The 56,059-nt window shown below is 66.6% G+C and carries 53 protein-coding genes and 1 tRNA gene (2 of these 54 running past the window's edge); 28 read left to right on the forward strand and 26 right to left on the reverse strand.

Features of this window, described 5'->3' with window-relative positions:
* The 3 genes from AC3WS4_RS05500 to AC3WS4_RS05510 all read left to right on the forward strand — a co-directional run.
* A protein-coding gene (locus AC3WS4_RS05500) for a class I adenylate-forming enzyme family protein (RefSeq protein WP_492735895.1) crosses the window boundary here: on the forward strand, nt 1–206 show its final stretch. It extends 1,477 nt beyond the left edge of the window; 206 of the gene's 1,683 nt are visible here — the last part of the coding sequence; its start codon lies beyond the left edge, outside the window; it ends in the stop codon at nt 204–206.
* Nucleotides 207–288: 82 nt separating this feature from the next.
* Nucleotides 289–1,542 carry an FAS1-like dehydratase domain-containing protein gene (locus AC3WS4_RS05505; protein ID WP_492735893.1) on the forward strand — a complete coding sequence of 418 codons (1,254 nt, stop codon included), beginning with the start codon at nt 289–291 and terminating at the stop codon, nt 1,540–1,542.
* 43 nt (nt 1,543–1,585) lie between these two features.
* Nucleotides 1,586–2,368, forward strand: a complete 783-nt coding sequence (locus AC3WS4_RS05510; RefSeq protein ID WP_492742655.1) for an enoyl-CoA hydratase/isomerase family protein — start codon at nt 1,586–1,588, stop codon at nt 2,366–2,368.
* Nucleotides 2,369–2,380: 12 nt separating this feature from the next.
* Here AC3WS4_RS05510 and AC3WS4_RS05515 read toward each other — a convergent pair whose 3' ends face one another.
* From AC3WS4_RS05515 to AC3WS4_RS05535, 5 genes are all read right to left on the reverse strand, one after another.
* Nucleotides 2,381–4,597, reverse strand: coding sequence for a sulfatase-like hydrolase/transferase (locus tag AC3WS4_RS05515; RefSeq protein WP_492742656.1), 2,217 nt, complete (start codon nt 4,595–4,597; stop codon nt 2,381–2,383).
* Between the two features lie 198 nt (nt 4,598–4,795).
* The gene (locus AC3WS4_RS05520) at nt 4,796–7,333 is read right to left on the reverse strand and encodes a TonB-dependent receptor (protein WP_492735888.1); all 2,538 of its coding nucleotides are present in this window, start codon (nt 7,331–7,333) and stop codon (nt 4,796–4,798) included.
* A 240-nt stretch (nt 7,334–7,573) separates the two neighbouring features.
* The gene (locus AC3WS4_RS05525) at nt 7,574–8,794 is read right to left on the reverse strand and encodes an MFS transporter (RefSeq protein ID WP_492735886.1); all 1,221 of its coding nucleotides are present in this window, start codon (nt 8,792–8,794) and stop codon (nt 7,574–7,576) included.
* Nucleotides 8,794–9,774, reverse strand: coding sequence for an SDR family NAD(P)-dependent oxidoreductase (locus AC3WS4_RS05530; RefSeq protein ID WP_492735884.1), 981 nt, complete (start codon nt 9,772–9,774; stop codon nt 8,794–8,796). Before AC3WS4_RS05530 ends, AC3WS4_RS05525 begins: the two co-directional genes overlap by 1 nt.
* A gap of 90 nt (nt 9,775–9,864) precedes the next feature.
* Nucleotides 9,865–12,267, reverse strand: coding sequence for a TonB-dependent receptor (locus AC3WS4_RS05535; RefSeq protein WP_492735882.1), 2,403 nt, complete (start codon nt 12,265–12,267; stop codon nt 9,865–9,867).
* A 365-nt stretch (nt 12,268–12,632) separates the two neighbouring features.
* Between AC3WS4_RS05535 and AC3WS4_RS05540 the strand changes: the two genes are divergently transcribed.
* The 3 genes from AC3WS4_RS05540 to AC3WS4_RS05550 all read left to right on the forward strand — a co-directional run bounded on the left by AC3WS4_RS05540 (nt 12,633) and on the right by AC3WS4_RS05550 (nt 14,705).
* A complete protein-coding gene (locus AC3WS4_RS05540) occupies nt 12,633–13,205 on the forward strand; it encodes a carboxymuconolactone decarboxylase family protein (protein ID WP_492735880.1) in 573 nt (190 codons plus the stop codon).
* Complete coding sequence (locus tag AC3WS4_RS05545) at nt 13,202–14,029, forward strand: enoyl-CoA hydratase/isomerase family protein (protein WP_492735879.1); 828 nt, start codon at nt 13,202–13,204, stop codon at nt 14,027–14,029. Before AC3WS4_RS05540 ends, AC3WS4_RS05545 begins: the two co-directional genes overlap by 4 nt.
* 121 nt (nt 14,030–14,150) lie before the next feature.
* Nucleotides 14,151–14,705: a TetR/AcrR family transcriptional regulator gene (locus AC3WS4_RS05550; protein WP_492735877.1), complete on the forward strand. Its 555-nt coding sequence runs from the start codon at nt 14,151–14,153 to the stop codon at nt 14,703–14,705.
* 15 nt (nt 14,706–14,720) lie between these two features.
* Here the strand turns inward: AC3WS4_RS05550 and AC3WS4_RS05555 are convergent, their stop codons facing one another.
* The 7 genes from AC3WS4_RS05555 to AC3WS4_RS05585 form a co-directional block, all read right to left on the reverse strand.
* A complete protein-coding gene (locus AC3WS4_RS05555) occupies nt 14,721–15,503 on the reverse strand; it encodes a tyrosine-protein phosphatase (RefSeq protein ID WP_492735875.1) in 783 nt (260 codons plus the stop codon).
* A gap of 5 nt (nt 15,504–15,508) precedes the next feature.
* Nucleotides 15,509–16,579, reverse strand: coding sequence for a phosphotransferase (locus tag AC3WS4_RS05560; protein WP_492735873.1), 1,071 nt, complete (start codon nt 16,577–16,579; stop codon nt 15,509–15,511).
* 84 nt (nt 16,580–16,663) lie between these two features.
* Entirely contained in the window at nt 16,664–17,473 is an 810-nt protein-coding gene (locus AC3WS4_RS05565) for an acyl-CoA thioesterase (RefSeq protein ID WP_492735871.1), read from the reverse strand.
* A 4-nt stretch (nt 17,474–17,477) separates the two neighbouring features.
* Nucleotides 17,478–18,716, reverse strand: coding sequence for a hypothetical protein (locus AC3WS4_RS05570; protein WP_492735870.1), 1,239 nt, complete (start codon nt 18,714–18,716; stop codon nt 17,478–17,480).
* Nucleotides 18,713–19,909 (reverse strand): sulfotransferase family protein, encoded by a 1,197-nt coding sequence (locus AC3WS4_RS05575; RefSeq protein WP_492735868.1) that lies wholly within the window; start codon nt 19,907–19,909, stop codon nt 18,713–18,715. Before AC3WS4_RS05575 ends, AC3WS4_RS05570 begins: the two co-directional genes overlap by 4 nt.
* The gene (locus AC3WS4_RS05580) at nt 19,906–20,727 is read right to left on the reverse strand and encodes an SDR family NAD(P)-dependent oxidoreductase (protein ID WP_187139097.1); all 822 of its coding nucleotides are present in this window, start codon (nt 20,725–20,727) and stop codon (nt 19,906–19,908) included. Before AC3WS4_RS05580 ends, AC3WS4_RS05575 begins: the two co-directional genes overlap by 4 nt.
* A gap of 43 nt (nt 20,728–20,770) precedes the next feature.
* Nucleotides 20,771–22,378, reverse strand: coding sequence for a class I adenylate-forming enzyme family protein (locus AC3WS4_RS05585; protein WP_492735865.1), 1,608 nt, complete (start codon nt 22,376–22,378; stop codon nt 20,771–20,773).
* 142 nt (nt 22,379–22,520) lie between these two features.
* Between AC3WS4_RS05585 and AC3WS4_RS05590 the strand changes: the two genes are divergently transcribed.
* Together AC3WS4_RS05590 and AC3WS4_RS05595 are read left to right on the forward strand one after the other, a co-directional pair.
* A complete protein-coding gene (locus AC3WS4_RS05590) occupies nt 22,521–23,237 on the forward strand; it encodes a 2-oxo acid dehydrogenase subunit E2 (protein ID WP_492735863.1) in 717 nt (238 codons plus the stop codon).
* A complete protein-coding gene (locus AC3WS4_RS05595) occupies nt 23,234–24,004 on the forward strand; it encodes an enoyl-CoA hydratase/isomerase family protein (RefSeq protein ID WP_492735861.1) in 771 nt (256 codons plus the stop codon). Before AC3WS4_RS05590 ends, AC3WS4_RS05595 begins: the two co-directional genes overlap by 4 nt.
* A 656-nt stretch (nt 24,005–24,660) precedes the next feature.
* Here the strand turns inward: AC3WS4_RS05595 and AC3WS4_RS05600 are convergent.
* Both AC3WS4_RS05600 and AC3WS4_RS05605 read right to left on the reverse strand, forming a co-directional pair.
* On the reverse strand, nt 24,661–25,428 hold the full coding sequence (locus AC3WS4_RS05600; RefSeq protein WP_056344221.1) for a sulfite exporter TauE/SafE family protein: 768 nt from the start codon (nt 25,426–25,428) through the stop codon (nt 24,661–24,663).
* A 128-nt stretch (nt 25,429–25,556) separates the two neighbouring features.
* Complete coding sequence (locus AC3WS4_RS05605; protein ID WP_235535570.1) at nt 25,557–26,453, reverse strand: LysR family transcriptional regulator; 897 nt, start codon at nt 26,451–26,453, stop codon at nt 25,557–25,559.
* Nucleotides 26,454–26,566: 113 nt separating this feature from the next.
* Here AC3WS4_RS05605 and AC3WS4_RS05610 point away from each other — a divergent pair, with 113 nt between their 5' ends.
* The 4 genes from AC3WS4_RS05610 (at nt 26,567) to AC3WS4_RS05625 (ending at nt 29,525) form a co-directional block, all read left to right on the forward strand.
* Complete coding sequence (locus tag AC3WS4_RS05610; protein ID WP_187139101.1) at nt 26,567–26,905, forward strand: hypothetical protein; 339 nt, start codon at nt 26,567–26,569, stop codon at nt 26,903–26,905.
* 168 nt (nt 26,906–27,073) lie between these two features.
* Nucleotides 27,074–27,565 (forward strand): FKBP-type peptidyl-prolyl cis-trans isomerase, encoded by a 492-nt coding sequence (locus AC3WS4_RS05615; RefSeq protein WP_492735858.1) that lies wholly within the window; start codon nt 27,074–27,076, stop codon nt 27,563–27,565.
* A 2-nt stretch (nt 27,566–27,567) separates the two neighbouring features.
* On the forward strand, nt 27,568–28,659 hold the full coding sequence (pip, locus tag AC3WS4_RS05620; RefSeq protein WP_492735856.1) for a prolyl aminopeptidase: 1,092 nt from the start codon (nt 27,568–27,570) through the stop codon (nt 28,657–28,659).
* The gene (locus AC3WS4_RS05625; RefSeq protein WP_492735854.1) at nt 28,659–29,525 is read left to right on the forward strand and encodes a DUF2520 domain-containing protein; all 867 of its coding nucleotides are present in this window, start codon (nt 28,659–28,661) and stop codon (nt 29,523–29,525) included. Before pip ends, AC3WS4_RS05625 begins: the two co-directional genes overlap by 1 nt.
* A 6-nt stretch (nt 29,526–29,531) precedes the next feature.
* On the opposite strand, the gene trmB is transcribed toward AC3WS4_RS05625, so the two are convergent.
* The 8 genes from trmB to AC3WS4_RS05665 form a co-directional block, all read right to left on the reverse strand.
* A complete protein-coding gene (gene trmB, locus AC3WS4_RS05630) occupies nt 29,532–30,245 on the reverse strand; it encodes a tRNA (guanine(46)-N(7))-methyltransferase TrmB (RefSeq protein ID WP_492735853.1) in 714 nt (237 codons plus the stop codon).
* Between the two features lie 37 nt (nt 30,246–30,282).
* The gene (locus AC3WS4_RS05635; RefSeq protein WP_492735851.1) at nt 30,283–31,368 is read right to left on the reverse strand and encodes a hypothetical protein; all 1,086 of its coding nucleotides are present in this window, start codon (nt 31,366–31,368) and stop codon (nt 30,283–30,285) included.
* 73 nt (nt 31,369–31,441) lie between these two features.
* Complete coding sequence (locus AC3WS4_RS05640; protein WP_056344243.1) at nt 31,442–32,305, reverse strand: ETX/MTX2 family pore-forming toxin; 864 nt, start codon at nt 32,303–32,305, stop codon at nt 31,442–31,444.
* Between the two features lie 147 nt (nt 32,306–32,452).
* A complete protein-coding gene (locus AC3WS4_RS05645; protein ID WP_492735849.1) occupies nt 32,453–33,427 on the reverse strand; it encodes a hypothetical protein in 975 nt (324 codons plus the stop codon).
* Nucleotides 33,428–33,498: 71 nt separating this feature from the next.
* The gene (gene metK, locus AC3WS4_RS05650) at nt 33,499–34,719 is read right to left on the reverse strand and encodes a methionine adenosyltransferase (RefSeq protein ID WP_492735847.1); all 1,221 of its coding nucleotides are present in this window, start codon (nt 34,717–34,719) and stop codon (nt 33,499–33,501) included.
* Nucleotides 34,720–34,768: 49 nt separating this feature from the next.
* Nucleotides 34,769–36,430, reverse strand: coding sequence for an apolipoprotein N-acyltransferase (gene lnt, locus AC3WS4_RS05655; RefSeq protein WP_492735845.1), 1,662 nt, complete (start codon nt 36,428–36,430; stop codon nt 34,769–34,771).
* Nucleotides 36,431–36,463: 33 nt separating this feature from the next.
* Nucleotides 36,464–36,856: a DUF2141 domain-containing protein gene (locus AC3WS4_RS05660; protein WP_492735844.1), complete on the reverse strand. Its 393-nt coding sequence runs from the start codon at nt 36,854–36,856 to the stop codon at nt 36,464–36,466.
* Complete coding sequence (locus AC3WS4_RS05665) at nt 36,825–37,577, reverse strand: sterol desaturase family protein (RefSeq protein ID WP_492742658.1); 753 nt, start codon at nt 37,575–37,577, stop codon at nt 36,825–36,827. The genes AC3WS4_RS05660 and AC3WS4_RS05665 overlap by 32 nt, the downstream gene beginning before the upstream one ends.
* A gap of 74 nt (nt 37,578–37,651) precedes the next feature.
* On the opposite strand from AC3WS4_RS05665, the gene crtY reads away from it, so the two are divergent.
* The 6 genes from crtY to AC3WS4_RS05695 all read left to right on the forward strand — a co-directional run bounded on the left by crtY (nt 37,652) and on the right by AC3WS4_RS05695 (nt 43,125).
* Complete coding sequence (gene crtY, locus AC3WS4_RS05670) at nt 37,652–38,806, forward strand: lycopene beta-cyclase CrtY (protein WP_492735840.1); 1,155 nt, start codon at nt 37,652–37,654, stop codon at nt 38,804–38,806.
* Nucleotides 38,803–40,281, forward strand: a complete 1,479-nt coding sequence (locus tag AC3WS4_RS05675; protein ID WP_492735838.1) for a phytoene desaturase — start codon at nt 38,803–38,805, stop codon at nt 40,279–40,281. The genes crtY and AC3WS4_RS05675 overlap by 4 nt, the downstream gene beginning before the upstream one ends.
* A gap of 98 nt (nt 40,282–40,379) precedes the next feature.
* Complete coding sequence (locus AC3WS4_RS05680; RefSeq protein WP_056344256.1) at nt 40,380–40,961, forward strand: LOG family protein; 582 nt, start codon at nt 40,380–40,382, stop codon at nt 40,959–40,961.
* An 84-nt stretch (nt 40,962–41,045) separates the two neighbouring features.
* Nucleotides 41,046–42,047: a phytoene/squalene synthase family protein gene (locus tag AC3WS4_RS05685; protein WP_492735837.1), complete on the forward strand. Its 1,002-nt coding sequence runs from the start codon at nt 41,046–41,048 to the stop codon at nt 42,045–42,047.
* Entirely contained in the window at nt 42,044–42,610 is a 567-nt protein-coding gene (gene pnuC, locus AC3WS4_RS05690) for a nicotinamide riboside transporter PnuC (RefSeq protein ID WP_492735835.1), read from the forward strand. Before AC3WS4_RS05685 ends, pnuC begins: the two co-directional genes overlap by 4 nt.
* The gene (locus AC3WS4_RS05695) at nt 42,607–43,125 is read left to right on the forward strand and encodes an AAA family ATPase (protein ID WP_492735833.1); all 519 of its coding nucleotides are present in this window, start codon (nt 42,607–42,609) and stop codon (nt 43,123–43,125) included. The genes pnuC and AC3WS4_RS05695 overlap by 4 nt, the downstream gene beginning before the upstream one ends.
* A 159-nt stretch (nt 43,126–43,284) precedes the next feature.
* On the opposite strand, the gene AC3WS4_RS05700 is transcribed toward AC3WS4_RS05695, so the two are convergent.
* Entirely contained in the window at nt 43,285–44,376 is a 1,092-nt protein-coding gene (locus tag AC3WS4_RS05700; RefSeq protein WP_492735831.1) for a helix-turn-helix transcriptional regulator, read from the reverse strand.
* Nucleotides 44,377–44,460: 84 nt separating this feature from the next.
* On the opposite strand from AC3WS4_RS05700, the gene AC3WS4_RS05705 reads away from it, so the two are divergent.
* The 5 genes from AC3WS4_RS05705 to AC3WS4_RS05725 are packed head-to-tail and all read left to right on the forward strand — an operon-like array spanning nt 44,461 to nt 48,811.
* Nucleotides 44,461–45,477 (forward strand): alcohol dehydrogenase catalytic domain-containing protein, encoded by a 1,017-nt coding sequence (locus AC3WS4_RS05705; protein WP_492735830.1) that lies wholly within the window; start codon nt 44,461–44,463, stop codon nt 45,475–45,477.
* The gene (locus AC3WS4_RS05710) at nt 45,474–46,631 is read left to right on the forward strand and encodes a sulfotransferase family protein (RefSeq protein ID WP_492735828.1); all 1,158 of its coding nucleotides are present in this window, start codon (nt 45,474–45,476) and stop codon (nt 46,629–46,631) included. The genes AC3WS4_RS05705 and AC3WS4_RS05710 overlap by 4 nt, the downstream gene beginning before the upstream one ends.
* 2 nt (nt 46,632–46,633) lie before the next feature.
* On the forward strand, nt 46,634–47,113 hold the full coding sequence (locus AC3WS4_RS05715; protein WP_492735826.1) for a VOC family protein: 480 nt from the start codon (nt 46,634–46,636) through the stop codon (nt 47,111–47,113).
* A 17-nt stretch (nt 47,114–47,130) separates the two neighbouring features.
* Nucleotides 47,131–48,315: a DUF1214 domain-containing protein gene (locus AC3WS4_RS05720; RefSeq protein ID WP_492735824.1), complete on the forward strand. Its 1,185-nt coding sequence runs from the start codon at nt 47,131–47,133 to the stop codon at nt 48,313–48,315.
* A gap of 13 nt (nt 48,316–48,328) precedes the next feature.
* A complete protein-coding gene (locus tag AC3WS4_RS05725; protein ID WP_492742660.1) occupies nt 48,329–48,811 on the forward strand; it encodes a VOC family protein in 483 nt (160 codons plus the stop codon).
* Between the two features lies 1 nt (nt 48,812).
* Here the strand turns inward: AC3WS4_RS05725 and AC3WS4_RS05730 are convergent, their stop codons facing one another.
* The gene (locus AC3WS4_RS05730) at nt 48,813–49,493 is read right to left on the reverse strand and encodes a Crp/Fnr family transcriptional regulator (protein WP_492735820.1); all 681 of its coding nucleotides are present in this window, start codon (nt 49,491–49,493) and stop codon (nt 48,813–48,815) included.
* 99 nt (nt 49,494–49,592) lie between these two features.
* On the opposite strand from AC3WS4_RS05730, the gene AC3WS4_RS05735 reads away from it, so the two are divergent.
* Both AC3WS4_RS05735 and AC3WS4_RS05740 read left to right on the forward strand, forming a co-directional pair.
* A complete protein-coding gene (locus tag AC3WS4_RS05735) occupies nt 49,593–51,320 on the forward strand; it encodes an N-acyl-D-amino-acid deacylase family protein (protein ID WP_492735818.1) in 1,728 nt (575 codons plus the stop codon).
* A 69-nt stretch (nt 51,321–51,389) separates the two neighbouring features.
* The gene (locus AC3WS4_RS05740) at nt 51,390–52,361 is read left to right on the forward strand and encodes a quinone oxidoreductase family protein (protein WP_492735816.1); all 972 of its coding nucleotides are present in this window, start codon (nt 51,390–51,392) and stop codon (nt 52,359–52,361) included.
* Nucleotides 52,362–52,482: 121 nt separating this feature from the next.
* On the opposite strand, the gene AC3WS4_RS05745 is transcribed toward AC3WS4_RS05740, so the two are convergent.
* Nucleotides 52,483–52,558: transfer RNA gene (locus tag AC3WS4_RS05745), tRNA-Val, on the reverse strand.
* 160 nt (nt 52,559–52,718) lie between these two features.
* On the opposite strand from AC3WS4_RS05745, the gene AC3WS4_RS05750 reads away from it, so the two are divergent.
* The gene (locus AC3WS4_RS05750; protein WP_492735814.1) at nt 52,719–53,969 is read left to right on the forward strand and encodes a hypothetical protein; all 1,251 of its coding nucleotides are present in this window, start codon (nt 52,719–52,721) and stop codon (nt 53,967–53,969) included.
* Here AC3WS4_RS05750 and AC3WS4_RS05755 read toward each other — a convergent pair.
* Nucleotides 53,945–54,979: a MarR family transcriptional regulator gene (locus AC3WS4_RS05755; RefSeq protein WP_492735812.1), complete on the reverse strand. Its 1,035-nt coding sequence runs from the start codon at nt 54,977–54,979 to the stop codon at nt 53,945–53,947. The genes AC3WS4_RS05750 and AC3WS4_RS05755 overlap by 25 nt on opposite strands.
* Nucleotides 54,980–55,218: 239 nt before the next feature.
* On the opposite strand from AC3WS4_RS05755, the gene AC3WS4_RS05760 reads away from it, so the two are divergent.
* Entirely contained in the window at nt 55,219–55,806 is a 588-nt protein-coding gene (locus AC3WS4_RS05760; protein WP_492735810.1) for a thermonuclease family protein, read from the forward strand.
* A gap of 46 nt (nt 55,807–55,852) precedes the next feature.
* Nucleotides 55,853–56,059, forward strand: partial view of a fluoride efflux transporter CrcB gene (gene crcB / locus AC3WS4_RS05765; RefSeq protein WP_492735808.1) — the 5' portion only. Its footprint extends 171 nt past the window's final position; the window shows 207 of its 378 coding nt (coding positions 1–207); it begins with the start codon at nt 55,853–55,855; its stop codon lies off the right edge, out of view.

The following is a 56,059-nucleotide window of genomic DNA, read 5'->3' on the forward strand; positions in this document are numbered from 1 at the left end:
TCGCGGCGGTGCTGATGGCGCCGGACCGCGTCCTCGACGAAGCCGCGGTCATCGCCGACCTCAGGGGCAAGCTCTCCTCGTTCAAGGTCCCGAAGCATATCGTCGCGCTCGACGAAGCGACGCTGCCGGCGACCGGATCGGGCAAGATCAAGAAAGCCGAACTCGCCGCGCTGATGACCAGACTGGTCGGCGACGGATCATTATAATCATATAACGAATTTACTTGATTCGACTTGCCGACATCTGCATGGATTTGGGGACAGACAATAGAGGCGGAGCGAGAGGCAAATGGCTGAAACCCAGAAAAAGGACGTGCCGGATAACTATGGCATCCTGACCGACGAAGGCATCGACAAGCTGCGTCAGCGGGTCGGCATCCAGGTCAACAAGCCGACCCCGCCGCACAATTATGAAGTGACATGGGACGGCACCCGTCACTTCGCGGTGGGTTATGGCGACGACAATCCGCTGTGGTGCGACAAGAATTATGGCGACAAGACCCGCTGGGGCGGCCTGATCGCGCCGCCGAACTTCCTCTACACGATGGGCGTCTCGGACGCGCCGCCGATCACCCCCGAGGTGAAGGCGATGATGAAGGGCGATCCGCTCGCCGGCCTCGGCTCGTATCAGGCGCAGATGGAATTCGAATGGTGGCGTCCGCTGCGGCTGGGCGACCAGCTCAAGCAGCGTTTCGCGCTGATCGGCGTCCAGGTGAACGACAAGAGCGGCTTTGCCGGCCGCACCGTGTCCGAAGTGAACGGCTATATCTATCGCAACCAGGACGATGAATTGCACGCGATCCAGCGCGGCACCTGGATCCGCGCCGAGCGCCACGCATCGAAGGAAAAGAAGAAGGAATATGACCTTCCGACCCCCTACACCGACGCGCAGCTCGCCGAGATCGACGCCTGCTACGCCGCCGAAAAACTGCGCGGCGCCGAGACGCGCTATTGGGAAGATGTGATCGAGGGCGAGGACATGCAGACGATCGTCCGCGGTCCGCTGCGCACCAGCGACCTTGTCGTCTGGCACGTCGGCTGGGGCATGCAGTTGACCCCGCCGGGCGCGTTTCGCCAGAGCTGGAAAATCCGCGCCAAGGTGCCGGGGCTTTACACCCCGAACGAACTCAATGTCCCCGACACGGTCCAGCGCCTGCACTGGGAAAAGGCATGGGCCAATGAACTCGGCATCCCCATTCCCTATGATTATGGCGGGCTGCGCGAGACCTTCCTGACCAACACCGTCACCAACTGGATGGGCGACGACGGCTGGCTGTGGAAGCTGTCGTGCCAGCACCGAAAGTTCGTCTACACCGGCGACACCTATTGGATCAAAGGCAAGGTCCGCAAGAAGGTGCAGGACGCAGGCCGCAACGAGGTGCATCTCGACATCTGGGTCGAGAACCAGCACGGCACCGTCGTCTCGCCGGGCAGCGCCGTCGTCCTCCTGCCGACCCGCGACGCGCCGGTCGAGCTGCCGAAACCGGCGAAGGAGAATATCGACGAGATGTACGCTTATGAAGTCGAGCGGCTGAAGCAATAATCCCGGCGTTGACCGCGGCGCCGGCGCGCGCCGCGGTCCAGACATGGACCGCAGGATGACATACGACCATATCCGGTACGAAAAGCGTGGGGCCGTCGCGGTCATCACCTATGACAAGCAGGAGCGGCGCAACGCGTGGAGCCCGCCGCTCTATCGCGAAACCGAGCGCGCGATAGAGACCGCCAACGCCGACGATGCGATCGGTGCGATCGTCCTGACCCACGAAGGGCCGATCTTCTGCGCGGGGACCGATTTCAAGGCGGGGCCCGAGGTCGATCCCGACACCGGCAAGAAGCTCAACATCGCGCAGATCTGCATGATGCAGGACACCGGCTGGATCCACCTGCTCGCGCGCTCGAAGCCGATGATCGGCGCGGTGCATGGCGCGGCGATCGGGCTGGGCGTCACCCAGTTGCTGCCGATGGACATCCGCATCGGCGGCGAAAGTTCGACCTGGAGCTTTCCTTTCCTCTCGCTCGGCTACATGCCCGAACTCGGCTGTACGGCGCTGTTGCCGCGGCTGGTCGGTTATGGCCGCGCGCTCGACATCTGCCTGACCTCGCAAAAACTGACCGCGCAGGAGGCGAAGGATATCGGCCTGATCACGCGCGTCGTTCCCGACGAACAGCTTCTGGACGAAGCCATCAAGGTCGGCGAAACGCTCGCCGCCGCGCCGCGCCTTCAGATGCGGCTGACGCGCGAATTGTTCCAGAAAAACGCGCTCGAACCCGACACCAACGCCTATCTCCGGCGCGAGACCGACGCCTTCATCGAGATGCTGCGCGCGATCAAGAAAGCGCGCGACGCGGACACCGCCAAAGGCTGAACCGTTCCGCCGTCAGCGGAGCAGGACGGTCACATCCCGAAGCCCCGCGTCGAAACGGAACGGGACGCGGTAATCCTCGGTAACCGGCGTGCCGGTATCGACCCCGACATCGAAGGTTTCCGACAAGGGCAGCAGGAGGCGCATCGTCGACGCGATGCGGACCGACCGCGACGGGGCACCATCGACCGACAGGCGCGCGACGCCGCCCTTGCCGATGCCGCCGCCATCATAGTCGAAATCGAGCCGGATCTGGTGCCGACCGGCGGCAAGCGGACGGTCCCAGTCCAGCGCCGTTCGCTCGATCCCCAGCTTGTTATAGACAAAGCGCGGCACGCCATCGCGGACGAACAGGGCGTAACCCCCGAACCGCCCGCCCTGCGTTACCAGCATGCCATCGCCCCCACCCGCCGCGACATCGACCGTCGCGACCAACGAAAAGGACCGGTTGCGAATGTCGGGCGCGATCGCGTTCGGAATACGTTTCACGCCGGCCGGGTAGGAAAAGCTGGTCCGGCCCTTGTTGAGGTCGGGTGCGGGCAGGCCGCGCGGCGACCGCGCAATGGGCAGCGCATTGTTCCGCTTCGCCTCGCGGAAGAACAGCCTTTGCATCGCCGCCAGCTTTGCGGGGTTTTGCCCGGCGAGGTTCTTCGACTGGCTGAAATCGGAAGCGAGGTCGTATAATTCCCACGTTCGCTCGCCAAAGGGCGCCGTCTTGATGCCCGTGAACTGCCACGGCATCGCAACCGGCGTGGTGTTGGCAAGCCAGCCGTCGGCATAAATGGCGGCGTCGCTGGACAGTTCGAAAAACTGGATCTTGCGCGCCGACGGCGCCCCCGCATCGCGCGCGGCGTAAAGCATGCTGACGCCATCGAACGCCAGCTGGTTCACGCCGTCGACCCTTGCCGGCGCCTTGATTTGGGCGGCCTCGAGAATTGTCGGGACGATATCGACGAGATGGTGGAATTGCGTCCGCACCTCGCCATGCGCGTCGGGTGCGCCGCGCGGCCAGGACAGAACCATCGCGTTGCGCGTCGCTCCGAGATGCGAGGCGACGCGTTTGAAATAGGGAAAGGGCGTCGACATCGCATGCGCCCAACCGACCGGGAAATGGCCATAGGTCATCGGACCGCCGAGCCGGTCGATATTCGCCAGCGCGACCGGAAAGTCCTCCGCACCCTGCTCGTTCAGCCCGGCCAGTTCGTTGAACAGGCCGTTCTCGCCGCCCTCGGCGCTCGATCCATTGTCACCCTGAACGAAGATGACCAGCGTGTTGTCGAGTTCCCCGCTGCGTTCGATCTCGTCGAGGATGCGGCCGATCTGGTTGTCGGCATAGCCAAGCGCCCCGGCATAGGCCTCCATCATTCGCGCATAGAGGCGCCGCTTTTCCGGGGTCAGCGTATCCCACGCCGCGATCTCCCTGGGGCGCGGGGTCAGGCGGGTACCCGCCGGGACGGTGCCCATGGCGATTTGCCGCTCCAGAATCTGCGCGCGCAACGCGTCCCAGCCCATGTCGAACTGGCCGCGAAAGCGGTCGATCCAGTCGCTCGGCGCCTGATGCGGCGAATGGGCGGTGCCCGGGGCATAATAAAGGAAGAAGGGCTTGCCGGGCTGCACCGCATTCTGTTCGCGCAGCCAGTGCACGCCCCGGTCGGCCAGATCCTTGTCGAGAACATAGCCGGGGTCGTCGGCGGGCGGCTCGATCGCTTCGGTGCCGCGGTAAAGTTGCGGCGCGAACTGGTCGGTGTCGCCGTCGAGGAAACCATAGAAATATTCGAACCCAAGGCCCGTCGGCCAGCGGTCGAACGGCCCGTTGGGACCCGTTTCCCATTTCGGCGTGATATGGGCCTTGCCGATCATCGCGGTGCTATAGCCATTGTCGCGGAGCAGACGCGCGATCGTCGCGGCGCTGTGCGGCAGGATGCTGGTATAGGCGGGGTGCGAGCTGGCGCTGTTGGTGACGCCGCTCATGCCGACCCGCGATGGGTTGCGACCGGTCAGCAAGGCGGCGCGGCTCGCCGAACAGATCGCCGAGGTGTGAAAGCGATTGAAGCGCAAACCGCGCGCCGCGAGGCGGTCGAGGGTCGGGGTCGGGATCGGCCCGCCAAAGGTCGACGACGCCGCGAACCCCACATCGTCGGTCAGGATCACCAGGATATTGGGCGCCTGTTTGGCGGCAACGGGCGATTGCGGCCACGCCAGCAGATCGGCGGCCGCCTGCGCGCCGGCCATCGCGGGAACACAGAGGAGCGCGCAAGCTGTCAGGAAAAGCATCGAGGGAGAAGGCCGGATCATCACAGCGCCTTTTTTTCGGGACCAGAAGGATTGGACGCATCGGCCGTCGAAACCACGGCGGCCAGACGGCAAAGCCGCCTGGCCGCAATCCTGTCCCATGGCCTCGGGCGCCGCATGACGGCGGCGCCGCGCCGGTCAATCGGCGTCGGCGCCGAACCGGTATTTCATCGACAGGCCCCACATCCGCGGCGCGGCATAGATGTTGCCGAGGATGCCGAGCGACGAATTCTGCATCAGATTGTTCGTGCCGATGCGATAAACTTCCTTGGTCACATTGGTGACGAACAGCCCGAGGTCGATCGGCTGGCCACCGACATTCTTCCAGTTCAGGTTGAGGTCGAGGGTCGTGAACGGTTTTTCGATCGATTGCGGGTTCAACACGCTCGTGTCCGAATAGGACACGCTCGACTGATGATAGAGGACAGCGCCGAAGCTGACCTGCCCGAGCTTGTCATCGAGCGGCAGCGTATAATCGAGCGTCAGCGAATATTGCGTCTTCGGCACCGAGTTGAAGCGGTTGTCCGAACAGAAGCCGACCGTCGTCGTTTGCGTCGGATCGCAGGGATTGCCGACGACGATCGGTGCCAGCTTGTCGAATTTCGCGTCGGTATAGGCAAAGGTGCCGCCGAGGGTCAGCCCCTGGACGGGGATCAGCGTGACTTCCGCTTCGATGCCCTTGATCCGCGCGTCATTGACATTCTGGACCGACGACACGGGTACCGGACCGGGAAGCACGACGTTCTTCTGAATGTCCTTGTACCGGTCGGTATAGGCCGCAAGATTGGTCCGCAGGAACACGTCGTTGAAGCGGAAATCCGCTTTGACGCCGACTTCGAACGAGATGTCCGTCTCGGGCTGATAGGCGGGATCGACGCCCGGAGGGGCGGTCCCGTTCACGCCGCCGGGACGATAGCCCTTGCTGACCTTGCCATAGAACATCTGGCCGCCATCGGTCTTGTAGGTCGCGCCCGCCGACCAGGTCGTCGCGTTGAACTTGCCGTCGCGCACGATGCAGTTGCCCGGACCGCTGGCGTAGAGCACAGAGCCGGCGCCATAGCTGACGCACTGGCCGTGCGGGATCGGCGCGAAGGTCGCGGCGACCACCTGGTTCGCGATGGCGGGGGGGAGGTTGCCGCCAAAGGGGCCGGTCAGGAAATTGAACAGCGCCGCCTGCCCGCCGTCCATCGGGCTGAGATAGGTGTTCTGTTCCGAGTGGATCGTGTCGCGCGTGTAGCGGAGGCCGCCGTTGACGCTGAAATTGTCGGTGATGTCATATTCCAGCGACCCATAGACCGCGCGCGACTTGGTCGTGATGTTGTTGACGCCCACGCGGTTCAGGATCGCGACGTTGATCGTCGCATTTTCCGCCGGGCCGGCCGGTCGCTGCTCGTCGAAATAGGCGCCGAGCGAGAAGTTCAGGCGATTGTCGAAGGCCTGTCCCGAAATCCTCAGTTCCTCGCTATACTGTTCCTGGTTGGTGAACAGCAGGCCGCCGGGACAGGCCGAATGACAGGTCAGCACCGCCGCGCCGTTGCTCGCCGCGAAGTTCGATGCCTCGTCCTCGCGTTCGCGGACATAGCCAAAGACATTCTTGATCTGGATATTGTCGGACAGATCGGCGGTCGTGGTGTTGACGATGTAGAGGTTCTTGCGCTCGCTATAGGTCGGGTCGACCTGCGAAATCTGCCGGATGCCGCGCGCGTTCTGCGCCGCGAGCTGCGATTGCAGCGAGGCGATATAGGCCGGCGCGCTCAGCGGCGTGAGGCCGGCGCGGAACGGCACGACGCTGCCGTTGGGGTCGATCCCATAGGCGCCCGAGAACAGGAAGGAGAATTGCCCGATCGCGGGGGCGAGACCCGACGCCGCCGGATTGAACCCCGCGAAAACCACCGCCGTGCCATTGTCGTGGGTGCGCTGGTACGACACGATCGTGGTGTTTTCCAATCCCTCGACCGGACGCAGGGTCAGGCCGCCGCGGAAGGATTCATATTTGACATCGTCGAGCTTCTGGCCGTTCGCGACATTGGTCGTGAACCCGGACCGGCGCGCGGTTTCGAACGCGACACGCGCCAGCACCTTGTCCTCGACGATCGGCACGTTGATCGCGCCGTTGAAGGTGCGCAGACCATAGCTGCCGAGCTTTCCGGTCAGATATCCGCCAAAATCCTCCTTCGGCGTCTGCGGCGTGACCATGACGTTGCCGCCATCGGTGACGCGCCCGAAGTTGACGCCCTGCGGTCCGCGCAGCACCTGGACGTTCTGAAGGTCGAAAAACTGCCCCTGGGTCAGGCGGGCGATGGGGACTTCGTTGAAATAGGTGATGACCGCCGGGAACACGGTGCCGAACGAGAAGCCCTGGCCGCGGATCGTGTAGGTCAGGTTGTTGCGGTCGGATACCGATGCGGTGACGTTCAGGCCCGGCGTAACCTGGACAAGATCGACGGGATTGAACGTCCCCTTGGCCTCCAGCGTTTCGGGCGTCAGCACGGTCACGGCGACCGGGACATCCTGAAGACGCTCTTCCTGCCGGCGTGCGGTGACGACGATGTCGTTCAGCCCGATATTGTCGGTCGCTTCCGCCGCCGCGGGAGCCTCACCCTGATAGGCGAAGGCCGGCTGGACAAGCATCACGCTGGCGGTGCCGGCGAACAGAATCGATTTCCAGTTTTGCATGGGGTTGACCCCTCCCGTTGCGGGCTCTGCGGCCCATCCTCATTGAGTCTCCTGTTTCGGAGCTTCCGGGAAGCCTAGCGCCCGCCGATGCCATGTCAATATCGTATATATAATTCGGTGAATTGATATGAATATTCCACCGAAACGGCGGATTATCGTCCCCGATGACGGGCGAAACCCCCGCAAATATCGCAGCTTCGCCACCGGCCCTCGGATTCTCCGGCCGCCGCATCGCCGCGTCTACGATGTTTCGCGTTCGAGTTCCGGCGGGCGGCCCAGCGATACCACCAGCGCCACGGCAAGCGCCACGCCCGCGATGAGCGCGATCAGCACGCCGTCATAACTTCCCGCCGCATCGAACACCTTGCCGGCGCCCCAGGACGATGTGCCGACCGCGAAGCCATAGGTGCTGATCAGGATCGCAAAGACGAGGCCATAGCGGCGCAGGCCGAAATAGCGGCTCGACATATAGGCAACGACATCGACCTCGCTGCCCATCGCGACGCCGATCAACAGCGCGAGCGCGACCGCGCTGCCATAGTCGAGCGGAATGGCGAGCAGCCACAGACAGGCAAAGGCCGGCAGGCTGAACGCGCAGGCCGCCACCAGCCGCGTCGGCAGGATATCGAACAACAGGCCGGTGCCGAGGCGCCCGGCGATCATCGCCGGACCGATGAACAGCGCCACTGTCGCCGCCTCGTCGCGGCTGAGTCCGGCGTCGGCCAGCATCGGCTGAAGATGGACAATGAACGTGCCGACACAGGAGGCGACGAAGAGGAAGGCGAAGAGCAGGCGCCAGAGGATCGTCGAGCCGACGACTTCGCGCCAGTCGGCCTTTGGCCTCGACGGTGCGGCCGACATCGGCGGCATCTCCGCCGATCGGCTGCGCGGCAGGAACAGCCAGCAGGGGATGAACATCAGGACGAAGGCACAGGCTGCAATCGCCGGATAGACGCCGGCAATTCCGAAATGGCGTTCGAGCGCAAGAACGATCGTCGGGATGATGCTGACGAGGATGCCGGCCCCCGCCAGCGAGGTTGCCAGCGCCAGCCCGCGCCTTTTGGTGAAATTCTCGACGATCAGCTTGGTGAAGACGATCGAACTCGCGGCAAAACCGAGCAGGCTGAACAGGACATAGCCCGCGTACCAGGTCCAGATCGGCCCGCCCACGAACCCGAGCAGCGCCGTGCCGACCGCCCAGCCGGCGATGCCCGGCAAGGCGATGCTGCGCGAGCTGTAGCGGTCGACGAGCATGCCGAGAAAGATGTTGGTGAACGGGTGAACGACGCTGGAAATCGTCAGCGCAAAGGCGATGTCGCCGCGGCTCCAGCCATAGGCGTCGCCAAGCGGCTTGACCATCGCGCCGACCACATGAAAATGTACGCCGACAATCGCGATCGCCATCGTCGCGGCGAACAATATGCCCAGGCTGCGGAACGACCCCGAGTGGCGCGACGCCATCAAATTTTCTCCATTTCACCATAAAGCCGGTCGAGGGCGGCGCGGACGATATCGCCTTCGTCGAGGCCGTTTTGCGGCTCGTGCCAGGTCGCCGTGTCGGCGATCGCGGCGGCATGGGCGGCGATATCGTCGGCGCTGGCGCAATCGGCGCGGGCGCCGGCCCACCCCTCCCCGCGCCCGCTGAACACCCGCGCATAATGGCCGCGCAGCACCGAATAGGTCTGGCCGGTCACATCGCACGCGTCGCTCGCCAGCCATGTGACCAGCGCCGCAACATGGTCGGGCGCGCTTCGATCGGCATAGGCGTTGCCGCGCGCGAGGATCGCGGCGATGAAATCCTTGTCGACGCGCTCTTCGCCCGGCGCTCCCATGCGGCTGCCGCTGGCGTTGGGCATGACGCAGTTGATGCGGATCGCCGGCGGCGCTTCCTGCACGAGCACCCGCATCAGGCCGATCACGCCAGCCTTTGCGGCGCCATAATTGGCGCGATAGGGATTGCCGAACACGCCCGATTGCGACGAGGTGAAGATGATCCGGCCAAAGCCCTGCCGCTTCATCAGCCGGTAGGCCGGCTGGGTGACGTAGAAACTGCCTTTCAGATGGACGGCGAGCACCGCCTCGATATCCTCTTCGGTCAGGTCTTCGAACAGCGCGTTGCGCTGGTTTCCGGCATTGTTGATGACGATGTCGATCCGGCCGAAATGATCGAGCGCCGCCTGGGTGATCGCCGCGCCGCCGGCCTGGGTCGCGACGGTGTCGGCATTGGCGACGGCGCGTCCGCCCCGTGCCCGGATATCGGCCGCGACATCTTCGGCAAGCGCGGCAGCCGGGTTTTCACCGCGGGTGTCGCCGCCCAGGTCGTTGACGACGACCGCCGCGCCGCGTTCGGCCAGCGCACGGGCATAGGCCCGGCCAAGCCCCCCGCCGGCACCGGTGACGATCGCCACCCGGCCGCCAAGGTCGATCCTTTCACCGCTCATCCCGGCAACGGCGCGGGAGGCAGCGGACGAACCGCTGCCTCCCGGCTTATGAGGGGATGCGCCATCGACGCCATTACCCTTCGTCCGCGATCATTCTCCGCCGAACTTGTAGGTCAGCCGCACGCCATAGGTGCGCGGCATGCCGGGCGAATAGCCGGTGACGCCGAGGCTGTTCTCGATCGCGAGCAGGCGCGCGAAATATTTCTTCTGCGTGAGGTTCTGGCCATAGATCGCCACTTCAAGCTTCGGATTCTCGAACCGGTACGCGATCTGGCCGTTCAGCAGGCCATAGGCCGGGATTTTGGCCGTGTCCTTGAACTGCTCCTGATAGCCGGGGCCGATCAGCGGGCCGGTCGTATATTGCTTGCTGCGCCAGCTGTAGTCGGCGCGCAGGTTCAACTCGCCCGCGCTCATCGGCACGGTGTAGTCGGCATAGACCGAATAGGAGCTCTTCGGCGCGAAGGAATAGGGCGTGTCGGTGACGTCCTGAAACACCGTCAGCGACAGCGGGATCGTGAAATCCTTGAACTTCGGATCGAGGAAGGTCGCGGACACGCCGAGTTGCAGGTCGTCGACCGGCTGCACGGTCAATTCGGTCTCGATACCGCGGATCCGCGCCGTCGCCGCATTGACGATCGAGTTCGAGAGCACGCCGTTGACGATCGCCGGAACCGTCCGCTGGATGTCGTCATAATTGGTCTGGAAGATCGCTGTGTTCAACCGCAAGCGGCGGTCGAGCAGGTCGAGCTTGAAGCCGAATTCATAGTCGACGACCGTTTCGGGATTGAACACCAGCGGCGTCGTCCCGGTCGCGCGCGGGTTGAACCCGCCGGCCCGGCTGGCCTTGCTGGTCTTGAGGTAGAGGAACACATTGTCGTTGGGGCGCCAGTCGAAACCGGCGGTGTAGGACCAATAGTCGAAGGTCGCCTTGGTGAACTTCTCGCACGGCGCGCCGGGATCGACGATGAGGCTGCACACGAAGGTGCCGTTGGGGATACCGGTGACGGGATCGGTATTCTCCTGGCGGTTGCGGCTCAGGATCGATCGCTTGTCCTCGGTGTAGCGCAACCCGCCGGTGAAGCGCAGTTCGGGGGTGATGTTGAAGTTGAACTGGCCGAAACCGGCGTAGCTTTTGTTGGCGATGTCGCCGTCGTTATAGCCCAGACGGCGCGTCCCCAGCGGGAAGGCCGAGAAGCTTTTCGACAGGTCGGTGCCCCGCTCGGTGAAATAGAAGGCGCCGAGGATCAGTTGCAGGCGATCGTCGAACGCCTGCGTCGACAGCTGCAGTTCCTGCGAGAATTGCGACTGGTCGATGATGTTGCCGTCGCCGGGGCGCAGCCCGCCGGTCAGCACATAGGGCGTCCCGTCATTGTCGGAGAGCGATTCGGTGTCGACCCCGCGCCACGCGGTAATCGATTTCAGCGCGGTCGAGCTGCTGATCTCATATTCGGTGGTCACCCCGACGCCCCAGGATGTGGCCTTGCTGAACGGGATCATGCTGAGCGCGACGTCGTAGAAATTGTCCTTGCCCTGAACGCTGACCGCATAATTTCCATAGGAATCGCCGGCGACCGGTCCCTTGACCGGGCAAAGCGGGTTCGGGGTGGCGCCCGAGCAGGCGGCGAGAACCGCCTGCGCCGTGCCGTTCTGGTTCGCGCCGGTCGTCGGGTTGCGGTTGTAGCTCTTGAGGCCGGTGATCTGGCCCTGGCCGTTGCGGTTGGTATAGTCGCCGACCACGGTCACCGTCAGCCCGGTGCCTTCGGGCGCGATCAGCAGGGTGCCGCGCAGAAAGTCTACATTGTCGCCGCCGAGCGGCGTGTCGAAGCTGAGGTTGCGGCCATAGCCGTCGCTCTGGACATGCTGGCCGACCAGCCGCACCGCGATCTCGTCGCCCTGGATCGGCAGGTTCAGGACGCCAGTGGTTTCCCAGGTGTCGTAATTGCCATAGCGCACGCGCACACTGCCGCCGAAATCGCCGGTGGGCTTGTTCGAAATGATGCTGACCGCGCCGCCGGTGGTGTTGCGACCGAACAAGGTCCCCTGCGCACCGCGCAGCACTTCGACCCGCTCGACATCGACGAAGTTGAACAGCGCGCCCGACGAACGGGCGATATAGACGCCGTCGAAATATTGGCCGACCGCCTGGTCGAGCGCGAGCAGCGCGTCCGAGGACGACTGACCGCGGATGCCGATGAAGGCCGAGGCCGGCTGGCCGGTCGACGGCTGCACGACGATGCCGGGCACCAGGTTCGGCAGCGATTCGATGCCGTTGACCTGCGCCTTGTCGAGCGTGTCGCCGGTCGGGACGGTGACCGCAACCGGGGTCGATTGCAGGCTTTCCGAGGTCTTTCGCGCGGTGACGACGATATCCTCGATACCGACGCTGTCGTTCGCGGAACGATCGGTTTCGGCCTGTGCGAACGCCGGCGCGGATGCCAGCACCGTGGCGCCCAACATGACCCCCGACAACAGCGACTGCTTGAAATTCCTCATCGTCTTCCTCCCACTATCCTGATTTTTTGTGATATTTCTGACACCGCGCCGCTCGCCGCGGCCCCGATGACGCGTGCGCCCGGCAAATGGGGCCACCCGTCCGGCTACCCCGTCCCTTTATCCGGTATGAAATCGCGCCGAACGACCCTTTCCCTCTCCGCAAAGCGGCTTTCTGCCGTCTTAGTTGTATATATGATTATATTAATGAACCTGATTAGCGAGTCAACACACTTCGCGCAAATCCGGTGCGGCGACAGCGCCGGCGGCCCCGACGCCTCCGACGAATAATCATATACCTAAGTTATTTGATACTTGCATCCGCCATCGATCCCAGCCAACCTTTTTCCCGGAAGAGGAGATAGAGGATGAACCGCATTCCCCCGGTCGCGGTCGACGACCTGACGCCGCAGCAGCGCGATACCTATGACAACAAACCCGGCGGCAAGTTGAACCTCAGCCGCGTGCTAGCCCATGCCGTGACGATCCAGCCCGGAATCGGGCTCGCCGTTCAGGGGATGATGACGGGCATCGAGGTGCCGCCGCTCGAGCGCCAGATTTGTGTGCTCGCGGTCCTCCACCTCGACCGCGGCGCCTATGAATGGGCACAGCATCTCGAGGTATCGAAGGCGATGGGCATCGCCGACGCCAAGGTCGCGGCGATCGCCGACGACCGCTTTGGCGACCCAATATTCGACGATCGCGAGAAAGCACTGCTCGCCTTCACGCGCCAGGTGGTGAAGACGGTGCGCGTCGACGATTTCGTCTTCGCCGCCGTCGCGGCCTTTTATTCGCCGCGCCAGATCGTCGAACTGATCCATGTGATCGGCATCTATATGCTGTTCGTTCGCGTGTCCGAGGTCGCGGAGCTCGAGATCGACGGGATCGTCGGCGGGGAATTCTGGCGCAAGGCGAACCAGCAGGCGGGACTCGTCGCATGACCGCGGCGCAAGCAAATGAGACGATCGACTACGCCTTTGTCCGGCTGTCGTTCGAAGGACCTCTCGCGATCGTCACGCTCAACGATCCCGATCGCCTGAACGCGATGGGCGACGACATGGCGCAGTCGCTGGCGGCCGCGCTGGCCGAAATCGCCAAGCCGCGGCGGCGCTGCCGCGCCGTCCTGCTGACGGGCGAGGGCCGCGCCTTTTGCGCCGGTTACAACCTGATGGTCAACCGCAAGGCGCTCGCCGAGGGTAAAGCCATGATCACCCCGCTCGGCGGCGCCGAAACGCTCTATCATCCGATGCTGCGCCGGCTGCACGCGCTGCCGATCCCGCTCATTGCCGGGGTCAACGGGCTGGCGATCGGGATCGGTCTGGGATTGGCGATGGCCGCCGATTATGTCGTGATGGCCGACGATGCCTGGGTCCAGACGCCGTTCAAGAATCTGGCGTCCGCGCCCGATTCGGGCCTCACCTGGCTGTTGCCGCGCGCGATCGGCGTGCCGCGCGCGAAGCGCATGCTGATGAACGCCGAACGGGTCGATGCCGCCACCGCCCGCGAATGGGGGCTGGTCGCGGAAACCGTCGAGACCGCGCAGCTCCGCGCCCGCGCGCTCGAAATCGCGCGAGGGTTCGCCAATGACGCCACCATCGCGCTCGGCGAGATCAAGACGCTGATCGGCGAAGGCCTGCGACAGGACATCCACAGCAGCTTCGAAGGCGAAGCGAAGGCGGTCGGGCGCACGGCCAGAACCAGGGACAATCTGGCCGCGGTCAAGGTCTTTGCCTCCGGCGAGAAACCCGTCTTCACGGGCGAATAGCCGGCGCATTCGCCATCGGAGCAACCGCCATCACCGCGATGACATTTTGACGAAAAGCGTCATTGCGTTAGTGTCACATTGACTCTAGCCCAGGCCCCTAGGGCCGAAAAAAGGGGGCAGGATGGCATCGGAGGCAAAGATCGATCGGACGGTGGTCGCCGCCGCCGAACTGTTCATGCGGCACGGTTTCGCGCGGACGACGATGGGCGACATCGCCCGCGCCGCCGACATGTCGCGCCCCGCGCTCTATCTGCTGTTTCCGGGCAAGGAAGAGGTTTTCGAGGCGGCCGTCGTCCACCTCAACCGGCTGCGACTGGCCGAGATCCATGAGCGGCTGGGCGACGCCGCCACGCTGAGCGATCGCCTCTTCACCGCCTGCGACCTGTGGCTGGTTCAGGTCTTCGACCTGCAGCGCACGACGCCCGACGCCCGCGACATGGACGATCTTTCGATTCCGGTGGTGCGCCGCGTCTATGCCGAGTTGGAGGCGCTGATCGCGCGCCTGATCGCCGGGAGCGCAGCGGAAATGCCGCCCGCCGACATCGCCGAACTGGCGCGCGGGCTGGTCTTTTCGGTGCGGGGGCTGGGCGCCGTCGCGGCGGATGTCGACGATCTGCGCACGATGACGCGCCGGCAGGTCGACCTCCTGTGCCGCGCGATCGGGCACGGCGGCTGATCGACGACGCCCGCCTCAGGGTTCGAGCAACCGATCCCTGAGCGCGGCCAACGCCGCTTCGTCCAGACCATGTTCGGCGCGCAGATAGGCCTCGGGCGACCCGTATTTCTCGGCGAGCGCGGCGAAGGTCGCGTCGATATAGTCGGGGGCCGAACGCATCATCGTCCGCCATACCTCCGGATCGACCGCGAGCAGATAAGCGAAGGGACCATCGGGGTCGACATGGAACAAGGGGCTGCCGGGGTCCTGAAACGTCTCGGTCAGCGCATAGTCGGCACGCGCGCTCTCGATCGGCACACCGAGCGCGGTAAGCAGGATGGCGCAAGCCACGCCCGTGCGGTCCTTGCCGGCGGTGCAATTGATCAGCAGCGGGGTCCGCTGGTCGCGCAACAGGTCGAACATCGCCCCGATGCCGCCGCGCTGTTCGTCGGCGATCAGGCGATAGCTTTGCAGCATCCGGGCCCTCATGTCTTCGGGTCCGGTCGCGGGATCGCGCAGCATCGCGACGAGATCGCCCCGGCTGAGATCATAATCGCGCGTCCAGTAGCGCAGGCCGCCGACCAGTTCGGCCGGCCAGGGATGGCCGGCGCGTTCCTCGGTCGTGCGCAGGTCGATGATCGCCCCCAGCCCCAGCGCCGCGACCTGCGCGATCCCCTTTTCGGTCAGCCCCGCCGGATGCCCGCCGCGCAGCAGCATGCCGCGGCGCACGGTGCGGCCGTCGGCGGCGCGATAGCCGCCAAGATCGCGCAGGTTGCGCGATCCCGCAATGTCGAGCAACCGGACCGCTGCCTCGTCCATCGGCGTCAGACGCCGAGCGCGCCGAAGGTGTCGAGATCGGCGACGGCGGCGCCGAAACAATCGCCCTCCGCCGTGACGATTTCGATCGGCTGCATTTCCAGCGGCGTGAACGGCCACATGAAACCGTGCATCGCATGGCGGCGATAGGCCTCCCACGCGTCCGCGCGGCTCGGCGGCGTCACCACGCCGTGCGTTTTCAGCGCTTCGAGATAGCCGGCGAGCAAGTCCTTTTCCGCCGACCGGCGGTCCGCGACCGTCAGATTGCCGATGATCGAATAGGCGACATCGTGCATATACGGCCCCTCCTGCCACGCCTGCCAGTCGAGAAATCCCGGCCGGCCGTCGGTTTCGAAGAACATGTTCCCGAGATGCGCGTCGCCGTGCGAGAAGCATTGCGGGATTTCCACCGACCGCTTCCACTGCATCCGCAGCCCCGCCTTGATCCGGTCGCGGTCGCGATAGGGTCCGACATAGGCGGCGCAGCGGCGGTGGTTCATGCACGCGTCGAAATATTCGGGCTCGAGCATCATCATCACCACCCGGTCGGCCGCCTGCCAGACGGTCGAGAAGTTGCGCAACGTCTTGAGCTCGGGCGACTGCCACCAGCGCGCGTGCATCCGCGCCAGCAGTTCGAGCGTCTGCGCCTGCTGGTCGATCGTGATCGGCCGCCGCGCGTCGCCGAAGCTGACGTTGCGCGCCGACAGATCCTCCATCAGCACCAGCCCCTGCACATCGTCGTGCCAGCCCGACCAATAGGCGCGCGGGATGTGGATATTCATCTCCGGAGCCCAGCTCGCGAAGAATTTCGCCTCGTTAACGAAGGAATCGTCGAAGGTATAGGCGTGGCGGATGAAACCGCCCTTCAGCCACATCGTCGGCGGCAGGCGGTGGGCGTGTCCGGCGGCATTGTAGGACAGCAGCAGGCGGACCTTGGTCGCGGTGCCCGCGATGACCGTGCCGATATGGGCCTCGGTCACGATCGTGCCGGGGAAGCGCTCGGCCAGGATCGACGTGAGCCATTGAGCGGTGATGTCCTCGATCCGCAGCGGCAGGTGGCTGGTGGGGACTTCGGTCATGCACGTTCCTCTCTCGGTCGAATCCATCGAAAGCTTATTTAGTATACTGTTTTGTGCTTTGGCAAGCCTTCTCGCTTTGGCGGGTCAGCCGCGCAGCCGCATCGTCTGCCCGGCGACCGCAAGCAGGACGCCGTCCTCGGAAAAGAGCCGTGTCGCGACATGCGCGATGCCGTTTTCACCCCCGTCGACATGCATCGCCGCGAGCACCCATTCGCCGACCGGCGGCGCGACGAAGCGGATGGCATTGTCGAGGCTGCTGCCTCTCGTCGTCGGTCCGAGCGCGTCATCGAGGGCCAGAAAGGCACAGTCGGCCACGACCGCCAGCAATCTGCGGTCGAGCGGCGCGCCGCAGCGCGCGCGAATCCAGCAGGCGAGGTCGACGCCGCCGGGGCCGCTCCAATCGGCCCGATCGGGGATGGCGCCGCTCGCCAGCCGGAATTCGAGCAAGGCGTTGAGGTTTGTCGACAAGCGCCGCGCCATCGACCGGCCCGGACACGCGTCCGGCGGCGGTACGACGGGCATCGCTGCGTCGCGATGCGCGATCGCGGCATCCTGTCCGCCGCATGCGCCCTGGACGTGAAGAAAGGCGGGCTGACCGCATCGTCCCGTCACCCGGCACTGGCGCACCACGCGCCCGTCGGCGACGATTTCGGCATCGAAAGAAAGTGTATCGCCCGGCCGCGCCCAGGTCAGGAACTGCGCCGAGGCGAAGAGCGCGGGCCGCCCCGTTCGCCGCTCCATCGCCTCGATGGCGGCCGCGAGCGCTATGCCACCGAACAGGAACTGATGCGCGGGCGGTCCGACGCACAGGGGTTCGGGAACCTGGGCGAGGAACATGCCGTCATCATCCGCACCCGCGGCGAGCGCGAGCAGGGCCGCGGGCTTGCCGGTCATAGCCTCAGCCGATCCGGCGGCCATAGGCGGCAAGCCGCGCCGCAAGCTGGGCGGCGCGCTCGCCCTGATCGACCCAGCATGTGTCGGCGGGCAGGTCGCCCTTCAACCGGTCGATCGTCGTCCTGTGCAGGCTGGAAAAGAGCGGCGGACCGTCGGCGGGCATATGCTGCCACCGGAGGATCGAGAAGACCTGCGACTGGCCGCCGGTATCGAGCCAGTTGTGGACCCCGGGGTCGCGCCGCGCGATGACGAGGCGAATCCGCCCGTCGCCATCGACCGCCGACTGCGCGGCGGTCAGGCTCGACTGGATGCGGTGATAGTCGCGCGAGCGATAAAGCCATTCGGTCAATTGCACCGCGGCATAGGATGCCCCCGCCGGATCATATTCGAGGATCGCGGCGTCGTCGGGACCGAGCTTATAGCTGCCGTTCGAAATGCCCTGCGTCACCAGCCCGCCACCGGCACCGCGAAACGTCTGCGCCGGGGTGATGCTGTTGGGCGTCAGGCCGCTCCACACATTCTGGAACCAAAAATAGAGATAGAGGTCGTTCAGCGCGTTCGCGGTCGCGCGCGTGACCATGTCATCGATCGAAATCGGATCTGCCCGCGCGTCGCCCAATCGCTCGATCGCGAGGTCGAGCGGCGTCTCGTGCGCCCAGTCCATCATCGAATCGCGGACGAACAGGAATTTGACGCCGGGGCGGGTGGCCAGGTGATTGCCCCTCCCCTCGCCCGCGCCATCGTCGATCAGCAATTCGAAACGTCCGTCGGCATCGAAGTGCATGTCATGGTCTTCGACCGTCTGCACCGTCTGCGACGTGCCGTAATTGGCGGTCAGCGTGAACGATATATTGGCCGCCTTGCGGTCGAGGATGCGGCCGGTCACCCGGTAGCGCGTGCCATGTTCGATCCCCGCGAGCCGATAACAATTGTCGGGATTGTCGCCGCCGGTGCGCGCGCCGGGCACATCATGGCCGTGCCACGAATAGGCCGGCATGAAGTCGCGCACGAACCGCGGATGCTGGGCGTCCGATGCCGCCGCCTTGAACAGCCAATTGTTCAGATATTCCTTGGCGAAATCCCCGAGCAACGGCCGCGCTTCGGCGGGGATGCGGTCGCCATAGCCGCGCCCGAACAGCGCCTCGATCTGCGCCAGCGTCGCGGCGATCCGCGGATCGCCCAGCATCGCCCGCACATCGGCTTCGGCCGCGAACTGGCCCGGATTGGCGATGGGATTGGTCATTGCCGTCTCTCCCGCTGGATGGAGAAGCGTTCGATATAGGGCGCGAAGGCGCTTTCGATCGCCGCTTCGTCGAGGCCGTAATCGGCCAACCCATATTGGCGGCTCGGCGCCGAACCATGGTTATCGGTCTCGAGATGCCGGGCCATCGCGCCGCGCGCCGCGGTGGTGAGCGGAATGTCGAGGTCGTCATAGACGCGCGCGACGGTTTCGAGCGGGTCGGTGACGAGATCGGTGAACAGCACGTCGCTGACGTACGCGGCGGCTCCCTCGCAGCCGCGCCAGGCGGCATAGTCGTCGACCGCGACCTGCCAGGCGGCGAGCTGCTGCGCGCCGATCGCCAGCGGATCGACCGCCGCGTCAGAAAAAAGCGAGCGCAGCTTGCAAAAGAGGCTGGCGATCGACGGGATGACCTTGCCCGGATCGCGGTGGTTCACATAGAGACGCGCATCGGGAAAGGCGATCAGCAGTTCGCGCCAGCTGAAGAGGTGGCCCGGTCCTTTCAGCGCCCAGCGCCGGCGCGGACGATCGACCTGCAGATATTGCATCAGCGCCGTCTGCCAGGCGAAGGCGCCCGGCATCTTGTCGGCGATCGCCGCCTGATAGGCGGGGACATTCCAGTAGACCCCATAAAGGCTGCCGAGATTGCCTTCCTGCAGGAAGATACATTCCTCGGGCAAGGCCGCGCCGAAGGGGTGGATCGCGGTCACATCGGGCGCCGTCATCCCCTGAAACGCCAGGATTTGCGCATAAAGCGCCTCGCGGTCCGCGGCGTCGGCGAGCGGCGACGGGATCGCCGCTTCCCACGCCGCGACACCGCGATTGCCGGGGTCCTGCGCCATCAGCCCGTGCAGGAAGGTCGTGCCGGCGCGCGGCATTCCCGATCCGATCAGCGGCGCGACGATCCGCTGCGCATCGGCGCCGGTTGCCGCCTTGCGCGCGTCGAGATAACGGAGCCGCGAGACGAGCATGGTGATCAGCCGGCTGTGGGTGCGGTCGCGCCCGGTCGCGGTGAGCGTCGCCCCGGCTTCGATCGCGTCGCACAAGATTGCGAGATCGTGGCGGAAGCGCGCTTCGTCCCAGCGCTTGCCGCCCCAGTCGGACAGCCCGGTTCGCTGTTCGGCCTCGGTGAGCAGCGTCTCGGCGGCGATCGGTCCCGCATAGGGCACGAGCGCCGACGCGAAGGCTGCGCTCACAGCCCGGTCACCCGCTCATAGGCCGCCAGCGGCCCCGTCTGCGTCACGCCGCCGTCGACCGGCAGGGTGACGCCGGTGACGAACCGGCTCTCAGGCCCGGCCAGGAACAGCGCCGCCTGCGCGATATCCCAGGCATCGCCTTCGACCCCGAGTGGGGCGATCGCGCTGCGCACCCGGCGGCGCTCGCCCACAAGATGCGCCTCGACCATCGGGGTGACGATATGCCCCGGCGCCACGCAATTGGCGCGGATGCCGTCGCGGCCGTACATCACCGCGAGCTCGGCGGTCAGCTGGATCACCGCCGCCTTGCTGGGTCCATAGGCGGCATTGCCATGCGCGCGGATGCCGGCGACCGACGAGATATTGACGATGGCCTTGCCCCGCCCTTCCAGCAGCGCGGGAATCGCGTGGCGGCACATGTTGAAGATCGTGCCGAGATTGACCGACATGACGCGGTCGATATCGGCCACCGCGACCTCGTGAAGCGGTCCCGAGCCGGCGCCGACCCCGATATTGTTCACCAGAATGTCGAGACCGCCGAGCCAGGCGAGGCTTTCGGCGGTCATCCGCGTCGCCTCGGCCGGATCGGCGACATTGCCCGCGACCACGATGCCGTCGCCGCCAAGGTCGCGGACCAGATCGAGCGTCGCCTGCGCGCGCTCGGCCTCGAGGTCGAGCAGCGCGACGCGCGCGCCCTCGGCCGCGAACAGCGCCGCGATCGCCTTCCCGGTGCCGACCCCCTCCCCTTGCGTCCCGGCGCCGGTGACGATCGCGCGCCAGCCGTCCAGCCGGTTGTGAAATTGGGTGGGCCGGGGCATCGGATTTCCTTTCTGTCGAGCGCCGCCGGGGCGCAGCGCAGCGTCAATCGGCGACGACGATCTCGCGCAATTTGGGTTTCACCACCTTGCCCATCGCATTGCGCGGGAACTGGTCGAGAAAGCGCCATTGGTCGGGCACTTTGTAGCGGGTCAGCTTGTCGCGGCAGAGCGCGACCAGTTCGGCCTCCAGCGCCGCCATGTCGGTATCGGGCCGCGCCGCCACGATGCAGGCGACGGTCAGCATGCCCATCCTAAGGTCGGGTTTGCCGACCACTGCGCAGTCGGCAACGCCATCATGGGTGTGGAGGATACGTTCGACCTCGGCGGGATAGACGTTCGATCCGCCGCGCAGGATCAGTTCCGAACTGCGGTCGGCGATGCTCAGCCAGCCGTCGGCGTCGAGGCTGCCATGATCGCCCGAATGGACGACCCCGCCGCGCAGCAGCGCCGCGGTCTTTTCGGACTCGCGCCAATAGCCGAGCGGCGGGGTATAGACATTCGCCCAAGGGCCGGTGCGGACCGGTCCGAAACACACCTCGCCCACCGTGCCGGTCGGCAGCGGTTCGCCCTCGGCATCGCGGATCGTGATCTCGAAATGCGGCAGTGCGCGCCCGCTCGCTCCCTCGGGCGCGACGGCGTCGAACGACTGGGCGACGACGGTCGGCGCTTCGGTCAGGCCATAGGAGGTCGAGACATCATAGCCATGGCGGCGAAAGAAGGATTCGCGGATCGCCTGCGGCAGCGGCGCGCCGCCAGATGACATGCGGAAGCCGTCGGGAAGGTCGAGATCGGTCTGCAGCAGGTCATAGATCATCGTCGGGACGAAGGCGATCTGCCCGATCCGCTGTTCGCCGATCCACGCGATCAGGGGTTCGATCTTGATCGACGGCGCAAAGAGAAACGGCCGGCAGGCGAGGAAAGCCGATACCGGGCCGAGGATCATGACGTTGGTGATCGTCAGCGGCAGCGCCGATCCGCGCCGCGCCTCGGGTGACATCAGCCCGTGCGCGAACCCCGCGGCGGGGACGGTGATCATATTGTGCTGGCTGTGGACGACGCCCTTGGGCACCCCGGTCGTGCCGCTGGTGTACATGATCGCGGCGGGCGCGAAGGGGTCGATCTCCGGCCGCGGTGCGGTCGCCTGGGCGGCGTCGGCCAGCGCGGCGTGCCAGCCACCGTCGCGGTCCTCGGCATCGAGGATCCAGGCGTGGGCAAGTTCGGGCAGGTCTGGGCGCAGCGCGTCGACCTGCGCCGCGATACTGCTGTCGGCGAGCAGCAGCGTCGTCCCGCTATGTGCCAGAATATAGCGCTTGTCGTCCGCCGGCAGGATGCGGTTGATCCCGACCCAGACGGCGCCGAGCCGCATCGCGGCGAAGAAGGCGATGACGAGCGCATTCTCGTTGCCGAGCGACGCCGCGACACGGTCGCCGGCGCGGATTCCGGCGGCGTCGAACAGCGCGGCGGCAGCCGTGACCGCCTGTGCCAGCGTGCGAAAATCATAGGCGCGCTGGCTGTCGACCAGTGCCTCGTCGTCGGGGCATTGCGCCGCCGCGCGTTCGATCAGGCCGGCGACGTCACGCGGCGCACCGGGGGGATCGATTCGAACCGGGGGCGCCTGAAGCCCGAGCGCCGCATATTCCTCTTCCGTCATAATCCTCGCCATCGCAGCGTATCTCTCTTGCTTTAAGGTCTATATGATTATGATATATATGTGCAAGGCCTGAGTCCGCTTCCGCGCGTCGCGGATGGATTCGGAGCCCCCGTCACGCCGTGATGCCAGCGAGAGGAAAAGAATGACACCGACTTCGCCCGAGGACCAACATGCCGCGTTCGGCGCCGTCGAAACGGTGCCGATGAGCGGTTTCCAGAAAGTGGTGGCGCGCCGCCTGACCCAGAGCTGGACCCAGATTCCGCATGTCACGCATCACGACGATATCGACGTGACCGCGCTCGACGCGCATCGCAAGGCCCTGGGACCCGACGTCCGGATTTCACCGCTGATCTTCCTCGCCAAGGCGCTGGCGTGCGCGCTGGCGGCCTTTCCCAATTTCAACGCGTCGCTTTCGGACGACGGCAAGACGCTCGTCCTCAAGCGATATTTCCACATCGGGATCGCGGTCGATGGCCCGCTCGGCCTGCTGGTGCCGGTGCTGCGCGATGTCGACAGCAAGGATGTCGCGACGCTCGCCGCCGAGCTTGCGGCGCTCAGCGCGCAGGCACGCGACAAGGGCTTGCCGATGACCGCCATGTCGGGGGGGTGCATGACGATCACCTCGCTCGGCGGGATCGGCGGCACGGGCTTCACCCCGATCATCAACCAGCCCGAGGTCGCGATTCTCGCGGTCACGCCGTCGCGGATGCAGCCCGTTTGGGACGGCACCGCCTTTCAACCGCGCCTGATGATGCCGCTGTCGCTGAGTTACGACCACCGCGTCATCAACGGCGCCGACGCCGCCCGCTTCGTCCGCGCGATCGGGCAATCCTTGGCCGAACCGGAGGCTTTGACATGACGAACGAGACAGCGGCCGACACTCTGGTGCTGCGCGAGGACGCCGACGGCGTCGCGACGCTGACCCTCAATCGGCCCGAAAAAAAGAATGCGATCAATCGCGAATTGTTCAAGGCACTGCGGGCGCATCTGCTCGCGCTGCAGGAGGACGCCGACATCGGCCTGATCATACTGCGCGGCGCCGGCGCCGATTTCTGCGCGGGGCACGACCTGTCGGAAAAGCCCCACGCCGACGCGCTCGGCTGGCTGCGACGCGAGGTTCAGACGCTCGAACTGCTCACCCGCCTGCGCCAGCCGGTGATCGCCGCGGTGCAGGGCAACTGCTTCACCGGCGGACTCGAAATGGCGCTGTCGGCCGATTTCATCGTCTGCGATGACAGCGCGCGCTTCGCCGATACGCACGGCAAATGGGGGCTCGTCCCCGGCTGGGGCATGTCGCAGCGGCTGCCGCGGCGCGTCGGTCACGCCAAGGCGCTGGAAATGATGCTGACCTGCCGCCCCTATGGCGCCGACGAGGCGGTGGCGATGGGGCTCGTCAACCAGTGCGTCGCCGCGGGGCAGTTGGCGGGCGCAGTCGCCGAACTGGCGCGGACCATCCTCGCCAACAGCTGGCACAGCAATGCCGAGAACAAGCGGCTGATCTATAACACCGACGGCATGCGGCTGGCCGAAGGCTTGGACCATGAAATCATGCGCAACGCCGGCTTCGACCGCGACGCCGCGGCGCGGCGCGCAAGCTTTCACAACCGACCGCGGGACGGGGCGTAAATAGGGCGACTATATCTTTTGCAAACCCACGGAACGAATGTCGGCTTTGGGGTGGAAAGCGGATTGTCTGGTATTGAGTGCAGCAGATCGACGGTGAGACGTTCTCGCGCGACTATTGCGCTTGGCCGTGACAAAACGATTTAATGACATCATCTTTTTTAATGGGCGCCTCGCTCAAAGATCGAGCCATTGCCGGAGCAATCATTTTCATCCCGTTGGCCGCTCTGGCTTTTTTAGCGGGTATATTTATGCGTCCGGAGCCGATTGACCAGCGGGCGGTATGGGGATGCTACGTGGCGGTCGGTGCGCCTGCACTGCGTATCGAAGGAAGTAGAGTATATATTCTCGACGGGACGCACCGTTCGATGACCTATGTCGCTGCGCATGACAAAGGATATCACTTGACGGTGCAACCGCCCCTTCTGCTCAGTCCGTCCACAGATGGTAGCTACGGCTTCGTGAGCGGTCGGGGCACAAGTTACTTCTGGTCACTGCTAGCAGAAGGTTCAGACGATCAGCGGGGAGTTAACTCTCCCCACGATTTCGACGGAAGAATTGGACTCGTAACAGCGGATTCAAAAACCGTGGTCTACGTCCGCTCTGGAAGCAACAAAGGCTGTAGGTGAACGTCCAAAATCGGTCGAAACCGGTCCCGCTCAGGTCAGCGACTTGTACAGCCCGAAGGCGCTTGTTGCGATCAGCACGATGCCGACCATCACCAGCATCACCTTGGGCGAGAAGCGTTTCGCCATCATCGCGCCCAGCGGCGCGGCGGCAACGCCGCCGATGATCAGGCCCAGCGTCGGGCCCAGGATTTGCTCGAAGCCGAGTTGATAGATGAAGGCGGCCGATACGGTGAGCGCGAGGAAAAATTCGACGCTGTTGACGGTGCCGACGACCTTGCGCGGTTCGCCGCCCTGGACGAGCAGGTTCGACGTCACGACCGGACCCCAGCCGCCGCCGCCCGCGGCGTCGAGAAAGCCGCCGACGACGGCGAGCGGCGCGACGATCTTGGGCTTTTCGAACTTGGGCGGATAGAGCAGGCCGCGGATCAGCAGCCACACGCCGATCAGCACCAGATAGCCGAGCACGAAGGGTTTCACGACATCGGCGTGGAGCGACGACAGCACATAGGCGCCGAGCACCCCGCCGATCATGCCGGGGATCAACAGCCGCCAGAAGAGCGGCCATTCGATGTTGCGATGGAACAGATGGCTGAGCCCCGACGCGCCGGTGGTGAAGATTTCGACGACATGGATGCGGGCCGAGGCGGTGGCGGGCGGCACGCCGAGTACCGCGACGAGCAGGGTGTTGCAGATCACGCCGAACGCCATGCCGAGCGCGCCATCGACGAGCTGCGCCGCGAACCCGATCAGGATGAAGGGAAGCAAGGCCGAGAAGTCGATGGCCGCGAAATCGATCATAATCTTATTCCAACCCTTTTAGTTGACAACCTGCTGCCGCGATTCTCGTCCTTGCGCCAGAGCAATTTTTCTCCCCCCGGTGAAGGGAATAGTTTCTACGCCATGCCGAAGCCCTGCTTTGCCGGGGTTCAGCGGCCGATGTCGTCGGGAAGATATTCGCGCGCATAGTCGATGAAGGCGCGCAGTTTCGGCATCACCTGTTTGCGGCTGGGATAATAGAGGAACAGCCCCGCGGTCGACACCGCGCGTTCGGGCAGCACGAGTTCGACCTCGCCGCGCGCGACCAGTTCCTCAAGCACGGGTTCGGCGGTCATGCCCAGCGCGATGCCGCTGCGCACCGCCATGATGATCGCGCTCTGGTCGTTGACGATCACCGGGCCGGTGACCCCGATTTCGATCTCGCGATTGCCGTCCATGAACGACCAGGGGAGCAGCCCGCCGCTGGACAGGCGCAGCCGCACGCAGCGATGGTGGCGCAGGTCGGCGGGCTCCTGCGGCCGGCCATGGCGTTCGAAATAGGCGGGCGCGCCAAAGGCGGCGAAGCGGAACGGCCCGGTCAGGCGGACCGCGATGACATCGGCGTCGAGCGATTCGCCCATCCGCACCCCGGCGTCGAAGCCCCCGGCGCTGAGATCGGCGAGCGCATCCTCGGCGTAGATTTCGAGCTCGATGTCGGGATAGGTTTCGCAAAAGCCCGCGATGATCGGTTCGAACAAGGGCTGGATCGCGCCGCGCATCAGGTTGATGCGCAACCGTCCGGCGGGCCGGTTGCCAAGGTTGCGCGCCGCTTCATAGGCGTCGGCAAGCCCGGCATAGGCGGGGGCGGCGCGTTCGAGGAACATCTCGCCCGCCTGGGTCAGCCCGACGCTGCGCGTCGTGCGCATGAACAAGGGCGCGCCGACGCGGGCCTCGAGGCCCTTGATCGTCTGGCTGATCGCCGAGGGGGAAACGCCAAGATCGGATGCCGCGGCGGAAAAGCTCCGCCTGACCGCGACACGCAGGAAAGCTTCGATCCCGTCGAGCACCCCATGGGGGATTGTTAAATCCTGCTTCAAGGCACTTGCAGATTATAGAGGATTATCTATGCGCGCAAGCGCAGCTAAAAAGGTTGCACAACGAAACGAAAGGAACCTCTCCCATGGCCATTCAGCTCTCCACCTTCCGCAGCTTCCCGACCGCCTTCACGATCGTCGCGGCTTCGGCTCTCGCCTTCACCGGCCTCGTCGCCTCCACCTCGCCCGCTTACGCCCAGTCGGCCAGCGATTATCGCTGCGCCGGTCTCGCCGATCAGGCCGCGACCGCCGCCGGCGGTGCCGAAGCCGGCAAGCAGGTCAATGCCAAGCGCTTCGTGTCGACCGGCAAGAAGCTTTGCGAAGCGGGCAACGAACGCGCCGCCGCCAAGCAGTTCCGCGCCGCGCTCAAGCTCGCCGGCGTCGCCGAACTCGAAACCGACAGCAAGATGGCGTCGGCCAACTAAGCATAAGCCACCAGGACACCAATCTCCGATCCGTCCTCTCCCTCTCCCCGACGGATCCACCAACTGGGGCGGCACCTGACACAGGGCCGCCCCGATTTGTTGGTGCGGGGGGATTGCGCGGCGGCACCGGGCGGTTATGCCGCGAACTCCAACCGGGAGTTTTCGTCCATGACCCTATCGCGCCGCCTTGCCGTCCTTGCCGCCACCAGCCTGATCGCGTTCGCCGTGCCGACCGCGGCGCAGGACGCCCCGACGCAGCAGGTCAGCACCGCCTGGCTCAACCGCCAGTCGGCGGCGCTCGCCGAACGCAATGCCGGCAACGGCTGGAACGTGATGGCGAGCGGGCTGCGCTGGCGCCGCGTCGCGGGCACCGGCGCCGGGCCGCGTCCGGGACCGAGTGACTCGGTCACCGTCCATTATGTCGGCAGCTTCGTCGACGGCAGCATCTTCGACAGCTCGGTCGCGCGCGGCGAGCCCGCGACCTTTCCGCTCAACCGCGTGATCGACGGCTGGACCGAGGGCGTCACCTATATGGCGGTGGGCGATAAGGTCGAATTCGCGATCCCCTATTATCTCGCCTATGGCGCCGGCGGCAAAGGCCCGATCCCCGGCGGTGCGACCCTGTTCTTCACCGTCGAACTGCTCGGTATCGGGGGCTGACCATGGATTTTTCGCGCCTTCAGGCGAGCAGCAAGATCGGCGACGCCTGGGTCTATCCTGCCGCCGCTCCGCTCGGCAGCGGCCTGCTCGACGTCGACAGCGACGCCGGCCACCGCCTGTACTGGGAAGACTATGGCAATCCCGACGGCGAACCGGTGATGTTCCTCCACGGCGGTCCCGGCGGCGCCTGCGCCCCCGACATGGCGCGGTTCTTCGACCCCGCGCGCTACCGTGTGATCCTGTTCGACCAGCGCGGCTGCGGCAAGAGCGAGCCGACCGTCGCCTCGGCGGGGCCCGCGGTGGCGCTGCGTCACAACACCACCGCCGACCTGATCGGCGATATCGTCAAGCTCCGCGACGCGCTGGGTATCACGGGCAAGATGCATGTCTTTGGCGGCAGCTGGGGCAGCACGCTCGCCATGGCCTATGCGATCGAGCACCCCGGCCATTGCGCCAGCCTGATCCTGCGCGGCATCTTCCTCGGCGCGGCCGAGGATCTCGACTATCTCTATCAGGGCAATGCCGCGAGCTTTCACGAGGCGCCCTATGCGCTGACCGCGCCCGGCGCCTATATCCATTATCCCGACGAATGGGCCGAGCTGCTGTCGGTGCTGACCCCCGAGGAGCGGCGCGACGTCATGGCGTCGTACAAGCGCATCTTCGACATGGTCCCCGCGACCGACGCCGAGCGCGAGAAGCAACTCGACGCCGCGGTCACCTGGTCGCTCTGGGAAGGGGTGATCTCGAATATGATCCCCGAATCGGCGGCGACGGGCAAGTTCGGCGACGCCGATTTCGCGCTATGTTTCGCGCAGATCGAGGCGCATTATTTCGCCAACAACCTGTTCATCGAACCCGGCCACCTGCTCGGCAGCGCCGATATCCTCGCGAAAATCCCGGTGCATATCGTCCATGGCCGTTTCGACCAGGTTTGCCCGCTGACGCAGGCGTCGCGCCTCGTCGCGGCGCTGCGCGGGGCGGGGGCCGAACCCGCGACCTATGTGATCACCAACGCCGGGCACAGCGCGATGGAGCGCGAGAATGCGCTGGCGCTGACCGCGATCATGGACGGGCTGCCGAAGCTGGCGGGCTGATGGCGGTTCGCTATCATCGCGTCGGCATCGCCGGGTCGGGGCGCGTGGCGCGGACCTTGGCGCTGGCGCTGGCGCCGTTCTCGGCCGAGCCGGTGCTGCTGTGGGGACGCTCGCCCGAGCGCGTGCGGGATGCCGCGGAAGTGGCCGGCGCCAGCGCGGCGGAAGCGATCGAATGGCTGACGGAGCGTTGCGACGCGATCGTCCTTGCGGTCGCCGACGATGCCTTGGCTGCGGTCGCGGCCACCTTGGCTGCGGCGCTGGCGCCGGGCCGCGACCCGTTCGTCTGCCATGTCAGCGGCGGCAGCGGCGCTGCGGTGCTGGCACCGCTGGCCGCGCGCGGCGCGCTGACCGCGGCGGTCCATCCGGCGATGACCTTCACCGGCGACCCGGTGCAGGAGGTCGAGCGCATGGCGGGTGCGCGCTTCGCGATCACCGCGCCCGATGGCGAGGCGCTGGCCGAGGCGCGGACGCTCGTCGGCCTGCTCGGCGGCGTGGCGGTCGCAATCGCCGAGGATCGCCGCGCGCTCTATCACGCCGCGCTGTCGCACGCCGCGAACCATCTGGTGACCTTGCTCGGCGGGGCATCGCACGCGTTGCGCGTCGCGGGTGCCGACGAGCCGGAGGCCTTGCTCGCGCCGCTGGTGCGGGCGGCGCTGGAGAACAGCCTGGCCAAAGGCTTCGGGGCGTTGTCGGGGCCGCTGCTGCGCGGCGATGGCGCCACGATCGCCGCGCACATCGACGCGATCATGCGCGATTGCCCGGACCTGTTGCCCGCTTATCGCGCAATGGCGCTGGCGACGCTCGCCGCGCTCGACCGATCGGGTGCGGCGCCGTCGCCCGACCTCCGCCGGATCGTCGCCGGCTAGCGAGCCTCAGCGCCGCCGGTAGCGGAAATACCACACCTCATGGCCCTGCGCGCGGGCCTTGGCCTCGTAGCGGGTTTCGGGCCAGCCGGCGGGGCGGACGAGAAAGTCCTGCGCGTCCTTCGCCAGCCATTCATATTGGTGGCGGTGGCGGCGCATCACCATCAGCGCATGTTCCAGATAGACCGGATGGTCGGTGCCGAAGCGGAACTCGCCGCCGGGCTTGAGCTTCGCCGCGATCAGGTCGAGCGGGCCGTCGTTCATCATCCGCCGCTTGGCATGGCGCGCCTTGGGCCAGGGATCGGGGTGGAGGAGATAGGCGAAACTGAGCGCCCCGTCGGGGATGCGGCGCAGCACTTCGAGCGCGTCGCCATGATGGATGCGGACATTGCCGAGCGGCAGGCCGGCGCCATGGTCGCCCGCGACATGGACGAGCGCCTGCGCAACGCCGTTGACAAAGGGTTCGGCGCCGATGAAACCATGGTCGGGCAACATGTCGGCGCGCCCCGCCATATGTTCGCCGCCGCCGAAGCCGATCTCGAAATGCAGCGGGCGGTCATAACCGAACAGCGCTTCGGCTGTGACCTCGCCCTCGAGCGGCACCGCGATCTGCGGCAGCAGCGTGTCGATCAGGTCCTGCTGGCCCGCGCGCAGCGGCTTGCCTTTCGAGCGGCCATAGAGGCGGTTGATCGTCGTCGGATCGCCGGGCTTGTAAGCAGTCATGGCGCGCGCGTTAGCGCGCCGCGGCGCCGGGCGGAAGCTATTTGATGCCGCCGCTGTTGATCTCGACGGTGCGTTCCTTGCCCCAGGTCGTCACCGTACTGGCGCGGCGATTCGCTTTGAGGATCTCGCCCGCGCGTTCGGGCGACGGCAGGCGGTCCTGCGCGATGAAATTCACGTCCTGCGCCGCGGTGTGCAGCGTCACGCTGTAATTGGGAGTCGCCTTCTTGCCCTCGATTTCGGCCATCACCGCGTTCATCGCCGACAGGCCGACCCAGAGACCATTCCCATTGTCGCCGAGCGCGAGCAGATAGCCGTCCTTGCTTTCGCCCGGACGGTAGGTCGCGACATTGGCGCTGAGCTGGCGGTCGCGGCACCATTGCACCGGGGCGGTCGATGCCGGTTCCTTCTTGATCGTATCGTCGCCCGTAGCGGCCGACATCAGCGCCGCACCCAAGATGTCGGTCAGCCCGTCGCTGCGTACATCCTTGGACTTTTTGGCGAATGTCAGCGGCGCGGCGCACGCGACGACCGGCAGGGCCGCAACGGGGGCTGCCTGTACGGGCCATTGAATCTGCGCCACCATCTTGTCGATCAGCGCGCCGAGTTCGGCGGGGGTGCGCCGCCGCGAGGTGACGCGGAATTTCGCATACCAGTCGCCAACCGGCACCAGTACGACCCCGGTGCTGGTGAAGGGCGCGCCGGCCTGCGGCGCATAGATGGCGCGCAGGCCGCTGGTCACCGTCTGACCGGGTAGGGCAATCGCGTGGGGCGGTTCGACGAGCATCGGCGCTCCGAAGGCGTCGCGCAACTCGATCGCCGATTGCGCCTGCGCGAACCAGACCGGCGCCGCGCCATTGGTGTTGCGGAAGATGTAGAGGGAAATGAAATCCTCGGCCCCCTCCGGCTCGAACGACAGGCCGACGTCGAGTTCGTCCTGCGCATAGGCCTTGGCCTTGGTCAGCGCATTGCCGCCGAGCGTCGCGGGCACGGTGATACCGCTGTGCGCGTGGGTCCAGGCCTCGCCATGGCTGATCGCCAGATCCTGCTGCGCGGCGACGGGTGCCGCCGGGACAAGCATGAGCGCGCCCGCGACAATAAGCCCCTTGATCCAACGGTTTCGCATGATGACCCTCCCCGATCTGGCAGCGACGCTGTCAGACCGGGGAGGGCAAGGCAAGTGGCATCGAAGAGGGCGATCAGGCGGCGACCAGCCCCGTCTTTCCGGGCACCGCGGTCGGCACCATCACTTTCATCATCGGGCGCGGACGCAGCGGTTGTTCCTCGGGACGGGCGTTGATGTCGATACCCTCGCTGCCGGAGAAGGTGCCCGAAATGGTGCCGACGACATCGGCGCCGTCTGCGCGGAAACCGGTCGTGTCATACAGATTGTTGGCGACCACCGCGTCGAGCACATAGCCGATCGGCACGAACCACAGGTGATGGACGTTGCTGCCGCCGTTGATGTCGATCCAGTCGTCGAACCACACCGCGACGCTGCCGCTGATCCGGCAATCGGCGGTCCAGGGGATCGTGAAATCCTGCGTGTCCATATAGGCGATGCAATGGTTCGATTTTTGCGCCGGGATCGTCACCGGGATCGATACCGACCAACTGTGCTGGGCGGTCGTCGATTGCGACTGGGTCGACGAGACCGACATCGTCAGCGATACCTTCGACGTGTCGGTGGCGACCCCCGCCACCCCGACGGTCACCGACATTTCGATGCCGAGGCTGATCGATTCGGTGATCGACATCGTATAGGTCTGCGTCGTCGAGGTGCTGGCGGCGAAGGTAATCGATTGCTGGGTGCTCGTGTCATTGTCGTACCAGATGTCCGACGCGACATAGGAGCTGGGGTTCGGGGTCGACTGCCGGACCGACAGTTGCACATCGTTCACCGTCGCGGAGCATTGGTAGCGATGATAGGAGCCGCCGTCGTCGCCGCCATCGAGCTCGCTGGCTTGGGAATAATCGAGCGCTTGGGTAAAATGGCATCCGGTGCCGTGGCTGCGCGCCACGAAACAACCCCACGCCCAAATGATATTCGGAATATCCGTCATGGTACCCCCCTCATTTCTGCAAGCAACAGGGATTCCATGGCACAATTGCCGCGCCCCCCGGATCCGGAGTCTACTGTTTGCCGGTCCGCTGGCAATTGATTCTTTTAGGGGTCGATTCGGCGCGTTTTAAGTAATGTTGCCGGTCGGTTAGCGTGTCGGCCAAGTCTCGATCGCCGCAACGCTGCGGTCGGCGGCGGCCAGATCGAGGACGTGTTGCGGTGACGGCATCCTGTCCTGCGCGACGATCGTGAAAGTTTGGCGGGCGCCCACCAGATTGGCCGAATAATAGGTCGCGCCGACGGCGCCCTGCGGCTCGACCGCGAACGCCTTGCCATTGTCGCCGGTCGCCAGCAGATAGCGGTCGCGCGCGCCGTCGGGGCGGTACACCGCCTGATTGCCGCGCACGACCTGGTCGAGGCACCAGCGCGTGCCGACCATCCGCGCCGCCGCGGTCCTCACCCCCGCGGTCAATGCGGTGTCGGGTAGCGTCGAATCGGTCGCGTCGGGGCCAAAGACCAGCTTCGGCGCGCAATCGGCGATCGGACGCACCGCGGGCGCGGTGCCGCGCGGCAATGTGAGTTCGGCCAGCACCCCCTCCATCCAGCCCGACAGGTCGGCGGGGGTCAGCGTGGCGGAGTTGGCGCGCAGCTTCACATACCAGTCGCTCACCGCGAACAGCGCGACGCCGGTGCTGCGGATGCCCTCGACCCCCACCGGCGCGAACACCGCCTTGATTCCGCTCGCGGCGCTTTGTCCGGGCGGCGTGAAGGCGACCGGCGCGACGCCGAGCGGCGGATCGGCGAGGTCGGTGCGCAGGCTGATCGCGCGCTGCGCCTGCGCGAACCAGACCGGGACCGCGCCATTGGTGTTGCGAAAGATGTAGACGGTGAGCGATTCGCGCCCGTCGTCCGACGCGAAATTCTGGCTGATGTCGAGTTCGGGCGCCGCGAAGCTGGTGGCGCGCACGCGCGGCAGTTCGTCGAGCGCGGCGGGGACGATGATTCCGCTATGTGCGTGCGTCCACGGCTTGCCCTCGGCGACCGTCAGCGGTTCCTGCGCCGCGACGGGCGCGGCGCTCAGCGCCGCGGCGACAAAAAATGCCCGATACCAGATGTCTGCCATCGCTCATCCTCCCGTCCCCGACCGATAGCTGTCAGAACGGGAGGGCGATGGCAAGCGGGCCTTGCGGCGCTTTATTCGGCGAGTGCGGCCTTCAGCTTGTCGACCAGGTCGGTGCGTTCCCAGGGGAACGTATCGCCGGTCGCGGTGCGGCCGAAATGGCCGTAAGCTGCGGTCTGCTTGTAGATCGGTTTGTTGAGGCCGAGGTGGGTGCGGATGCCCTTCGGCGTCAGGCGCACGAGCTGCGGGATCACGGCTTCGAGCTTGCCTTCGTCGACATTTCCGGTGCCGTGCAGGTCGACATAGATCGACAGCGGTTCGGCGACGCCGATCGCGTAGCTGAGCTGGATCGTGCACCGGCGCGCGAGGCCCGCGGCGACGATGTTCTTGGCGAGGTAGCGGGTGACATAGGCGGCCGAGCGGTCGACCTTGGTCGGATCCTTGCCGCTGAACGCGCCGCCGCCGTGCGGGCTGGCGCCGCCATAGGTGTCGACGATGATCTTGCGGCCGGTCAGCCCGGCGTCGCCGTCGGGGCCGCCGATCTCGAAACGGCCGGTCGGATTGATGTGATAGACGGTGTTCGCGGTGAGCAGTTCGGCAGGCAGCACGTCGGCGATGACGCCCTTCACATAGTCGCGCAGCTCGGCGTATTTCGCTTCATCGCCTTCGCCATTGTGGAAATAATAGCCCGGCGCATGCTGGGTCGACACGACGATCGCGGTCGCCTCGACCGGGCGCTCGTTGGCGTAGCGCAGCGTCACCTGACTCTTGGTGTCGGGTTCGAGGAAGGGCGCGGTGCCGGCCTTGCGGTCGGCGGCCATGCGCTCGAGGATCTTGTGGCTGTAGTCGAGCGTCGCGGGCATCAGATCGGGGGTCTCGTCCGACGCATAGCCGAACATGATGCCCTGGTCGCCGGCGCCTTCGTCCTTGTCGGCGGTCGCATCGACGCCCTGCGCGATGTGGTCCGACTGTCCGTGGAGGTTGTTCTCGAAGCGGAAGGTCTCCCAGTGGAAGCCGTCCTGCTCATAGCCGATTTCCCGGACCGTGTTGCGCACGGTGGCCTCGATCTCTTCGAGCGCGCCGGGCGCCCATTCGCCGTTCTCGAACACGCCCTTGCAGCGGATTTCGCCGGCGAGCACGACGAGCTGGGTCGTGGTCAGCGTTTCACAGGCGACGCGCGCTTCGGGGTCCTTCGACAGGAACAGGTCGACGATCGAATCGCTGATCTGGTCCGACACCTTGTCGGGGTGCCCTTCGGAAACGCTTTCGGACGTGAAGAGGAAGCTGTTGCGCATGGGAGCCTTCTTGGATCGAATATAAAGGAAGCTTTATGTGCGGGCGCTGTTAACGCCCGCGCCGCCGAAAGGCAATGGCGGCTGCGAGCAGCAGCAGCGCAAATCCGACGGGAAGTATGTTGCCATAGCGCGCGAACAGCGTCGGAGCGTGCGCCGGCGGCAGCAGCGTGTCGATCCGCCCGGCGCGGTGCATCGGGATCGAATCGCGGATGCGGCCGTCGGCGTCGATCACCGCGCTAATGCCCGTCGGGGTCGAGCGGACGACGGGCAGCCCCTCCTCGATCGCGCGGAGCCGCGCCTGTGCCAGATGCTGCGGCGGACCCCAGCCGCCGAACCAGGCGTCGTTCGACGGGTTGAAGATGAAGTCGGGGCGATGGGCGCGGTCGACGACTTGCCCTGAAAAGATGATCTCGTAGCAGATTTGCAGCCCCGCCTTGCCGAAGGCGCCGAGGTCGAGCGTGTGCGGGCCGGGGCCGGGCCAGAAATCGATATCGCCGGGCGCGAGGCGCGACAGGCCGATCGCCGACAGGATGGGCCGCATCGGCAGATATTCGCCATAGGGGACAAGGTGCGACTTGTCGTATCGCGGGCCGAGCGTGCCGTCGCCGTGCACCGTCATCACCGCGTTGCGCGCGCCGACGACGTCGCCGGTCCGGTCGAGTTCGAGCTTGAGCGCGCCGAGCAGCATGACATCGTCGGGGTTCATCAGCGCGACGAGCCGCCCGCGCGCCTCGGCGGGCGAGCGGTCGTAATAGACGAGCGGATAGCCGGTCTCGAGATAGTCGGGCACCGCGGCCTCGGGCCACAGGATCAGCCGCGGCGTGTCGTCTTCGGGCGCGGTCAGCCGCGCGAGCTTGGCGAAATTGGCGTCGGCCTTGCTGCCCTCCCACTTGTCCTCCTGCCCGACATTGGGCTGGACGACGGTAATCGGGACGGGTTTGCGCGCGGCTTGTGCCGAATCGGATAAGCCGGTCAGGCCGCCTACTTGGCCAAGATAGAAAAAGGGGACGGAGAGAATGAAGATGGCAGCAAGGCCGCCACCGAGAATCACGGTCGGAAAGGTCCCATCCCGCAAGGATGGGCCCAGCGCCTGCCACCATGCTGGCACCCATTTTATGGCCTGCACCAGAATGAATCCGGCGATCAACATGACGACCGCCGACATTCCATAAGAACCGACAAACCGGGCGGGCGACAGAAGGATCATATTCGGCGTCAAGATGGCGCTCAAGGGATTCCACGCAAAACCGGTGAAGACCCAGCTGCGCAGCCACTCGGTCAGCGTCCACAGCGCGGCAAAGGCGAGGATGAAGGACAGCGTGGGTGCGGCGCTTGTTCCGCTCCTGAACCGGGCGACCATCCACGCCCCCCACGCCGCCAGCGCCGGATAGACCGCCAGATACAGCGCCAGCAGCACCACCGCGATCCACCCGAGCCACGCCGGCATCGCCGCCTGATAGGTGAAGGCGGTCGCGATCCAGTTCAGCCCGATCGTGAAATGCCCGACCCCGAAGGCCCAGCCGATGCCAAAGGCGCGCCGCCCTTTCGGGCTACGCGCGACGAGCGCCATCCAGCCGGCGAGCGCGACCAGGGTCAGCGGCCAGAAATGGAGCGGCGCGAAACCGGTCGCCGACACGGCGCCGAGCAGCAGGGCGATCAGCTTGGGCCAGCGGTCGGCGAAAGCGGCGATGCGGGGGGATAAAGCGGTCACGCGCGCTGCTTTAGCGGCCCGCCCGCGCGCCCACTAGAGCATATATTTCATCTTGATCGTCTGCGCGGTGTCGCCGGTCACGACGAAGCTCGCCGATTTGAAGCTCGGCGCGCCGACGGTGATCGTCGGGTTGCGCGAGAAGCCGAAGCCCTCCCGGGGCAGGAAGATCGCGAGGTCCATCTTGTTGTTGCTGTTCTCGTCATGGACGACCGCGATCGCATAGGTGCCGTTGGCGGGCGCCGCGATCTTGAAATGCGCGGCGGCGCTGGTCGCCACCGCCATCCGCACCGACGCCTTGTCCTTGCTGCAATCGGGAAAGGCCTTGGAATTGGTGGTCAGGCAGACGAGGACCTGGCCCTTGCTGTTGCGCAGCCCGGTGATGCTGACATCGACCTCAGGGGGCGGCGCGCTCGCGGCGGTCAGCATCGCCAAAACGGCCAAGCCCCAGATCGGTGCCGCACGCCTTGTCCCAGAAGCGGAAATAAAGCCCATAATTCCCCCGGTAAGCGGCGTGATGCTGCTGGTGGTGGGTCGCGGTTATCAGCCAGCGCCCTGCCGGTCCATGAACAAGCGCACGCGGGAACATTTCCCAGCCCATATGATTGCCGACGCCCATCATGGTCATGATCGTGAGGACAAGGCCGAGCACCGCGACATGGATCGGGATCAGGAACACCAGCGCCGGGATGACAACCGCGCCGGTCAGCGCCTCGATCGGATGGAAGCTCATCGCCGCCCAGGCGGTCGGCGGTCGGCTGTCGTGGTGGACGGCGTGGGCGATGCGGAACAGCGCCGGGCGGTGCATCCAGCGGTGGGTCCAGTAGAACCATGTGTCGTGGATCAGCAAATAGCAAAGCAGGCTGACCGGCAGATACCAGAGCGGGAAGGCGTCGATGTCGGTATAGATACGCGTCCAGCCGTGCTCCTGCCACCCCCAGGCGACGATGCCGGCGGGAATGCCGTAGATCGCCGCGCTGGCAAGGCTCCATCCGACCTCGCGTTTCATCTGCGGTTCGAGCCCACGATAGAGGCCCGGATGTTTGATCCGCGTCGCGAGCGCGAAACCGCCGCTGCTGATCAGATAGCGCACCCCGACGATCAGCGTCATCGCGAGCGCGGAAAGCAGGATGGCGGGGGCGGCGGACATGCATTCGGGATAGCGGGTGCACGCCATGGCGCAATCGCTTTGCGCCGCTTGCCAAGCGCGGCTAGGGCTGGGGCATGGGCAAGGCAGATCTCTCGTGCGACATCGCTATCGTCGGCGGCGGGCTTGCGGGCGGGCTCGCGGCGCTCGCGCTGGCGGCGAAGCGCCCCGACCTCGACGTGCGGCTGGTCGAGCCGGGACCGGTCGGCGGCAACCATATCTGGTCCTTTTTCGACGGCGATATCGCCGAGAAGGACCGCTGGCTCGTCGCGCCGCTCGTCCGCCATTACTGGCACGGTTACGACGTGCAATTCCCGCACCATCGTCGCACATTGCGCATGGGATATAAGAGCATCCCCGGCGAGGCGCTGGCCGAGGCGATCGCGGCGGCGCTGCCCGCCGAGCGCATCATCGCCGATCGCGTCAAGCATGTCGCCGCCGACCACCTGCTGTTCGGGCGCGGCGGCCGGCTCGATGCGAAACATGTCATCGACGCGCGCGGCGCGGGCCATCTGTCGGCGCTGACCTGCGGCTGGCAGAAATTTGTCGGGCAGGTGCTGACGGTGAAGGGTGGCCACGGCCTCGCCCACCCGGTGGTGATGGACGCGCGCGTCGCGCAGCTCGACGGCTATCGCTTCGTCTACCTGCTGCCGCTGAGCGAGGAGAGCGTCTTCGTCGAGGACACCTATTACAGCGACAGCCCCGACCTCGACGCCGACCTGATCCGCGAACGGATCGGCGCCTATGCCGCCTGGCGGCAGTGGGAGGTCACCGCTGTGTCGCGCGAGGAAACGGGCGTGCTGCCGGTGGTGATCGCGGGCGAATTCGACCGTTTCTGGCCCGAGGGCGACAAGGTCGGGCGGATCGGCACCCGCGCCGGGGCGTTTCACGCGACGACCGGCTATTCGCTCCCCGATGCGGTACGCACCGCCGCGGCGCTGCCGCGGCTGGTCGACGGTGCCGACCTCGGCGCGCAGCTGCGCGCGCGCGCGGCGCGCAGCTGGCGGCGGCAGCGTTTCTATCGCCTGCTCGACGCGATGCTGTTCCGCGCCGCCGAACCCGCGCAGCGCATTCGCGTCTTCGAACGCTTCTATCGCCTGTCGCCGCGGCTGATTTCGCGTTTCTACGCCGGCCAGTCGACGCGCGGCGACAAGCTGCGCCTGCTGGCGGGCAAGCCGCCGGTGCCGGTCGCGCGCGCGCTGAGCGCGGTGCGGAAATTCGACTGGAAATGAGCCGCAGCGCGATCATCATCGGCGCCGGTTTCGGCGGCCTCGCGCTCGCGATCCGCTTGCAGTCGGCGGGGGTGGCAACGACGGTGGTCGAGGCGCGCGACAAGCCCGGCGGGCGGGCGTATCACTGGACGCGCGACGGTTTCACCTTCGATGCCGGGCCGACCGTGATCACCGATCCGCCGTGCCTGCACGAATTATGGGCGCTCAGCGGACAGCATATGGCGGCCGATGTCGACCTCGTCCCTGTCATGCCCTTCTATCGCCTCAACTGGCCCGACGGCACCAACTTCGATTATTCGAACGACGAGGCGGCGCTGGCGGCCGAGATCGCGAAGCTCAATCCGGCCGATGTCGCGGGCTATGAGAAATTCCTGACCTATTCGAAGGGGGTCTATGAACAGGGCTATGTGAAGCTCGGTTCGGTCGCCTTCCTTGACTTCGCCTCGATGATCAAGGCCGCGCCGGCGCTGATGAAATATCAGGCCTGGCGCAGCGTCTATTCGATCGTCTCCTCTTATGTGCAGGACGAACGGCTGCGGCAGGCGCTGTCGTTCCACACGCTGCTCGTCGGTGGCAATCCGATGACGACCAGCTCGATCTATGCGCTGATCCACACGATCGAGAAGGACGGCGGGGTCTGGTTCGCCCGCGGCGGCACCAATGCGCTGGTCGGCGGCATGGTGGCGCTGTTCGAACGGCTTGGCGGAAGCTTGCGGCTTGGCGATCCGGTGGCGCGCATCGAAACGCAGGGCGACCGCGCAACCGGCGTGACGACCGCGAGCGGCTGGCACGGCGCCGCCGATATGGTCGCGACCAACGGCGATTTGATGCACAGCTATCGCGACCTGCTCGCGGATCACAAACGCGGACCCAAGGTCGCCCGGTCGCTCGCGCGCAAACGCTGGTCGCCGTCGCTGTTCGTCGTCCATTTCGGGGTGAAGGGCGACTATCCCGGCATCGCGCACCACAGCATCCTCTTTGGTCCGCGCTACAAGGGGCTGCTCGACGACATCTACAAAAACGGCGTCGTGCCGGGTGACTTCTCGCTCTATCTCCATCATCCGAGCGCGACCGACGCGAGCATGGCACCGCCGGGCCACGCCGGATTCTACGCCCTCGCCCCCGTCGCGCATCTCGGCAAGTCGAAAGCCGACTGGGACGGTGCGTTCGGGCAGCAATTCGCCGATGCGATATTGGACGAGGTCGAGGCGCGCGTGCTGCCGGGCCTGCGCGCCAACCTCGTCACAAGTTTCCATTACACCCCCGCCGATTTCGGCCGCGATCTGTCGGCGCATCTGGGCAGTGCGTTCAGCCTCGAGCCCGTGTTGTGGCAGAGCGCCTGGTTCCGCGCCCACAACCGCGACGATGCGATATCGAATCTTTACTTCGTCGGCGCGGGGACGCATCCGGGCGCAGGTATTCCGGGGGTCGTCGGCAGCGCCAAGGCGACTGCCCAATTGATGTTGGACTTATAACTCCGTTCGCATCGAGCGAAGTCGAGATGCCCATCCCGCTCGGCGCCAAGTCGATGGGTGTCTCGACTTCGCTCGACACCAACGGGTAAAGGGAATTTATGAAACGCCTTGCCGTCTATTGTGGCTCCGCCACCCCCGCCGACCCGATCTATATCGACACCGCGCGCCATGTCGGCCGCACCCTCGCCGAGAAGGGCATCGGCGTCGTCTATGGCGGCGGCCGGCTCGGGCTGATGGGCGCGGTCGCCGACAGCGCACTCGAAGCCGGCGGTGAGGTGATCGGGGTGATCCCCGATGCGCTCGTCGGCAGCGAGGTCGCGCACCGCGGCTGTACCGAATTGCACGTGGTGTCGGGCATGCACGAACGCAAGAAGATGTTTACCGACCTCAGCGACGGGTTCCTCACCATCCCCGGCGGGGTCGGCACGATGGACGAATTGTGGGAGGCGATCAGCTGGGCGCAGCTCGGCTATCATGCCAAGCCCGTCGGGCTGCTCAACGCCGCGGGCTTCTACAACGATCTGATCGCGTTCAACCGGCATATGATCGAGGTCGGTTTCATCCGGCCCGCGCATGCGGGGATCATGGTCGTCGATGCCAGCCTCGACCCCCTGCTCGACAAGATGGCGGCCTATGAGCCGCATGCGCCGATCTTCGCGATGAAGGCGGATGATTTGTGAGAGCAGGGCGACGCGCCATTCTCTCCCCTCCCGCTTGCGGGAGGGGGCGGGGGAGGGCCTGTCTCTTTCCCAACGGCTTTAAACATGCCCTCCCCTAACCCCTCCCGCCTGCGGGAGGGGGATTCTCGCTACGACCCCCAAACCCTCCACGGTTTCGCGCACGACAGCATCGCGCGGGGATCGAAAAGCTTCGCGCTCGCGAGCCAGTTGTTCGACCGCGAAACCCGCGAGCGGGTGTGGCTGCTCTACGCCTGGTGCCGCGCCGCCGACGACCTGACCGACGGGCAGGACCATGGCGGCGCGATGACCGCGGGCCACGATGCCAAGGCGGCGGTGGCGCGGATCCGCGACCTGACCGATCGGGCCTATGCGGGGCAGCCGACCGGCGACCCCGCCTTCGACGGCCTCGGCTACCTGCTCACCGAAGTCGATATCCCGCGCGCCGTCATCGACGACATCATCGCCGGTTTCGATCTCGACGCCGCCGACTGGCGCCCGCGCAGCGAACAGGATCTGCTGCGCTATAGCTATCATGTCGCGGGCGCGGTCGGCGTGGCGATGGCGCTGGTGATGGGGATCGACCCCGCCGACGCGACGACGCTCGACCGCGCGTCGGACCTCGGCATCGCCTTTCAGCTCGCCAATATCGCGCGCGACGTCGCCGAGGATGCCGCCGCCGACCGCTGTTACCTGCCGGTCGAATGGATGGTCGAACTCGACATCCCGCCGGGCCAGCATATGCACCCCGCCTTTCGCGCGCGGCTGTCGGTGATGGCGAAATGGCTGTCCGAAATGGCCGAGGAATATGAAGCGTCGGCGCGCTGGGGGGCGCGCAAATTGCCGCCGCGCAGCCGCTGGGCGGTGCTCGCCGCCGCCGGCATTTACGGCGACATCGCGCGCGAGGTTCGCGCGCGCGGCGACCATGCCTGGGACCACCGCGCCGGCACCTCGATCGTCGCCAAGCTGGGCTGGGTCGCGCGCGCCGGATGGTCGGTGCTGCGCCGCCCGCCGCAGCGGCGGATCAGCCGCGACGGGCTGTGGACGCGGCCCCGCGCGGATACGGCGCGCGCGGAGGCGTCCGCGTGAGCCAGCTCGAATGGCTGGCCGCCGCGCTGGTCCTGATCAACGTCGCGCTCGTCGCGCTGCGCAGCGTGTGGAACTACCCCTTCGCGCTCGTCGCGGTCAGCGTCTATGCGGTCGTCTTTCACGACGCGCGGCTCTACAGCGACATGGCGCTGCAGGGGTTTTTCTTCGCGCTCAACCTCTATGGCTGGGCGGCGTGGATGCGCGCCCGCGAAGACCGCGGCGTGCCCGTCGGCTGGATGACCGACCGCGCGCGGATGGCCTGGGGCGTCGCCACGATCATCGCCTGGATCGTGTGGAGTTCGCTGATGCACCGCTACACCGACGCGGTCGCGCCGTGGATCGACGGGGCGATCGCGATGCTCAGCATCACCGCGCAATGGCTGCTTGCGCGGCGGCGCGTCGAAAGCTGGTGGCTGTGGATCCTCGTCGACCTGATCGCGGTGCCGCTTTTCGCCTGGCGCGGGCTGTACGCGACGAGCATCGTTTATGTCATTCTCCTCGGCCTCTCGATCGACGGGCTGATCCAGTGGCGCCGCGCCGCGGCGCAGGAGGCGCCGGCATGACGCGCCACATCTGCTTGCACGGCGCCGAAAGCACCGGCAAATCGACGCTCGCACCGCGCCTTGCCCGGGCGCTCGGCGGGGTCGTCGTGCCCGAATATGGCCGCGCTTATTGCGAGGCGAACGGCACCGATCTCGACGCCGCCGATCTGCTCGCGATCTTCGACGGCCATGTCGCGGCGACGCAGGCGGCGCTGGCGACCGGCCCGGCGTGGCTGATTTCCGACACCGATCCGTTGATGACGCAGGCGTGGGCGGTGATGCTGCTCGGCGAGCGGCTGCCGGCGATCGACGCCTGGACCGACGTCGCCGACCTCTATCTCGTCCCCGCGATGGACCTGCCGTGGGAAGAGGACGGCACGCGGCTGTTCGGCAGCGAACCGGCGCGAATGCAGTTCATGGACGTCGCGCTCGCCGAACTCAAGCGGCGCAAGTTGCGCTGGGCGTGGGTCGAGGGCGAAGGCGATACGCGACTGCAGAGCGCGTTGACGGCGATAGCGACGGCGGATTTGCCTTAACAACATCGAGATGGCGCGAATGCCGACTTTAACATGATCGCCAAAAAAAGGGCCGATCCCTGCGGATCGGCCCATTGGAGTTGCCCTGATTGGAGATTCAGATGAACCTACAATCATCTAACTAATATTACTCTATCTGCTTGGCAAGCCCCTTTTCGATCAGTCGAGCATCGCGACGCTGGTCAGGATGCGCTGGATCAATTCGCCCTGCCGCGCGGTGCCGGTGCGGGCGTAAATATCCTTCGAATAGGTCCGCGCCGTCTGTTCGGTGATGCCGATCTCGGCCGCCGATTCGGCCAATGTGCGGCCGTTCGCCAGCAGCATCGCCAGCCGCGCCTGTGTGTCGCTGAGTCCGAACAGCGCGGCGACATGCGCCGAAATGTCGCGTCGCGACGGGCGGCGGCCGGACAGGTAGAGCATCATGCAAACCCCGCGCGGCCCCGCGTCGGCGCGCGAGGCGAGCGGGACGAGCAACAGGTCGACCCCGTCGGCGTCGCCCAGATGGATCGCCTCCGCCTCGGTCGATTCCATCACCGCCGCGATGCGTTGCGACAGGTCGACATTGCGCTGCACCGCGTGCGGCCGATCGTCATGGATCGCGAGGACGCCGGCCTCGTCGACCCAGCGCCGCGCGGCGTCGTCGACCGCCACGATGCGCCCCGCCGAATCGAGCGTGATGACCCCAAAGGACAAAAGGTCCGCTGCGCGGCGATACATTTGCGTCTCGATCGAACGGCTCAGCAGCGCCGAATAACAGGCGAGCGCCGGCACCAGCGCACGCGCGAGCCGTTCGCACAGCGCCCGGTCGGCCGCTCCGAACGCCGGCTCATCGGCGCTGCGCGTCACCGTGACCCAGATGTTGCAACCGCTCGGTTCGACGACCCGGAAGATCAGAAAATGCTCGAAATCGGCGGCACGCAGAAAATCCTCGCGAAACGCATCCTGCGCGATGGCGGCGACGCCCTCGAGTTCGTCATAGGCATAGACCCGCCCCGGCTGCATCGCGAAATAGGGGATGGGGTCGCGGCTGGCGAAGCTTTCGCGATACCGGGTCCACAGCCATTCGGGCGGCGCGAGCGCGTCGCGCACCTCGATGCCGCCGGCGGGATCGGCGTCGGCGCGGCGGAAGATCAAATTGGCGAAATTGCCGCCGATTTGTTTGCGCAGCCGCCGCACGAAATCCGTCCAGGGCGGCGCCTCGAGCGGCCCGGCCTGGATCGACAGCAACAAGGCCTCCAGTGACTCGTCCAAAATCCTCTCCGCCTCCCATTTGGGAATGTCGCTTGCCGATCAAGGCCACTCATATAGCCGAAAGAATGGACTCGGGAGAATGAAATGAAAGCGGCGCTGTTCAAGGCGGTGGGCGAACCACTGAGCATCGAGGATATCCCCGACCCCGAACCCGGCGAAGGCGAGGCGGTGATCCGGGTCGCGCGCTGCGGCGTGTGCGGCACCGACCTCCATTCGACGAGCGGCCATGGCTATACCCTGCCCGCCGGTGCGCAACTCGGTCATGAATATGCCGGGGAGGTCGTCGCCGTCGGCCGCGGCGTCGAACGGCTGCGGATTGGCGACCGGGTCGCGGCGCTGCCCGTCGTCGGATGCGGCGAATGCGACGCTTGCCGTACCGGCATCGACGTGCTCTGTTCGCGCTGGAAAGGCTTTGGCGGCGGGCTTGCCGACTATGCGCGGATCAGCGAGCGCGGTGCGACGATCCTGCCCCGGACGATGACGCTCGCCGACGGGGCACTGGTCGAACCCTTTGCGGTCGGACGCCGCGCGGTGCGGCTCGCCGCCCCCAAGGCCGACGATCGCGTGCTGATCATCGGTCCGGGGCCGATCGGCCTCGCGGTGCTGTTCTGGCTGCGCCGCGCGGGGGTGCGATCGGTGGCGCTGCTCGCGAGCAGCGACCGGCGCCGGGCGCTCGCCGAAGCGATGGGTGCCGAGCGGTTCATCCTCGAAGGCGACACCGCGCCGCAGGACATCGCCGCCGCACTCGGCGGCAAGCCCGACATCGTCTTCGAATGCGCCGGGGTGCCGGGAACGATCGCCCGCGCGATCGCGCTCGTCCGACCGCAAGGCCGCATCGTCTCGCTCGGTTTCTGCATGGTACCCGACCAGTTCGTGCCGGGCATGGCGCTGATGAAGGACGTCAACCTGCGCTTCTCGCTGATCTACACGCGCGAGGATTATGCCGAATGCGCCGCGGCGCTCGATGCCGACGGCGACCGCGCGCGGGCGATGGTGACCGAGACGGTGGCGCTCGCCGGCGTCCCCGCCGCCTTCGAACGCCTGCGCGCCGGGACCGGCGGCGGCGGCAAGCTCCTCATCGATCCGTGGCTTGGCCGATGACGCGCTGGAAAGACCGCTTCGACGCGCTGCACGAGGGCGCGGCGACCGCGACGGGATATGATGATTTCGGCGACACGGCCTATCATGACGCCATGCGTGTCCTGCTCGACGCGATCGACGAACATCCGCCCGCGGGTCCCGCGACCGAAGCCTCCGCGACCGGGGTGATTACCGGAGCGCTCACCGGCCGGCTGGTGACGCAGGCGGGCTGGGCAGCGAATCCGGCCTATGCCGCCGAGCCGATCGAGCGGCCGTTGATCGTCATCGGCCTGCCGCGTACCGGGACGACCGCGCTGCACCAGCTGCTCAGCATGGACCCGCAATTTCAGGGTTTCGAGCGCTGGCTGACGGGCAACCCGATGGTTCGCCCCCCGCGCGCTGAATGGGACGCGCATCCCGCCTATCGGGCCAGCGTCGCGCGCATCGCCGCGATGCGTGCGATGGCCCCAAAGATCATGGCCGCCCACTCGACCGAAGCCGGCGAGGTCGACGAATGCCTGATGCCGATGGCGCAAAGCTTTGTCTGCAACTGGTTCGCCTCCAACATCGACGCGCCCGCCTATGACGCCTGGTTCCGCGCCGCCGACGAGACCCCTTCCTTTCTGCGCTACAAGGAGGTGCTGAAGCTGGTCGGGCTCGGCGACCGGCGGCGCTGGCTGCTCAAGAATCCCAGCCATGTCTTTGGCATCGACGCGCTGTTGGCGGCCTTTCCCGACGCCTGCATCGTCCAGACGCACCGCCACCCCGCAGCGTCGATCGCCTCTTTGATGAGCCTGCTCGGCGGCATTCGCGACCTGATGACCGATACCCCGGTCGATCGCGATCGCCTGCTCGCCCGCGAGGCGAGCTTCTGGGCGGAGGGCGCCCGGCGCAGCATGGCCGCCGCGGACCGCGCGCCCGACCGCTTCATCCACATTCGGCAGGAAGACATCCGGAACGATCCGATGGACGTCGTCCGGCGCATCTATGGCAAGTTCGGCCTTCCGCTGTCGCCCGACGCCGAGACCCGCTTTCGCGGCTGGGCCACCGCCAACCCGCCCGAAGCCCGTTCGACGCACCGCTACACCCCGGTCGAGTCGAGCGCCGTGACCCCGCTGTTTACCGATTACATCGCGCGCTTCGACCTGAAGCACCCCCCCGCCGCAGGAGCCTGACCGTGACCGTCCTTTTCCAGAAACATTTCCAGATCGCCTATGTCGTCCGCAATCTGGAGGCCGCGCGCGCGCGCTTTGCCCGCGACTTCGGGATCGCCGAGTGGGACGTCATGGACATGGCGGCGCTGCTCGGCCCGGGGCACGGCACGCGCTTCATCGGCAATGCCTATGCCGGCGACGTGATGATCGAGCTGATCGAGCCCGACCCCGATGCCGAGACCCTCTTTCGCGACTGGATTCCCGAGGCGAAGGACGGCAGCCGCCTCCATCACCTCGGCTTCCTTGTCTTCAACGACGAGGCATATCGCTCGGCGATTGCGCAGATGGACGCTGCGGGCTTCCCGGCCGCGCACAGCGGCAGTTTTGGCGACAATCTCGACTTTCACTACGCCGACACGACCGCGCAGCTCGGCCATTATTACGAGCTGATCAACCTGAAACCGGCGGGCGAGCAATTCTTCGCGCGCATTCCGCGCAATTGACCGGGAGGAAGAACGCCATGACGACCGGACCCGCCGTCCCGATGGAATGGGCACGTTTCATCGACCTGATTTCCGGCATCGATCGCAGCCTTCAGCATATGATCGACCCCAGCGATCCCTGGCTGAAGCAGGAGGCGATCCAGCAGATGGCGATGAGCCTGTCGCAGGGCTATGCGCCGATCATGGCGCAGGACGCGCGCGTCCCGGGGTTCTACAGCTTCCTCAATCCGGTGATCAAATCGGCGGCGCCCAATCCCGACTATATGTATCGATCGACCTTCGTTGAGGGCCATGGCCGCTATCGCCTGTCGGGCTGGCGCGGAACGACCTTGTTCGTCCATATCGGCATCGGGTCGGGCTATATCGGGGTCGACGACACGCCGGGGCCGTCGGTCGGGCATGTCGACGCCGACACGCTGACGCTCGACGAGGAGGGCCGCTTCTCGGTGATCCTCAGCGCCGAGCGCCCCGCGAACTATGACGGCGACTGGTACGAACTGCCGGCGAACGCGCGCACGATCGGCATTCGCGAGGCGAGCTATGACTGGGAGAATGAGGTCGATAGCCGCATCGCGATCGAGCGGCTCGACGATGCCGGCGGCTTCAGCCGCCCGACGATCGACGAGGTCGCGTACCGAATGGAACGGCTCGCGGGGTTTCCCGAACGCTATGCCCAGTTGTTCGTCCACTTCGTCAAGACGCTGAGCCAGCATCCGGTGAACAGCGTCGTCCTCAACACATGGTCCGACATCGGCGGCCTCGCCGAGCAGACCTATTATGAGGGATTGTTCGAATTTTCCGCAGGCGAGGCGCTAATCCTCGAAACCGAAGTGCCCGACCAGGTGCGCTATTGGTCGGTCCTCCTCGCCGATCAGCTGTTCAACACCATCGACTGGGACAAATGCCAGTCGAGCCTCAACGGCTTTCAGGCGCAGCGCGACACCGACGGGCTGTTCCGCGCGGTCATATCGGTCGACGATCCCGGGGTTCCCAACTGGCTCGACACCGCGGGCCGGTACAAGGGCGTCGTGCAGGGCCGCTGGTATCAGGCGAGTTCGGCACCGACGCCGCGGCTGAAACGCGTCAAGCTGGCCGAGCTGCGCAATCACCTGCCCGCCGACACCCCGCATATCGACCATGAAGCGCGCCGCGAATGCCTGCGCGCCCGCTTCCGCGGCGCGCAATGGCGGCGCAAGTGGTGACGGCGGCAAAAAGGTGATCGCGCGCCTGCCCGCCGCGCTCGACATCTATCAGATCGGGGTGGTCGTCGCCGACCTCGACGCGGGCATGGCGCGCTATGGCGCATTGCTCGGCCTGTCGAACTGGAAGCGTATGGATACCGACTATGTCGGACGCTATCGCGACTGGCAGGGCCGGATCGCCAACCGCAACGCCTTCGCGCCGTGGGGGGCGATCCATCTGGAGATGATCGAGCCCGGCGTCGGCGACGGCAATGCGAAGGAATGGCTGCGCACGCGCGGCGAAGGCATTTTTCATGTCGGTGTCGCGACCGACGATGTTCGCGACCGCCCGCTCGAAGCGGACGTGATATTCGAGGTGCTGTCGCAGCGGCAACCCGACGGAAGCACCGCGATCGTCCATCTCGACACCGTCGCCGCGCTCGGCTTCTTCGTCGAATTGACCTGGCGCCCGATGGCACAGCGGCTCGATGACTGGGTGCGATCGGCGATCGACTAGCTCAGCCCAGCTCCTCCCGATCGGCCAGCGCGAGAAGGCCCGCGCGGTCGCCGATTGTGACGCCGCCATAGCCCGTCGAGATTAGCCCGCGGTCCGCGAGCAGGCGCAGCAGCCCGTTCATATGCTGGCGCGACACCCCGACGATCCGCGCCAGATCGTCCTGCGTCGCGCGGAGCGGACGATCGGGTGCGCTGCTGGCGCCACCAGCCAGAAAGACCGCGAGCCGGGCGAGCGCCGGCAGCGCGCGGACACGCCCCGCCTCGCGCATGCCGAGCCGGTGGTGCGCGCAGTTGAGCAGCGCCAAGCCGCGCCACAGGTCGGGCATCGCTGCCGTCAGCTCGGCGATCGCGGCCATCGGCACCGTCAACAGGCGCACCGCGCCCGCCGCGATCGCGTCGTGCGGCCGCTCCTTGCCGTCGATCACCGAAAGCTCGCCGAACCAGCGGCCGGGCTTGACGATCATGTTGACCAGTTCCTGCCCCGCCGCCGGATAGCTGACCAGCCGCACCTGACCCTCGACCACGACATGCAATCCGTTCGGCGGGTCGCCGATGCGATAGATGTGGACGCCATCGCGCAAGTCGTGCGCCCGCGCCCGCGCCTGCAACCCGTGGCGCTGCTCGGCCGGCAGGCCCCCGAACCAGCTGTCGGCGGCAAGAATGTCGGCCAGATCGGATGCCATGTCGCGACGCTGGATCGCGCGCCACAGATTGTCAACAAGGCGACATTTTTCTTCGCGGCGCGTTGCTATCGTCGGGCGACAAGCAGGATGGGAACCAAGATGGCCGATTATGACCTGGTGATTCGCGGCGGAACGATATTCGACGGACTCGGCCATCGCGGCGAGGCGGCGGACCTTGCGGTCAAGGACGGGCGCATCGTCGCGATCGGCCAGATCGAGGGCAAGGGGCGCGAAGAGATCGAGGCGGCGGGGCGAATCGTCACCCCGGGCTTCGTCGACGTCCACACCCATTATGACGGGCAGGCGCTTTGGGAAAACCGCCTCGCGCCCTCGTCCAACCATGGCGTGACCACCGCTGTCATGGGCAATTGCGGCGTCGGCTTCGCACCCTGCAAACCCCACCAGCGCGACATTCTCGTCGCGGTGATGGAGGGGGTGGAGGATGTTCCCGAGGTCGTGATGACCGAGGGCCTGCCGTGGAACTGGGAAACCTTTCCCGAATATCTCGACGTCCTCGATACCCGCGAACTCGACATCGATATCGCCGCGCAACTGCCGCATTCGGCGCTGCGCGTTTTCGTGATGGGCGAACGCGCGGCCGATCATGAGCCGCCGACCGCCGAGGATCTGGCGCAGATGCGCGCGCTGACGACCGAGGCGATCCATGCCGGGGCGCTGGGGGTCAGCACCTCGCGCAACCTGATGCACCGCACGAAGGCGGGGGAATTGGCCCCCAGCCTCCATTCCGAAGAGGATGAGCTGATCGCGCTCGCGAACGGCCTGCGCGACGCGGGCGACGGCGTGTACCAGATCATCCCGCGCGTCATGGGACCCGCGGCCGACGAGTTCGCGCTGATGCGCCGGCTCGCCGAGGCATCGGGCCGGCCGCTATCCTATTCGCTGCTCCAGATGCCGACGGGCGACCCCGACGAATGGCGCGTGTCGCTCGACAGGCTGTCGGCGGCACGCAGCGACGGATTGCCGATTTGCGCCCAGGTCGCGCCGCGGCCGGTGGGCATGCTCTATGGGCTCGATCTCAGCTTCCACCCCTTTTCGCTCCATCCCAGCTTCCGGCCGTTGCTCGACCGGCCGCTGGCGGACAAGGTCGCGGCGATGCGCGATCCGGCGTTCCGGGCGCAGCTGCTGTCCGAACGGCCCGAGGACAGCAATCCGGTATCGGTGAAGACGGTGCAGGCGTTCCGCTATGCCTATCCGATGGGCGCGGCGCCCGATTACGAACCCGACCTCGCCGACCGCATCGATACCCGCGCCGCGGCGCTCGGTATCACGGCCGAGGAGCATGCCTATGATTTGCTGCTCGAGCAGGACGGCAAGGCGCTGCTCTACCAGCCGGGCGCCAATTATCGCGACGGAAACCTCGACGCGGTGCACGCCATGCTGGCGCATCCGGGCACGGTCGTCGGTCTGGCCGACGGCGGCGCGCATTATGGCATGATCTGCGACGCCAGCTTTCCCACCTTCTTCCTCAAGCGCTGGGCCGCCGATGCCGACCCCGACCAGCGCATCCCGCTCGAAACCGCGATCGCCGCGCTGACCAGTGAACCCGCCGACATGATCGGGCTTGGCGACCGGGGCCGGCTGACGGTGGGGGCCAAGGCCGATATCAACATCATCGATTTCGCCGCGCTGCGCCTCCACAACCCCTCGGTCGTCAACGATCTGCCGGCGGGCGGGCGGCGGCTGCGGCAACTGGCCGACGGCTATGACGCGACCATCGTTTCGGGCGTGGTGACCTATCGGCACGGCCGGCACACCGGCGCGGTGCCGGGACGCCTGGTGCGCGGCGCGCGCCCGCTGGCCGCTTAACGGAACAGCGCCCAGGCCCCGCAGCGCCGATCGACAGGCGGGGCTTCAACCGATCGAAAGGGATGGCGGATGGCGCAGGCGATCATGCTCAGACAATATGGCGACCCGGCCGCGCTGCGCGCCGAGCCGGTCGAGATCGCCGCATTGGCACCGGGCGAACTGCTGCTTCGCCAGACCGCCATCGGCGTGAATTTTCACGACATCTATGTGCGGTCGGGCGCTTACAAGACGCTCGCCCTTCCCGGCACACCCGGTCTCGAGGCCGTGGGTGTCGTCGAAGCGGTCGGGCCGGGGGCGCGGGGGTTCTCGGTTGGCGACCGGGTGGCGTATATCGATTCCTCCTACGGCGCCTATGCCGATGAACGCAATATACGCGCCGACCTGTGTGTGCGCCTGCCCGAACCGATCGAGGATCGGGTCGCGGGCACGATGTTTCTCAAAGGGCTGACCGCCGCCGTTCTGCTGCACCGCGTCCGGCAGGTGCGGGCGGGCGATACGATTCTCGTCCACGCCGCCGCCGGGGGTGTCGGGCGCCTCCTCGTGCAATGGGCCTCGCGTATCGGCGCGCGGGTCATCGGCACGACGGGGTCGCGCGAAAAGGCCGCCGCCGCCCGCGCCCATGGCTGCGACGAGGTCATTCTCTATGGCGAGGAGGATGTCGCCGAGCGCGTGCTCGACCTGACCCGCGGCGCCGGCGTCGATATCGTCTATGACGCGGTCGGACGCGACACGTTCGACGGGTCGCTGAAATCGCTTGGTCTGCTTGGTCATCTCGTCAACTATGGCCAGGCGTCGGGACCCGTCGCCCCCTTCGACATCTCGCGGCTGGCGATGAAGGGCCTGACAATCTCGCGCCCGGCCTATGCGCACCATGTCCGCACCCCCGAAGCGCTCCACGCAATCGCCGCCATGTTTTTCGGCGCGATCGAAACGGGCATTCTGAAAGCCGAACGCGGTATCGCCTACCCGCTGACCGACGCCGCGCTGGCGCATCGCGCATTGGAGGACCGGGCCGCGGGGCCCTTTGTCCTCATCCCCTGACCTTCGGGTTTTCCCCAACCGCGTTGGGTCGTGGGCGGACAGGCGGCGACGAAACGGTCGCCGATGTCCGAAACGCCGCACAACGCGGACCGAGGCTCAAGCGTCTTCGCCGATGCCTGTGTGGTGGGCGCTGACGGGCTCGAACCGCCGACCCTCTCGGTGTAAACGAGATGCTCTACCAACTGAGCTAAGCGCCCCCTTTCGGAGAAGCGCGCCCCTGCCATAAGCCGCCGTCGCTGGCAAGCGGCCGAGCGGAGGTAGCGCGAGGCGCCTTTGCGCATAAACGGAAAATAATCCTTCTCTCCCTAACGTCGGCCCTTTGGCGGGATGGGGGCGAATATGTCGAACGGCGCGAGGATGAAGGCCCTGCTGCTTGCCGGCGCGGCCATGCTGGCGGCGACCGGCTGCGCACCCAGGAAGGCGCCGGTCGCGACCGGGTGCCTCGCCGAGGCCGATCGCCATGCCGGCGCCGACGCGATCCGCAGGGCGCCGCGGGCGGCGAGCGAGGATCCCGAATTGTGCGAAGGATTGGCGCTGCTCGCCGAGCGCAAGGCGCAGCCCGCGATCGCGGCGCTGGAGGCCGCGGCCGGGCGCATGGCCGAGGCGGACCGCTGGTCGGCGCAGGGCTATCTGGCGCGCGCGCTGGCGCTCGACGGCCAGGGCGAACGCGCGCTGCAAAACTGGGACGAGGCGATCGAGGGCGCGACCCGGACGGGCCATGTCGATCGCGAGACTATCTTTCGCGCCGACCGCGGCGTGCTGTTCGCGCAGCAAAAACAATATGGCCCCGCGCTCGCCGATTTCGAGGCCGTCTATCGCCGGGCGAAGCAGCCGAAGGCCAAATCCGAAATGGCCTATATGGCGCTCAAAGTCTCGGTATCGGCCGGCAATCTGGCGTCGGTCGAGCGCTGGTACCCGCTGGCGGTCCGCGCCGCCGAGGCGGTCGGCGATGCGACGAAGGTCGCCTATGCGACCCAGTTTTACGGCCAGATGCTCGACGAGCGGCAGGACTATGACGCGAGCGCGAAACTCTATCAGCGGGGCGTCGACCGTATCGCGGGTTCGGGCAGCAAATATCTGCACGCCGAGATGCTGGAATTTCAGGGCCAGTCGCGCTTCGCCGCGGGCGACTATCGCGGCGGCGAACGCGCCTATGCGCAGGCGGCCGAGATGTTCCGCCAGGCCGGGCGGGCCGACTATGCCGCCTTCCTCGAAAAAAATCTGAAGGCGAGCACCGGGCGGTTCGAGGCGGGTCACGCCTGCGCCGCGCTCGTCGAAGAGCGGCGCTATGACGCCGCGGCCGCGGCGGTAACCGACATCCCGCGCGAGCGGCGCAGCTTCGGCGCGAAAACCTGCCTCGTCGATGCGCTCGACGGCGCCGGCGACACCGGCCGCGCCCAGCGCGAACTCGACGATCTGCTGACGTCGACCGAACCGGGCGGCTGGCCTTGCGACGAGCTGAAGGCGCTGTCCAGGCGGGTGGGCCATGCCCCGCCCATAAAATCGTCGGTTCCCGGGCCACCGCCCGCGGCGCGGCCGGCCCCGCCGCAGACATGCGCCGAAGCGATCGCGCAGGCCGAGGCCTATTCCTCCAGCGCCTCGAAATAACGCGCCAGCGCATCGAACGCGGCGTCGGCAAGCCCGATGAAGATGCGGCGGCCATCCTGCGGATCGGCCTCGCGCACGAACAGCCCGGCGTCGGTCATCGTCTTGATCCAGCGCAGCGCGGTCGTCGCGGGGACCGCGGCGGCGATGCACAGGCTCGATACCGACACCGGCTGGCGTTCGAGCCGCGCGGCGTACAGGTCGAGCAGCATGTCCCACGCCGGATCGGCGAACAGGTCGGCGGGGAAATATTGTTCGCGCATCCGGCGCTGGCGCAGCATCCGGCGCACCGCTTTGGCGCGCTGGCGATGCACGGTGCGTTCCTCGGGCTCGAAGCTGCGCGGGCCTGCGGCGTAATCGCGCGCCGGCGAACGGACGAGGCCGCCGGACTCGCCAAAATTCTCTTCGCGCGGCGCCAGCGCGGGCGGCGTGCCGGCGAGGCCGCGCTGGCCCGACAGGTCGCCGAGCAGCCGCGCGATGCGCGCGACCTCGTCCTGCAACCGGTCGATCCGTTCCATCGCCTCGTCGCGCGCGATGTCATGGACCGCCGTGCGCAGCGACCGCGAGGCCGCGGCGAGCGCGACGAGGCGGTCGGCGGCATCGGCATCGACCAGCCATTCGGTGCGGATCGACGCCGGGACCATCGCCGCGACGCGGTCGAGCGCGCCGAGCGCGGTTTCGCACACCAGGGCGCATTCCATCGCGAGCACCGCATCGCAAATTTCGGCGAGCGTCTCGCTTTCGATCGTCTCGGCGTCGATCAGCCACACGATATCGGGCAGCGCCATGGTGCGCAGATGGGCGGCGATCCGGGTCGGCGGGATATGGTCGACCACCCGCGCCCGCCCGGTGTGCGTCAGATCGGCGCCGATCGCCCGCGGCCCGACGAAAAGCACCGCCGCCGGGCCGACGTCGGCATCGGCGGGCGCATCCCACCGCGGCGGGGCAAGTGAGTCGAAGCGAACCGGCGGCAAGGCCGATATCCGCGGGTCCGTGTCGATCCTGTGGTCCATCGTGCCGCCCCTTTCCTCGCCGTGTCTCCGCCTTGGCGTCCTTATGTCGTCAAAATGGTGATATTCACCTTTTGTTCGCTCCAGAGTGCCGCCGATCCGGATGCTGACCGATGATAGCCAGCCTTTGATCCGGATCGCGCGGGTGGAATAACATCCATTTTGGACATGTTTTGTTCTCCTCGTCAATCCCCTATTCGCGCTTGCCAGACCCGCGCCATCCCCGCACTGATCGCGATACCATGCTGCCGCGCCCCTCCCTCTCCACCCGCCTGCGCTGGCGGCGGCGCCTCCGCTCGCTGGGCGCCTTGCTGCTCCTCGCGGCGATGGCGGGCGCGGTCTGGTTCGCGCAGCCGGCACCGACCCGGACCATCCCGCTCGTCCATGTCATCGACGGCGACAGCCTTACCGTGACGCACGACGGCACCGCGCGCACGATTCGCCTGACCGGGCTCGATGCCGTCGAATATCGCCAGGATTGCGCGCGCGCCGATGGCCGCCGCTGGGCCTGCGGGCACGAGGCGCGCGCCGCGCTCGCGCGCCTTGCCGGGCGAGGGCCGCTGCACTGCACGCTGGCGGCGAAGGACAAATATGGCCGCACCCTCGCCGCCTGCCGCACCCGGCCCGAACCCGACGGCGTCGATCTGGCGACCGAAATGATCCGCCAGGGCTGGGCGGTCGCCACCGACGACGCCCACCTGCCCGACGAGGGCGAAGCGCAGCTTGCGCGGCGCGGGATCTGGCAGGGCGATTTCGACCGGCCCGCCGACTGGCGCGCGGTGCACGAACGCGCCGCGACCGCCGTCGGCGCCGCGGCGGCCGACCGCTGACGACGCACGGCTTTCCGCCGCGCGCTTTTGCGGCTAGGGCGGGCGGATGAACGGCCTTTTTCCTGTGATGATCGGCGGCGCCCTCGGCGCCGGCGCGCGGCACCTCGTCGGCGGCGCGATGCTCGCGCGCCTCGGTCCCGGCTTCCCCTGGTGGACACTGTCGATCAATATCGCCGGCAGCCTGTTGATGGGCGTGCTGATCGGCTGGCTCGCGCGCAGCGGCGGGACCGAAGCGGCGCGCCTGTTCTTCGGC

Source organism: Sphingopyxis sp. EU05-FHT14B03, from assembly GCF_058790875.1.

Coding starts and splice junctions, on each gene's coding strand:
- AC3WS4_RS05545 (WP_492735879.1), top strand. CDS start 13,202: ATGACCGCGGCGCAAGCAAATGAGACGATCGACTACGCCTTTGTCCGG.
- AC3WS4_RS05595 (WP_492735861.1), top strand. CDS start 23,234: ATGACGAACGAGACAGCGGCCGACACTCTGGTGCTGCGCGAGGACGCC.
- trmB (WP_492735853.1), bottom strand. CDS start 30,245: ATGACTGCTTACAAGCCCGGCGATCCGACGACGATCAACCGCCTCTAT.
- AC3WS4_RS05600 (WP_056344221.1), bottom strand. CDS start 25,428: ATGATCGATTTCGCGGCCATCGACTTCTCGGCCTTGCTTCCCTTCATC.
- AC3WS4_RS05580 (WP_187139097.1), bottom strand. CDS start 20,727: ATGCCCCGGCCCACCCAATTTCACAACCGGCTGGACGGCTGGCGCGCG.
- AC3WS4_RS05680 (WP_056344256.1), top strand. CDS start 40,380: ATGAAACGCCTTGCCGTCTATTGTGGCTCCGCCACCCCCGCCGACCCG.
- AC3WS4_RS05570 (WP_492735870.1), bottom strand. CDS start 18,716: ATGACCAATCCCATCGCCAATCCGGGCCAGTTCGCGGCCGAAGCCGAT.
- AC3WS4_RS05610 (WP_187139101.1), top strand. CDS start 26,567: ATGGCCATTCAGCTCTCCACCTTCCGCAGCTTCCCGACCGCCTTCACG.
- AC3WS4_RS05560 (WP_492735873.1), bottom strand. CDS start 16,579: ATGACCGAAGTCCCCACCAGCCACCTGCCGCTGCGGATCGAGGACATC.
- AC3WS4_RS05760 (WP_492735810.1), top strand. CDS start 55,219: ATGCTGCCGCGCCCCTCCCTCTCCACCCGCCTGCGCTGGCGGCGGCGC.
- AC3WS4_RS05550 (WP_492735877.1), top strand. CDS start 14,151: ATGGCATCGGAGGCAAAGATCGATCGGACGGTGGTCGCCGCCGCCGAA.
- AC3WS4_RS05590 (WP_492735863.1), top strand. CDS start 22,521: ATGACACCGACTTCGCCCGAGGACCAACATGCCGCGTTCGGCGCCGTC.
- metK (WP_492735847.1), bottom strand. CDS start 34,719: ATGCGCAACAGCTTCCTCTTCACGTCCGAAAGCGTTTCCGAAGGGCAC.
- AC3WS4_RS05735 (WP_492735818.1), top strand. CDS start 49,593: ATGGCCGATTATGACCTGGTGATTCGCGGCGGAACGATATTCGACGGA.
- AC3WS4_RS05555 (WP_492735875.1), bottom strand. CDS start 15,503: ATGGACGAGGCAGCGGTCCGGTTGCTCGACATTGCGGGATCGCGCAAC.
- AC3WS4_RS05645 (WP_492735849.1), bottom strand. CDS start 33,427: ATGGCAGACATCTGGTATCGGGCATTTTTTGTCGCCGCGGCGCTGAGC.
- AC3WS4_RS05520 (WP_492735888.1), bottom strand. CDS start 7,333: ATGCAAAACTGGAAATCGATTCTGTTCGCCGGCACCGCCAGCGTGATG.
- AC3WS4_RS05685 (WP_492735837.1), top strand. CDS start 41,046: ATGCCCTCCCCTAACCCCTCCCGCCTGCGGGAGGGGGATTCTCGCTAC.
- AC3WS4_RS05635 (WP_492735851.1), bottom strand. CDS start 31,368: ATGCGAAACCGTTGGATCAAGGGGCTTATTGTCGCGGGCGCGCTCATG.
- AC3WS4_RS05540 (WP_492735880.1), top strand. CDS start 12,633: ATGAACCGCATTCCCCCGGTCGCGGTCGACGACCTGACGCCGCAGCAG.
- AC3WS4_RS05705 (WP_492735830.1), top strand. CDS start 44,461: ATGAAAGCGGCGCTGTTCAAGGCGGTGGGCGAACCACTGAGCATCGAG.
- AC3WS4_RS05730 (WP_492735820.1), bottom strand. CDS start 49,493: ATGGCATCCGATCTGGCCGACATTCTTGCCGCCGACAGCTGGTTCGGG.
- AC3WS4_RS05505 (WP_492735893.1), top strand. CDS start 289: ATGGCTGAAACCCAGAAAAAGGACGTGCCGGATAACTATGGCATCCTG.
- AC3WS4_RS05615 (WP_492735858.1), top strand. CDS start 27,074: ATGACCCTATCGCGCCGCCTTGCCGTCCTTGCCGCCACCAGCCTGATC.
- AC3WS4_RS05675 (WP_492735838.1), top strand. CDS start 38,803: ATGAGCCGCAGCGCGATCATCATCGGCGCCGGTTTCGGCGGCCTCGCG.
- crtY (WP_492735840.1), top strand. CDS start 37,652: ATGGGCAAGGCAGATCTCTCGTGCGACATCGCTATCGTCGGCGGCGGG.
- AC3WS4_RS05535 (WP_492735882.1), bottom strand. CDS start 12,267: ATGAGGAATTTCAAGCAGTCGCTGTTGTCGGGGGTCATGTTGGGCGCC.
- AC3WS4_RS05525 (WP_492735886.1), bottom strand. CDS start 8,794: ATGGCGTCGCGCCACTCGGGGTCGTTCCGCAGCCTGGGCATATTGTTC.
- pip (WP_492735856.1), top strand. CDS start 27,568: ATGGATTTTTCGCGCCTTCAGGCGAGCAGCAAGATCGGCGACGCCTGG.
- AC3WS4_RS05750 (WP_492735814.1), top strand. CDS start 52,719: ATGAAGGCCCTGCTGCTTGCCGGCGCGGCCATGCTGGCGGCGACCGGC.
- AC3WS4_RS05660 (WP_492735844.1), bottom strand. CDS start 36,856: ATGCTGACCGCCGCGAGCGCGCCGCCCCCTGAGGTCGATGTCAGCATC.
- AC3WS4_RS05695 (WP_492735833.1), top strand. CDS start 42,607: ATGACGCGCCACATCTGCTTGCACGGCGCCGAAAGCACCGGCAAATCG.
- AC3WS4_RS05740 (WP_492735816.1), top strand. CDS start 51,390: ATGGCGCAGGCGATCATGCTCAGACAATATGGCGACCCGGCCGCGCTG.
- AC3WS4_RS05585 (WP_492735865.1), bottom strand. CDS start 22,378: ATGACGGAAGAGGAATATGCGGCGCTCGGGCTTCAGGCGCCCCCGGTT.
- AC3WS4_RS05625 (WP_492735854.1), top strand. CDS start 28,659: ATGGCGGTTCGCTATCATCGCGTCGGCATCGCCGGGTCGGGGCGCGTG.
- AC3WS4_RS05755 (WP_492735812.1), bottom strand. CDS start 54,979: ATGGACCACAGGATCGACACGGACCCGCGGATATCGGCCTTGCCGCCG.
- AC3WS4_RS05665 (WP_492742658.1), bottom strand. CDS start 37,577: ATGTCCGCCGCCCCCGCCATCCTGCTTTCCGCGCTCGCGATGACGCTG.
- AC3WS4_RS05640 (WP_056344243.1), bottom strand. CDS start 32,305: ATGACGGATATTCCGAATATCATTTGGGCGTGGGGTTGTTTCGTGGCG.
- AC3WS4_RS05565 (WP_492735871.1), bottom strand. CDS start 17,473: ATGACCGGCAAGCCCGCGGCCCTGCTCGCGCTCGCCGCGGGTGCGGAT.
- AC3WS4_RS05510 (WP_492742655.1), top strand. CDS start 1,586: ATGGACCGCAGGATGACATACGACCATATCCGGTACGAAAAGCGTGGG.
- AC3WS4_RS05720 (WP_492735824.1), top strand. CDS start 47,131: ATGACGACCGGACCCGCCGTCCCGATGGAATGGGCACGTTTCATCGAC.
- AC3WS4_RS05710 (WP_492735828.1), top strand. CDS start 45,474: ATGACGCGCTGGAAAGACCGCTTCGACGCGCTGCACGAGGGCGCGGCG.
- AC3WS4_RS05515 (WP_492742656.1), bottom strand. CDS start 4,597: ATGGCCGGCGCGCAGGCGGCCGCCGATCTGCTGGCGTGGCCGCAATCG.
- AC3WS4_RS05530 (WP_492735884.1), bottom strand. CDS start 9,774: ATGAGCGGTGAAAGGATCGACCTTGGCGGCCGGGTGGCGATCGTCACC.